This is a genomic window from Streptomonospora mangrovi, assembly GCF_027604915.1.
GTDB classification, from domain to species: Bacteria; Actinomycetota; Actinomycetes; order Streptosporangiales; family Streptosporangiaceae; genus Streptomonospora; species Streptomonospora mangrovi.
On the sequence record NZ_JAJAQC010000051.1, the window covers coordinates 1 to 57671 of the forward strand.

At 75.5% G+C, this 57671-nt stretch carries 48 protein-coding genes (1 of these 48 running past the window's edge); 19 read left to right on the forward strand and 29 right to left on the reverse strand.

Annotation, left to right across the window (positions count from 1 at the left end):
• The 12 genes from LG943_RS23025 to LG943_RS23080 form a co-directional block, all read right to left on the reverse strand.
• Positions 1 to 6362: non-ribosomal peptide synthetase (locus tag LG943_RS23025; RefSeq protein WP_270074442.1), on the reverse strand; the 6362-nt coding region annotated here is incomplete at its 3' end.
• A 78-nt stretch (positions 6363 to 6440) separates the two neighbouring features.
• Positions 6441 to 7952 carry a tryptophan 7-halogenase gene (locus tag LG943_RS23030; RefSeq protein ID WP_270074443.1) on the reverse strand — a complete coding sequence of 504 codons (1512 nt, stop codon included), beginning with the start codon at positions 7950 to 7952 and terminating at the stop codon, positions 6441 to 6443.
• Between the two features lie 138 nt (positions 7953 to 8090).
• The gene (locus LG943_RS23035; RefSeq protein WP_270074444.1) at positions 8091 to 8336 is read right to left on the reverse strand and encodes a phosphopantetheine-binding protein; all 246 of its coding nucleotides are present in this window, start codon (positions 8334 to 8336) and stop codon (positions 8091 to 8093) included.
• A 62-nt stretch (positions 8337 to 8398) separates the two neighbouring features.
• Positions 8399 to 9775 (reverse strand): lysine N(6)-hydroxylase/L-ornithine N(5)-oxygenase family protein, encoded by a 1377-nt coding sequence (locus tag LG943_RS23040; RefSeq protein WP_270074445.1) that lies wholly within the window; start codon positions 9773 to 9775, stop codon positions 8399 to 8401.
• Between the two features lie 40 nt (positions 9776 to 9815).
• Positions 9816 to 10481: an isochorismatase family protein gene (locus LG943_RS23045; protein ID WP_270074446.1), complete on the reverse strand. Its 666-nt coding sequence runs from the start codon at positions 10479 to 10481 to the stop codon at positions 9816 to 9818.
• A gap of 74 nt (positions 10482 to 10555) precedes the next feature.
• Positions 10556 to 12268, reverse strand: a complete 1713-nt coding sequence (locus LG943_RS23050; protein WP_270074447.1) for a (2,3-dihydroxybenzoyl)adenylate synthase — start codon at positions 12266 to 12268, stop codon at positions 10556 to 10558.
• Positions 12269 to 12390: 122 nt separating this feature from the next.
• A complete protein-coding gene (locus LG943_RS23055) occupies positions 12391 to 13623 on the reverse strand; it encodes an isochorismate synthase (RefSeq protein ID WP_270074448.1) in 1233 nt (410 codons plus the stop codon).
• A gap of 175 nt (positions 13624 to 13798) precedes the next feature.
• Positions 13799 to 14584: a 2,3-dihydro-2,3-dihydroxybenzoate dehydrogenase gene (locus LG943_RS23060; RefSeq protein ID WP_270074449.1), complete on the reverse strand. Its 786-nt coding sequence runs from the start codon at positions 14582 to 14584 to the stop codon at positions 13799 to 13801.
• A gap of 415 nt (positions 14585 to 14999) precedes the next feature.
• Entirely contained in the window at positions 15000 to 16070 is a 1071-nt protein-coding gene (locus LG943_RS23065; protein WP_270074450.1) for an AI-2E family transporter, read from the reverse strand.
• A gap of 285 nt (positions 16071 to 16355) precedes the next feature.
• Positions 16356 to 16679, reverse strand: a complete 324-nt coding sequence (locus LG943_RS23070; protein ID WP_270074451.1) for an STAS domain-containing protein — start codon at positions 16677 to 16679, stop codon at positions 16356 to 16358.
• A 304-nt stretch (positions 16680 to 16983) separates the two neighbouring features.
• Positions 16984 to 17271, reverse strand: a complete 288-nt coding sequence (locus LG943_RS23075) for a hypothetical protein (protein ID WP_270074452.1) — start codon at positions 17269 to 17271, stop codon at positions 16984 to 16986.
• Between the two features lie 99 nt (positions 17272 to 17370).
• Positions 17371 to 18792, reverse strand: a complete 1422-nt coding sequence (locus tag LG943_RS23080; RefSeq protein WP_270074453.1) for a sensor histidine kinase — start codon at positions 18790 to 18792, stop codon at positions 17371 to 17373.
• Positions 18793 to 19024: 232 nt separating this feature from the next.
• On the opposite strand from LG943_RS23080, the gene LG943_RS23085 reads away from it, so the two are divergent.
• Positions 19025 to 19219: a hypothetical protein gene (locus LG943_RS23085; protein ID WP_270074454.1), complete on the forward strand. Its 195-nt coding sequence runs from the start codon at positions 19025 to 19027 to the stop codon at positions 19217 to 19219.
• 189 nt (positions 19220 to 19408) lie between these two features.
• Positions 19409 to 19807 (forward strand): SSI family serine proteinase inhibitor, encoded by a 399-nt coding sequence (locus LG943_RS23090; RefSeq protein ID WP_270074455.1) that lies wholly within the window; start codon positions 19409 to 19411, stop codon positions 19805 to 19807.
• 316 nt (positions 19808 to 20123) lie between these two features.
• On the opposite strand, the gene LG943_RS23095 is transcribed toward LG943_RS23090, so the two are convergent.
• Entirely contained in the window at positions 20124 to 20903 is a 780-nt protein-coding gene (locus tag LG943_RS23095; protein ID WP_270074456.1) for a TIGR03943 family putative permease subunit, read from the reverse strand.
• On the reverse strand, positions 20900 to 21973 hold the full coding sequence (locus tag LG943_RS23100) for a permease (protein WP_270074457.1): 1074 nt from the start codon (positions 21971 to 21973) through the stop codon (positions 20900 to 20902). The genes LG943_RS23095 and LG943_RS23100 overlap by 4 nt, the downstream gene beginning before the upstream one ends.
• A 667-nt stretch (positions 21974 to 22640) precedes the next feature.
• Here LG943_RS23100 and LG943_RS23105 point away from each other — a divergent pair.
• Complete coding sequence (locus LG943_RS23105; RefSeq protein WP_270074458.1) at positions 22641 to 22976, forward strand: YnfA family protein; 336 nt, start codon at positions 22641 to 22643, stop codon at positions 22974 to 22976.
• A gap of 113 nt (positions 22977 to 23089) precedes the next feature.
• On the opposite strand, the gene LG943_RS23110 is transcribed toward LG943_RS23105, so the two are convergent.
• From LG943_RS23110 to LG943_RS23135, 6 genes are all read right to left on the reverse strand, one after another.
• Positions 23090 to 24562, reverse strand: coding sequence for a DEAD/DEAH box helicase (locus LG943_RS23110; RefSeq protein ID WP_270074459.1), 1473 nt, complete (start codon positions 24560 to 24562; stop codon positions 23090 to 23092).
• A 400-nt stretch (positions 24563 to 24962) separates the two neighbouring features.
• Complete coding sequence (locus tag LG943_RS23115; RefSeq protein WP_270074460.1) at positions 24963 to 25784, reverse strand: enoyl-CoA hydratase/isomerase family protein; 822 nt, start codon at positions 25782 to 25784, stop codon at positions 24963 to 24965.
• A gap of 393 nt (positions 25785 to 26177) precedes the next feature.
• On the reverse strand, positions 26178 to 26384 hold the full coding sequence (locus tag LG943_RS23120; protein WP_408648640.1) for a helix-turn-helix domain-containing protein: 207 nt from the start codon (positions 26382 to 26384) through the stop codon (positions 26178 to 26180).
• Between the two features lie 212 nt (positions 26385 to 26596).
• Complete coding sequence (locus LG943_RS23125) at positions 26597 to 28195, reverse strand: ABC-F family ATP-binding cassette domain-containing protein (RefSeq protein ID WP_270074462.1); 1599 nt, start codon at positions 28193 to 28195, stop codon at positions 26597 to 26599.
• A 189-nt stretch (positions 28196 to 28384) separates the two neighbouring features.
• The gene (locus LG943_RS23130; protein ID WP_270074463.1) at positions 28385 to 29755 is read right to left on the reverse strand and encodes an AI-2E family transporter; all 1371 of its coding nucleotides are present in this window, start codon (positions 29753 to 29755) and stop codon (positions 28385 to 28387) included.
• Between the two features lie 190 nt (positions 29756 to 29945).
• Positions 29946 to 30353: a YccF domain-containing protein gene (locus LG943_RS23135; protein ID WP_270074464.1), complete on the reverse strand. Its 408-nt coding sequence runs from the start codon at positions 30351 to 30353 to the stop codon at positions 29946 to 29948.
• 245 nt (positions 30354 to 30598) lie between these two features.
• Here LG943_RS23135 and LG943_RS23140 point away from each other — a divergent pair, with 245 nt between their 5' ends.
• Both LG943_RS23140 and LG943_RS23145 read left to right on the forward strand, forming a co-directional pair.
• Positions 30599 to 31252 carry an MBL fold metallo-hydrolase gene (locus tag LG943_RS23140; protein ID WP_270074465.1) on the forward strand — a complete coding sequence of 218 codons (654 nt, stop codon included), beginning with the start codon at positions 30599 to 30601 and terminating at the stop codon, positions 31250 to 31252.
• Between the two features lie 547 nt (positions 31253 to 31799).
• A complete protein-coding gene (locus LG943_RS23145) occupies positions 31800 to 32099 on the forward strand; it encodes a WhiB family transcriptional regulator (RefSeq protein WP_270074466.1) in 300 nt (99 codons plus the stop codon).
• A gap of 380 nt (positions 32100 to 32479) precedes the next feature.
• Here LG943_RS23145 and LG943_RS23150 read toward each other — a convergent pair whose 3' ends face one another.
• Both LG943_RS23150 and LG943_RS23155 read right to left on the reverse strand, forming a co-directional pair.
• Entirely contained in the window at positions 32480 to 33793 is a 1314-nt protein-coding gene (locus tag LG943_RS23150; protein ID WP_270074467.1) for a phosphoribosyltransferase, read from the reverse strand.
• Positions 33794 to 33925: 132 nt separating this feature from the next.
• The gene (locus tag LG943_RS23155) at positions 33926 to 34492 is read right to left on the reverse strand and encodes a GNAT family N-acetyltransferase (RefSeq protein ID WP_270074468.1); all 567 of its coding nucleotides are present in this window, start codon (positions 34490 to 34492) and stop codon (positions 33926 to 33928) included.
• 219 nt (positions 34493 to 34711) lie between these two features.
• On the opposite strand from LG943_RS23155, the gene LG943_RS23160 reads away from it, so the two are divergent.
• Positions 34712 to 35977 carry an MFS transporter gene (locus LG943_RS23160; protein ID WP_270074469.1) on the forward strand — a complete coding sequence of 422 codons (1266 nt, stop codon included), beginning with the start codon at positions 34712 to 34714 and terminating at the stop codon, positions 35975 to 35977.
• Positions 35978 to 36064: 87 nt separating this feature from the next.
• On the opposite strand, the gene LG943_RS23165 is transcribed toward LG943_RS23160, so the two are convergent.
• The 4 genes from LG943_RS23165 to LG943_RS23180 form a co-directional block, all read right to left on the reverse strand.
• On the reverse strand, positions 36065 to 36904 hold the full coding sequence (locus LG943_RS23165) for a hypothetical protein (protein ID WP_270074470.1): 840 nt from the start codon (positions 36902 to 36904) through the stop codon (positions 36065 to 36067).
• A gap of 27 nt (positions 36905 to 36931) precedes the next feature.
• On the reverse strand, positions 36932 to 38356 hold the full coding sequence (locus LG943_RS23170; RefSeq protein ID WP_270074471.1) for a hypothetical protein: 1425 nt from the start codon (positions 38354 to 38356) through the stop codon (positions 36932 to 36934).
• 481 nt (positions 38357 to 38837) lie between these two features.
• Complete coding sequence (locus LG943_RS23175) at positions 38838 to 39605, reverse strand: HNH endonuclease family protein (protein WP_270074472.1); 768 nt, start codon at positions 39603 to 39605, stop codon at positions 38838 to 38840.
• A gap of 85 nt (positions 39606 to 39690) precedes the next feature.
• Complete coding sequence (locus LG943_RS23180; RefSeq protein ID WP_270074473.1) at positions 39691 to 41130, reverse strand: YihY/virulence factor BrkB family protein; 1440 nt, start codon at positions 41128 to 41130, stop codon at positions 39691 to 39693.
• 477 nt (positions 41131 to 41607) lie between these two features.
• On the opposite strand from LG943_RS23180, the gene LG943_RS23185 reads away from it, so the two are divergent.
• From LG943_RS23185 to LG943_RS23225, 9 genes are all read left to right on the forward strand, one after another.
• Positions 41608 to 43284: a nitrite/sulfite reductase gene (locus LG943_RS23185; protein WP_270074474.1), complete on the forward strand. Its 1677-nt coding sequence runs from the start codon at positions 41608 to 41610 to the stop codon at positions 43282 to 43284.
• A 151-nt stretch (positions 43285 to 43435) separates the two neighbouring features.
• Positions 43436 to 43642 carry a hypothetical protein gene (locus LG943_RS23190; protein WP_270074475.1) on the forward strand — a complete coding sequence of 69 codons (207 nt, stop codon included), beginning with the start codon at positions 43436 to 43438 and terminating at the stop codon, positions 43640 to 43642.
• Positions 43639 to 44334, forward strand: a complete 696-nt coding sequence (locus LG943_RS23195; protein ID WP_270074476.1) for a phosphoadenylyl-sulfate reductase — start codon at positions 43639 to 43641, stop codon at positions 44332 to 44334. The genes LG943_RS23190 and LG943_RS23195 overlap by 4 nt, the downstream gene beginning before the upstream one ends.
• A 71-nt stretch (positions 44335 to 44405) precedes the next feature.
• Positions 44406 to 45206, forward strand: coding sequence for a sirohydrochlorin chelatase (locus LG943_RS23200; protein ID WP_270074477.1), 801 nt, complete (start codon positions 44406 to 44408; stop codon positions 45204 to 45206).
• 55 nt (positions 45207 to 45261) lie between these two features.
• Positions 45262 to 45678: a MerR family transcriptional regulator gene (locus LG943_RS23205; RefSeq protein WP_270074478.1), complete on the forward strand. Its 417-nt coding sequence runs from the start codon at positions 45262 to 45264 to the stop codon at positions 45676 to 45678.
• 178 nt (positions 45679 to 45856) lie between these two features.
• A complete protein-coding gene (locus LG943_RS23210) occupies positions 45857 to 47494 on the forward strand; it encodes an acyl-CoA dehydrogenase family protein (protein ID WP_270074479.1) in 1638 nt (545 codons plus the stop codon).
• A gap of 163 nt (positions 47495 to 47657) precedes the next feature.
• Positions 47658 to 49790: a glycogen debranching protein GlgX gene (gene glgX, locus LG943_RS23215; RefSeq protein WP_270074480.1), complete on the forward strand. Its 2133-nt coding sequence runs from the start codon at positions 47658 to 47660 to the stop codon at positions 49788 to 49790.
• Positions 49791 to 49801: 11 nt separating this feature from the next.
• On the forward strand, positions 49802 to 50608 hold the full coding sequence (locus tag LG943_RS23220; RefSeq protein ID WP_270074481.1) for a dihydrofolate reductase family protein: 807 nt from the start codon (positions 49802 to 49804) through the stop codon (positions 50606 to 50608).
• A 259-nt stretch (positions 50609 to 50867) separates the two neighbouring features.
• Positions 50868 to 51626, forward strand: a complete 759-nt coding sequence (locus LG943_RS23225) for a GntR family transcriptional regulator (protein WP_270074482.1) — start codon at positions 50868 to 50870, stop codon at positions 51624 to 51626.
• 173 nt (positions 51627 to 51799) lie between these two features.
• Here the strand turns inward: LG943_RS23225 and LG943_RS23230 are convergent, their stop codons facing one another.
• A complete protein-coding gene (locus tag LG943_RS23230) occupies positions 51800 to 52225 on the reverse strand; it encodes a hypothetical protein (RefSeq protein ID WP_270074483.1) in 426 nt (141 codons plus the stop codon).
• A gap of 202 nt (positions 52226 to 52427) precedes the next feature.
• On the opposite strand from LG943_RS23230, the gene msrB reads away from it, so the two are divergent.
• The 3 genes from msrB (at position 52428) to LG943_RS23245 (ending at position 54456) form a co-directional block, all read left to right on the forward strand.
• Entirely contained in the window at positions 52428 to 52850 is a 423-nt protein-coding gene (msrB, locus tag LG943_RS23235) for a peptide-methionine (R)-S-oxide reductase MsrB (protein ID WP_270074484.1), read from the forward strand.
• A gap of 132 nt (positions 52851 to 52982) precedes the next feature.
• Positions 52983 to 53630: a phosphatidylserine decarboxylase gene (locus tag LG943_RS23240; RefSeq protein ID WP_270074485.1), complete on the forward strand. Its 648-nt coding sequence runs from the start codon at positions 52983 to 52985 to the stop codon at positions 53628 to 53630.
• A 64-nt stretch (positions 53631 to 53694) separates the two neighbouring features.
• Entirely contained in the window at positions 53695 to 54456 is a 762-nt protein-coding gene (locus tag LG943_RS23245; protein WP_270074489.1) for a CDP-alcohol phosphatidyltransferase family protein, read from the forward strand.
• Positions 54457 to 54594: 138 nt separating this feature from the next.
• On the opposite strand, the gene hemQ is transcribed toward LG943_RS23245, so the two are convergent.
• Both hemQ and hemG read right to left on the reverse strand, forming a co-directional pair.
• Positions 54595 to 55323, reverse strand: a complete 729-nt coding sequence (gene hemQ / locus LG943_RS23250; RefSeq protein ID WP_270074486.1) for a hydrogen peroxide-dependent heme synthase — start codon at positions 55321 to 55323, stop codon at positions 54595 to 54597.
• Positions 55320 to 56810: a protoporphyrinogen oxidase gene (hemG, locus tag LG943_RS23255; protein WP_270074487.1), complete on the reverse strand. Its 1491-nt coding sequence runs from the start codon at positions 56808 to 56810 to the stop codon at positions 55320 to 55322. Before hemG ends, hemQ begins: the two co-directional genes overlap by 4 nt.
• Before the next feature lie 149 nt (positions 56811 to 56959).
• Here hemG and LG943_RS23260 point away from each other — a divergent pair.
• The coding region annotated (locus LG943_RS23260; protein WP_270074488.1) for a DUF4349 domain-containing protein crosses the window boundary (this coding region is incomplete at its 3' end): on the forward strand, positions 56960 to 57671 show 712 of its 978 nt. Its footprint extends 266 nt past the window's final position.

Genomic DNA, 57671 nt, shown 5'->3' on the forward strand with positions numbered 1-57671 from the left:
CGGGTGTTGGCGATGGGCCGGCCGATGGTCACGGGCGTGCCGGGGGCGAGGGGCGCGGCGGTGGACCAGATGGTGGTCTCGGTGGGGCCGTAGAGGTTGACCACCCCGGCCGAGCGCGCGGCCAACTCCCGGGCCAGCGCCCCCGGGAGGGCCTCGCCGCCGACCAGGACGCGCAGGCCGTGGAGCGCGTCGGGCCGCTCCTCCACCAGCGCCTGCCACAGCGCGGGCGTGGCCTGCATGACCGTGGCACCCGAGGAGCCGATCAACTCGGCCAGGGCCACCGGATCGCGGACCACCTCGCGCTCGGCCACCACCACCGTCGCCCCCGCCAAAAGCGGCAGGTACACCTCCAGCGCGGAGATGTCGAACCCCACCGTCGTCACCGCCAGGAACCGCTCCCCCTCCCCCAGCGGGAACCGCCCGGCCATGTCGTCCAGGAAGTTCAGCAGCGCACTGTGGGAGACAACGACACCCTTGGGCCGCCCCGTCGAACCGGAGGTGTAGAGCACGTAGGCGGCCCGCTCGGCGGCGAGCCCGGCGGCCGTGCCGGACACGGCCGCCTCGTCGGTCTCCGGCCCGCCGCCGGCGCCGGAAGCGGCGTGGTCCGGCTCCGCCTCGGCAGCGGCGACACTCACCGGTCGCACCGCCGAACGCCCGACCGCCGCACCGGCTGGGGTGTCGGTGTGGACGCACTCGACCGGACCCGCGACACGCCCCTCATCCGCTGCGGCGACCGGGGCGCCGTCCCCCTCATCGGCGCCGGCATCGGGGCGGTCCACCAGGAGGCGGTCCACGCCTTCCGGCAGTGACTCCGACAGCACCGCGTCGGTCACCAGCAGCGCCGCGCCGGCGTCCGCCAGCATGAACGCGATCCGCTCCGCCGGGAAACCCGGGTCCACCGGCAGGTACACCCCACCCGCACGCCCCACCGCCAGCAGCGCCGCCACCAGGTCCGCCGACCTCGGCAGCGCCACCGCCACCACCGGCTCACCACCCGCGCCCTGCTCCCGCAGCCGAGCACGCAGCCGCGCGGCCAACCCCTCCACACGCCCCAGCAACTCCCCATAGGTGACCGACACACCACCGGCCACCACCGCCACCCCGCCCGGGCACCGCCGCGCCACCGCCGCGAAACGCTCGGGCAGCAGCGGACCCGCCACGGCCACGCCGGTCGCGTTGACGCGCGCCCAGCGCTCGCACTCCTCAGGGGTGCGCACGTCGATCGCGCCCACGGGCCGCGCGGGGTCGGCCGTCATCGCGGCCAGCACCAGCCGCAGCCGCTCCACCAGGTCGCGGGCGGTGCCCGGGTCGAACAGCGCGGTGGCATAGCGCAGGGTGCCCGCCAACCCCTCGGTGCCGGGCCGCTCCGCGAACGCGAACTCCAAATCCAGCTTGGCCACCCGCATGTCCACCGGGTGCACGGCCGCCTCGGTGCCCAGCAGGGCGGGCCGGTCGGGGTCGCGCTGGTAGGTGAGCATGACCTGAAACAGCGGGTGCCGGCCCGGCGAGCGCTCCGGGTCCACCGCGCGCACCACGTGGTCGAACGGCGCGTCGGCGTGGGCGAACGCCGCCACGTCGACGTCGCGCACCCGCGCCAGGAGCTCCGCCGTGCTGGGGTCGCCCGACAGGTCGGTGCGCAGCGCCAGCATGTTGAGGAACATGCCGACGGTCTCGTGCACCGCCGCGTCGTCGCGGTTGGCCACCGGCGTGCCCACGGGGATGTCGTCGCCGGCGCCCATGCGGTGCAGCAGTACGGCCACGGCCGCCTGGAGCGCCATGAAGACGGTGGCGCCGTGCTCGGCGGCCAGCGCGCGCAGCGCCTCCACCGCCGCCGCGTCCAGGTGGAAGCCCACGGCGGCGCCGGCGCTGTCGGCGGCGGCCGGGCGCGGCCGGTCGGCGGGCAGGTCGAGTTCGGCGGGGGCGCCCGCCAGCGCGCGCCGCCAGTAGGCGAGTTGGCGGCCCAGGGGCGAGGCGGGGTCCTCGGGGTCGCCCAGCCAGTCGCGCTGCCACACCGCGAAGTCGGCGTACTCCACGGCCAAGGGCTCCCACGCGGGAGCGCCACCGGCGCGGCGGGCGGCGTAGGCGGCGTCGAGGTCGCGCGTGAAGGGCCCCTCCGACCACTCGTCGGTGGCGATGTGGGGGAACGCGAAAGCCAGCACCGCGTCGTCGGGACTTAGGCGCAGCAGGGCCGCGCGCACGGCCGGGTCGGCACCCAGGTCGAAGGGCTCGTGCAGCACCTCGGCCAGGCGCGCGTCCACCCCGGCCGCGTCCACCTCGACCACCCGCAGCAGGCGGCCCACCTCCTCGGGCGCCAGCACCCGCGGGCGCACCCCGCCCGCCTCGGGGTCTTCGGCGTAGACGGTGCGCAGCACGGCGTGGCGGGCCGCGACGTCGTGCAGGGCCGCCTCCAGCGCGCCGGCGTCCACCGCACCGCGCAGCCGGAACGCCAGCGGCACGTTGTAGGCGGCGCCGGGGCCGTGCAGCCGGTCCACGAACCACAGGCGCTCCTGGGCATAGGACAGCGGAGCGGGGCCGGCGCCGGGGCCGCGCGGGGTGAGCGGCGGCCGCGCGGCGGGCCGTTCGGCGAGCAGGGCCGCCAGCGCGGCGGGGGTGGGCGCGTCGAAGACGTCGCGCACGCGCGCCTCCACGCCGAGTTCGGCGCGCACCCGGTTGGCGGCGCGGGTGGCCAGCAGCGAGTGGCCGCCCAGCGCGAAGAAGTCGTCGTCGCCGCCGAGCGCCGCCACCCCCAGCACCTCGGCCATGAGCACGCGCAGCCGCGCCTCCAGCGGGCTCGCGGGCGCCTGCGCGGGCGCGGCGGCCGGCAGGGGGGCGGGCAGGGCGGCGCGGTCCACCTTGCCGTTGGCGGTCTGCGGGAACGCGTCGAGGACCACGACCGCCGAGGGCACCATGTAGTCGGGCAGGCGCTGGGCCAGGGCGGCGCGCAGGGCCGCCGGGTCGGGGGCGGCGCCCGGGGCCGGGCGCACGTAGCCCACCACGCGCACCTGGCCGGGGACGTCCTCGCGGGCGACGGCCACGGCCTGGGCCACGCCGCCCTGGTCGTCCAGCGCGGACTCGATCTCGCCGAGTTCGATGCGGAACCCGCGCACCTTCACCTGGAAGTCGGAGCGGCCCACGAAGTGCAGGCGGCCCGCGCGCAGGCGCACGAGGTCGCCGGTGCGGTACATGCGCGCGCCGGGCGGACCGAAGGGGTCGGCCACGAACCGGGCGGCGGTCAGGCCGGGCCGCCCCAGGTAGCCGCGCGCCACACCGTCACCGGCGATGTACAGCTCACCGACGGTCCCCGGGGCCGCCGGGCGCAGCGCGGTGTCCAGCACGTAGACGCGGGTGTTGGCGATGGGCCGGCCGATGGTCACGGGCGTGCCGGGGGCGAGGGGCGCGGCGGTGGACCAGATGGTGGTCTCGGTGGGGCCGTAGAGGTTGACCACCCCGGCCGAGCGCGCGGCCAACTCCCGGGCCAGCGCCCCCGGGAGGGCCTCGCCGCCGACCAGGACGCGCAGGCCGTGGAGCGCGTCGGGCCGCTCCTCCACCAGCGCCTGCCACAGCGCGGGCGTGGCCTGCATGACCGTGGCACCCGAGGAGCCGATCAACTCGGCCAGGGCCACCGGATCGCGGACCACCTCGCGCTCGGCCACCACCACCGTCGCCCCCGCCAAAAGCGGCAGGTACACCTCCAGCGCGGAGATGTCGAACCCCACCGTCGTCACCGCCAGGAACCGCTCCCCCTCCCCCAGCGGGAACCGCCCGGCCATGTCGTCCAAGAAGTTCAGCAGCGCACCGTGGGAAACCACCACACCCTTGGGCCGCCCCGTCGAACCGGAGGTGTAGAGCACGTAGGCGGCCCGCTCCGCCGAGAAGACGGAAGCCGCCCAGCCGTTCCCCCGCCCCGGGGAGGCGGCGACCGCAACGGCAGCGCCGACAGCCTCATCCGAGGCGCCGTTTCCTCCCTCACGCGCGGCGGAGTCGCGGCCCGGCCCATCACCGCCCGCACCCGGCACTGCGGCCCGCCGCCCATCGGCGGACACCACGCCGCCACGACCGCCCGCCCGAGCATTCCGGCCGCCGCCCACCTCTTCCTCAACAGCAGCGGCACCGAACCGGCCGTCCGGCACCCGCTCCCCGCCTGTTTCGGGGACGGCTCCCGCACCGCCACGGCCGCCACCGGCCGAGCCCGGCTCGGTCACCTCCCAAGCCTCGCCTCCCGCAACCGCGCCTGAGCCCGATCCGTCGAAATCGGCGGCCGGTCCCCGGCCGTGGCCCGGCTCCTCCGCGACAGCGGCGGCACCGGACCGGGCCTCCGGTGCCGGCGTTGTGGCCGTCCTGGTGAGGGCGCCCGCGTGGTCGTTGTCGGACGCCTCGGCGCTCCGGCCCGCATCCGGCGTGGCGCCAGGGATCGCGCCGGCTGCCGCCACGACCGATGCCGATGCCTGGGGCGCTGCCTCGCCGAGGCGGTCAACGAGGAGGCGGTCCACGCCCTCGGGCAGTGACTCCGCCAGCACCGCGTCGGTCACCAGCAGCGCGGCGCCCGCGTCGGCCAGCATGAACGCGATCCGCTCCGCCGGGAAACCCGGGTCCACCGGCAGGTACACCCCACCGGCACGCCCCACCGCCAGCAGCGCCGCCACCAGGTCCGCCGACCTCGGCAGCGCCACCGCCACCACCGGCTCACCACCCGCGCCCTGCTCCCGCAGCCGGGCACGCAGCCGCGCGGCCAACCCCTCCACACGCCCCAGCAACTCCGCGTACGTGACCGACACACCACCGGCCACCACCGCCACCCCGTCCGGGCGCCGCCGCGCCACCGCCGCGAAACGCTCGGCCACTCCCCCACCCGAGACTCCGCCGCTGACCCCTCCGGGCACCGGGCCGGCCGACGCCGCCAGGGCGGCGGCCGGGTCGGTGGTGTCCAGGGCGCCCAGCCGCGTCCGCGCCGCCGCCTCCGCGCCCCCGGCGGTCAGCGCCTCCAGCAGGCGGCCGAACCCCGCCAGCAGCTCCGCCAGATCGGCCTCGGTGTAGCGGGCCGCGTTGCCGTTCAACACGAACCGCAGGCCGCCGGTCCCGGCGTCGCGGTACACCGACAGCGACACGTCCTCCACCGGACCCTCCGACAGCGTGTGCGCCGTCCCGGGCGTGCCGGCGAAGTCCAGGTCGTAGTCGAACGCCTTGATGTTGACCATCGGCCCGTACAGCCCCGTGGCGCGCCCCACCAGCCCCAGGTCGCGGCGGATGTCCTCGGCCCGGTAGCGCTGGTGCGCCCGCAGCTCGCGCAGCCGCACCGACGTGCGGGCCAGCGCCTCGCCGAAGGTGTCGGCCGGCCCCAGGCCCAGCCGCAGCGGCAGCACGTTGACCACCATCGCGGGCGTGCGCAGCGCCGCCGACCCCAGCCGGCCCATGGCGGGCATGCCCAGCACCACGTCGCGCGCGCCGGTGCGGCGGTGCACGAAGCAGCCGAACGCCGCGACGACCGCCTCCGCCCAGCTCGCGCCCACCCGCTCGGCCGCCTCGGCCAGCCGCCGGGCCGTCTCCACCGCCGGGGCCGCCGCCGCGCTGCGCACCCCTGGCGCGGGCACCGGCGGCGCCTCCCCCAGCAGCGCCGGCTCGGGCCGGTCGGCCAGCAGCTCCCGCCAGTAGGCCGCGTCGGCGGCGCGGCGCTCGGAGGCGGCGTAGGCGGCCTCCTCGGCCACCACCTCCCGCAGCTCCCCGAAGCGCCGCCCGGGCTCCTCCCCGGCCGCCAGCCGGGTGTAGACCTCGGCCACCCGCCGGGTCAGCGTCGTGATGGCGTAGGCGTCGGCGACCACGTGGTGGAACCGCTGGAACCACAGGTGGTGCCCCTCGCCCACGCGCAGCAGCGCGAACGTGTACAGCGGCCCCCGCGCCAGGTCGGCCGGCACGGCCATCTCCCGCCGCATCCACGCCAGCGCCGCCGCGCGCGGGTCCCCCTCCCCGCCCAGGTCGACCTCGGCCAGCAGCGGCCCCGCCCACGGCACCCCCGCGTACACCCGCTGCCGGGGCTCCCCGCCCCCACCGCCCGGCCCGCCCGCACCGCCCGCGTCCGGCCCCTCCTCCACGAGCGTGCGCAGGGCGTCGGTCTCGGCGACCGTGCGCTCCAGCGCCGCCCGCAGCAGGCCGGGCTCCAGCGGCCCGGTCAGCTCCACGTACTGGCCCACGTTGTAGCGGCCGTCGCCGGCGGCACCGGAGGCGCCCGGCCCACCCGGAGCACCGGTTGCGCCCGGACCGCCGGGGTGCCCGGCGGCACCGGAGGCGCCCACCTGGTGGGCGTACCAGATGCCGTACTGGGCGCCGGTGAGGGCCAGGGTCGCGTCGTCGTGGCGGGGCTCGGTCATGGTGTGCGCTGCTCCGTGAGGGCTCGATCGGACAGGGCGGAGGGGGGCCGAACAGGAGGTGGCGGCGGGCGCCGGGGCTCAGGCGGTGCCGGACGCGGGCGCCGCCTCGGGCTCCACCCAGCGGCGGCCGTCGGGCGAGGGCACCAGCCCGCCCTCCACCAGCGGCGGCTCGGTGATGGCGCCGCCGACCCCCCGCCGCTGGATCTGGTTCATCTCGGTCATCACGTCGACCACCACCGGCGCCCGGAACAGCTCGGTCATGCGCTCCCCGCTGGGCGTGCGCGCCGCACCGGTGCGCTCCACCGCCCCCGCCAGGTCGGCCGAGGACGCGCTGAACCGCTCGGCCAGCGTGTCGGGCCGCACCAGCGCCGCCTCGGCCGAGTAGGCGCCGGCCACCAGGGTCGTGAACGCCTCCATGTCGCCGGCCTGCATATTGGTGACCTTGCGGGCCTTCCAGAAATAGGAGTCCTCGTGCTGTTGCATGTCGTAGAACGCGGCCAGGAACTCGTAGAACACCGCGTACTCCCGCCGGTAGCGCGCCTCGAACTCCCCGAACGCGCGCTCCTCGGCCAACTCGCCGGCCAGGACGCTGTTGACCGAGCGGGCCGCCAGCAGCCCCCCGTAGGTCGCCAGGTGCACCCCGGTGGAGAACACCGGGTCGATGAAGCACGCGGCGTCGCCCACCAGCGCAATCCCCGGCGCCCAGAACCGGGTGGTGGAGTAGGAGTAGTCCTTGCGCACCCGGATCTCGCCGTAGGTGCCCTCGGTGACCCGGACGGCGCCCGCCAGCATGTCCCGCACGATCGCGCACCGCTGGATCGACTCCATCAGCGTGGCCTCGCGGTCGGCCGAGATGCGCGCCGCCTGGTCGCGGTTGAGGACCGCCCCGACGCTGGTCAGCGTGTCGCTGAGCGGGATGTACCACAGCCAGCCCTCGTCGAAGGCCGCGCACAGGATGTTGCCGTCATCGGGCGCCGGCAGCCGCCCGCCGCCCTCGAAGTAGCCGAACACCGCGAGGTTCTGGAAGAACTCCGAGTACTGGCGGCGCCCGCCGGCGGCCGCGTGCAGCCGGCTGCCGTTGCCCGAGGCGTCGACCACCCACCGCGCCGCCAACTCCCGCTCCTCCCCGCCCGGCGCGGTGTAGCGGACACCGGTCACCCGCTCCCCGTCGGTGACGGCGGCCAGCGCCGCCGACTCCTCCCGGACGTCCACCCCGTGGCGGGCGGCGTTCTTCAGCAGCAGGTGGTCGAAGGTCATGCGGTCGACCTGGTAGGCGTAGGAGGTCGGCCCCGACAGCTCCGGCGACAGCGCGAACAGGAAGTTCCACGGCTCGGGGCTGGTGCCCCACCGGAAGCTGCCGCCGCGCTTGACGGTGAACCCGGCCGCGCGGACCTCCTCCTCCACCCCCAGCAGGCGGCACACGCCGTGCACGGTGGCGGGCAGCAGCGACTCCCCGATCTGGTAGCGGGGGAAGCGCTGCTTGTCCACCAGGACGACCCGGTGGCCCTGGTCGGCGATCAGGGTGGCGGCGGTGGAGCCGGCGGGTCCGCCGCCGACGACGATGACATCGAACTGCTCGGGAACGCTCATGCTGGGGCTCTCCTGGCTGGGGGGTCGGACGGCGGTCGCGCGGACGCGCGCGGACAGGCGAGGGGGCGAACGGGCGGACAGGCGAGGGTGGGCGGGGCAGGGGCGCGGGCGGCCGCCCCCGCGTGGTGCCCGCCCCCCTCAGTCCTTCAGCAGCAGCCGGGACCACGCCCGCACACTGGGCTCCTCGGCCAGGGTCATGAAGTCGGTCTCCACACCGGCCTTGCGCCAGGTCACGACCAGGCTCATCAGCCGGATGGAGTCCATGCCCAGGTCGAGGAGGTTGTCGTCCTCGCCCACGGAGCCGGCGGGTTCGCCCAGGACGCGCTCGACGTCGGCGCGCAGCCGCTCGGCGGTCAGGTCGGGGGTGGCGGATGTCTCGGACACGGTCGGTTCTCTCCTCGCAGGGGTCGCGGATCGGGGACGGGGGCGGGGCCGGTGCCCGCCGCTCAGCGGGCGGCGGCCTCGGCGGCAGCGGCGGCCGGCACGGGCGCGCCGGCGGCGGCCTCGCCGGGCTCACCCGTGCGGGCGCTGATGGCGTCGAGGATCTCCCCCACGCGCACGGCCACGTTGCTCAGCAGCGACGACGAGATGCCGTGCGTGTGCTCGGTACCGCCCTGGAGGTAGATGCCGCAGGTGATCTCGTCGCTGGTGGCCAGCCGGTAGTCGCGCTGCACCGCGCAGCGCCCGCGCGCGTCGCACACCACGTGCCCGGCCAGGTCGCCCAGCAGGTCGCGCGGGTCGCCGGGCCGGTAGCCGGTGGCGTACACCAGGTAGTCGGCGGTCACCGGCGTCTGCTTGCCGCTGGCCAGGTCCTCCACGGTCACGGTCACGTGGCCGGGCTCCTCGCTCACCCCGGCCACGCGCGAGGTGTTGTGGAACCGCAGCCGCTCGGTGCCCTTGACCTTGTCCTGGTAGGCGGCCTGGTACAGGGTGTCGATGAGGTCGGGGTCGACCACCGAGTAGTTGGTGTTGCGGTGGTAGTCCATGATCCCGGCCTTGGTCTCGGCCGAGGCGCCGTAGAACGCGTCCACGGCGTCGGGGTCGAAGATCCGGTTGGCGAACGGGCTGTCGTCGGAGGGGCTGTAGCCGAACCGGGAGAACACCGCGTGCACCTGGGCGCCGGGGAAGCGGCGGTAGAGGTGGTCCACGACCTCGGCGGCGCTCTGGCCGGCGCCCACCACCACGAACCCGCGCGGGCGGGCGCCCGGGCCGATCCGCTCCAGGCTCTGGAGCAGGTACTCGTTGTGCCACACGCGCTCGCTGAGCCGCGCGCCCTCGGGCAGGCGCGGGGTGAGCCCCGGGGCGAAGACGATGTTGCGGCCCCGGCTGCGGTGGCGGGAGCCGTCGGGGGCGCGGGCCACCACGTCCAACTGGGAGATGCGGCCCGAGGCGTCGCGCACCGGCTCCACCCCCACCACCTCGGAGCTGTAGCGGACCTGGTCGGCCACCCGGCCGGCGCACCAGGCCAGGTAGGCGTGGAACTCCGTGCGCAGCGGGAACAGCGTCTTGTGGTTGATGAAGTCGTGCAGCCGGCCCACGCTGTGCAGGTAGGACAGGAACCCGAAGTCGCTGGCGGGGTTGCGCGTGGTCACCAGGTCCTTGAGGAACGACACCTGCATCGTGGCGTCGTCCAGCAGCATCCCGCGATGCCACCCGAACTCCGGCTGGCGCTCGTGGAACACGCCGGTGAGCGCGGGCAGGGCGGGGTCGGCGGCGGCGCGGCGGCGTTGTTCGAGCAGGCCGATGGCCAGCGCGACGTTGGACGGCCCGAAGCCGATCCCCACCAGGTCGTGGACGGGCGGAGGCTGCGGCGTGGAGGTCACGGAATTCCTTTCACCGGGGGTTGGGCGGTCGGCGCGTGGGCTAGGCGCGGGTGGGCATCGGACGGGCGGCGGGGTCGAGCGCGGCGACCGCGTCGGCCGCGCTCAGCGCCACCCCGCAGCGCCGGGCGACGTAGCGCAGCGCCAGGCGGTGGTCCTCGGCGCTGAAGTCGGCGACGGCGTCGGCCACCAGGAACGGCCGCACGTCGCGCATGAACGCGTCGGCGGCGGTGAGCAGGCAGCCGATGTGGGCGTAGACGCCGGTGATGAGGATCTGGTCGCGGCCCTGGGCCCGCAGCCGCTCGGCCAGGTCGGTGCCGGCGAAGGCGCTGTAGCGCCACTTGGTGAGGACGGTGTCGTCGGGGCCGGGGGCCACGGCGGCGGCGATGTCGGTGTGCTCGGGTGCGGCGTCCATGCCCGGCCCCCAGAAGTCGCGCTCCAGGCCGCGCCGTTCCGGCGTCATACCCCCCGGCTTTACGGTGTAGATCACCGGAATGCCGGCGGCGCGGCAGGTCGCCCGCAGCGCCGTGATGTTGGCCAGCGCCGTGCGCAGCGGCTCGGCCCCGGCCCGGTAGGGGCGCAGGAAGTAGCGCTGCATGTCGTGGACGAGCAGCGCGGCCCGGTCGGGCTCGGGGCGCCAGTCCGCGCGGTTGGGCGGCAGGTCGTCCGGGGCGGGCGGTTCGTAGGGCTCGATGTGCGGCAGCGCCATCTGCGGTCCGTTCGACGAGATCGGTGGTGGACTCGGGCGCGCCGGGGCCGGCGCGCCCGCTGGGAGCGGGGGGGTCAGCCGCCCGCGCCGCCGGGCGCGGGCGCCGGGCGGGCGTGGGCGGCGCGCAGCGCCTCGCGCAGGTCGCGCCGGCTGGTCTTGCCCACACCGGTGGCGGGGAAGGCGGCGACGAACTCCACGCGGTCGGGGATCTTGTAGGCGGCCAGCCCGCGGCCGCGCAGGAACGCCAGCAGTTCGCCGCGCCCCGGCGGGGTGCCGCGCGGAACGACGTAGGCGCAGGCGCGCTCCCCCAGGTAGGGGTCGGGCACCGCGACCACGGCGGCGTCGTGCACGCCGGGGTGGGCCAGCAGGTGGTTCTCGACCTCCTCGGGCGCGACCTTCTCGCCGCCCCGGTTGATCTGGTCCTTGGCGCGGCCCTCCACCACCAGGTGGCCGGTGGGGGTGCGCCGCACCAGGTCGCCGGTGCGGTAGAAGCCGTCGGGGGTGAAGGCGAGGGCGTTGTGCTCGGGGGCGTTGTAGTAGCCGCGGATGGTGTAGGGGCCGCGCGTGAGCAGCTCGCCGGCCTCGCCCTCGGGCACCTCGGCGCCGTCGGGGCCGACGACGCGGATCTCGTCGTCGGCGGAGATGGGCCGGCCCTGGGTGGTGAACACGGTCTCGTCGGGGTCCTCGGGGCGGGTGTAGTTGACCAGCCCCTCGGCCATGCCGAACACCTGCTGGAGCGCGCACCCCAGCACGGCGGGCACCCGGCGCGCGGCCTCGGCGCCGAACTTGGCCCCGCCCACCTGGAGCACCCGCAGCGAGGACAGGTCGCGGTCGGCGTGGGCGCCCCCGGCCACCGCGTCCAGCCACAGCAGGGCCACCGGCGGAACCACGGCGGCGTCGGTGACGCGGTGGGCCTCGATGAGCCCCAGGCAGGTGGCGGGGCTGGGGTCGGGGGCCAGCACCACGGTGCCGCCGGCGTGGAACACGCCGAGGAAGCCGGGCGAACTCATCGGGAAGTTGTGCACGATCGGCAGCGCGGAGAGGTAGACGGTGTCGGGGGTGAGCCCGCAGATCTCGGCGCTGGCCCGCACCGAGTACAGGTAGTCGTCGTGGGTGCGCGGGATGAGCTTGGGCAGTCCCGTGGTCCCGCCGGAGAGCTGGAGGAACGCCACGTCGGCGGGGTCGGCGGCGGTGGCGGGCGGCGCCTGGCCCTCCCCCAGCCGGCGCACCTGTGCGAGGGAGGTGAAGCCGTCGCGCTCGGCGGGGGCGCCGCTGTCAACGGTGTCGCCGCTGTCCCCGTCGTCACCGGTGCCGCCGGCCACCACGACCCGCGCCGGGCCGCCGGTCTCGGCGCGCACCTGGGCGGCCAGTTCGCGGTAGTCGAACCCGGCGTGCACGCCGGCGACCACCAGGGCGGCGGCGTCGGTGGCCGCGCACAGGTGGGCGACCTCGGATCGGCGGTGGGCCGGCAGCGCGTACACCGGCAGCGCGCCCAGCCGGAACAGGCCGAACACCACCTCGAACACCTCGGGGACGTTGGGCAGTTGCACCACGACGCGGTCGCCGGGCGCCACGCCCAGGCGGGCCAGGCCGGCGGCGGCCCGGTCGGCGCGCGCGTCGAGGTCGGCGTAGGTCCAGCGCTGGGTCCCGCCCACGACGGCGGTGCGCTCGGCGAACCGGCGGGCGCGGTCGCGCAGGAAGGCGTCCATGGTCTCGCCGGTCCAGTAGCCCGCTGCGCGGTAGCGGGCGGCGAACTCGGGGGGCCAGGGGGTGCATCCGGCGAGCATGGCGGTGGGTCTCTCCTTGCTGGGCGGGCGGCGGACGGCGGGTGGCGAGCGGGCGGGTGTGGCTCGGGCGGGGGCGGTCGCGGTGGCGGCGGCCGGGGGGCGAGCGCGGGCGCGGGGCGGCCTCAGCCGGCGCCGGGCGGCGGCTGGTTCACTCCCAGGGCCAGCAGCAGCGTGCGCAGCTTCGCCGAGGTCTCGGCCAGCTCGGCGTCGGGGTCGGAGCCCGGCACGATTCCCCCGCCGGCGAACAGGTCGAGGGTGTCGCCCGCGACGTCGGCGCAGCGGATGGACACCACCCACTCGCCGTCGCCGACTGCGTCGGTGTAGCCGACCGCGCCGGTGTAGAAGCCCCGGTCGAACGGCTCGATGGCGCCGATCGCGGCGCGCGCGGCGGCGGTGGGCGTGCCGCACACGGCCGGGGTGGGGTGCAGGGCGGCGGCCAGCACCGCCGAGGGGGTGTCGGCGTCGCGCAGCTCGCCGGTGATCCGCGTGGACAGGTGCCACAGGGTGGCGGTCTTGGCGAGTTCGGGCTCAGGCACCCGCAGCGCCCGGCAGTAGGGGCGCAGCGCCTCGGCGACCGCCTCGACCACCACGGCGTGCTCGTGGCGGTCCTTGGCCGAGCCCAGCAGGTCCACCGCCCGGCGCTGGTCCTTGCTGGGGTCGGCGCTGCGCGGCGCCGACCCGGCCAGCGGGTTGGACACCACCGCGCCGCCGCGCTTGGCCACGAGGAGTTCGGGGCTGGCTCCGATCAGGGTGCGCGGCCCCTCCCCCGAGGTGGGGAGGTCCATGGCGAAGGTGAACCCGGCGGGGTCGCGCCAGGCCAGGTTGCGCAGCAGCCGCCCGACGTCGACGGGGCCGGGTCCGGTCAGCCGCAGCGAGCGGGCCAGGACGACCTTGGCGAGGTCGTCGTCGCCCGCGTCGGCCATCAGCTTCAGCGCCCGCTCCACACCGGCGACGTGCGCGGCGGGCTCGGGGACGGCGCGCATGGTCCACGGCCCCGGCAGGGGGCCGCGCCCCCGGTCGCCGGGCGGCGCCTCGGCGAGTGGCGGGGCCCACACCAGTTCCTCGGGCACGACGATGGCGGCGGGTGCGTCGCGGTCGAAGGGGATGGCGCCCAGCGCGACCGGGCCGCGCAGTCCGCCGCCGGGGGCCTGGGCGGGGCCGGCGGGCCGGGCGGGCTCGTCGGAGTCGGCGGTGCCCGCGCGCAGCAGGTCGCCGACGTCGGCCAGCCGGTCGGTGCGGGCGGCCACCCCGCGCCCGAGGAGGACGCCGCGTCCGGAGGCGAGGAAGGCGGAGCCGGGTCGGTAGGCGGCGAGCAGGTCGTCGAGGGCGGCGGTGCGGGCGCGCTGGTGGAACACCGATCCATCTCATTTCTGCCGTGGGGGACCCATCGGTGCCGGGGGGTAAGCGCACTGATCAGGTCGGTGAAGTGCGGTTTTCGTCGCGGCGGTGCGCGGGGGGCGGGGACGCTTCCGGGCGCGGCGGGTGGGGGGCGGCGAGGAGGGAGGCGGGTGGCGGGGGCGCCGCGCGGGCTCAGGCGCGCAGCGTGGCGCCGCCGTCGACGTAGAGGTCGTGCATGGTGATGTGGCGGGCTGAGGCGGAGGCCAGGAAGCAGACGGCGTCGGCGATGTCGGCGGGGTCGGCGATCCGGCCGAGGGGGATGCCGGTGCGGAAGGCGCCGGGGTCCCCCGCGATCACCCGGTCGGCGCCGTCGGGTCCCGACCACATGCCGCGCTGCATGGGGGTGTCGGTGGAGCCGGGCGAGACCACGTTGCACCGCACGCCGCGGCGGGCCAACTCCAGGCCCAGCGACTTGGTGAACATGGCGGCGGCGGCCTTGGAGGCGGCGTAGGCGGCCATGCCGGCGCGCGGCACACCCGCGGCGTTGGAGCCCACCGTGACGATCGACCCGCCGCCGCGCTCGGCCATGCGGCGGGCGGCGGCGCGCGAGACGTGGAAGACCCCGGTGGCGTTGACGGCGAACAGCTCGGCCCAGTCGGCGTCGCCCGTCGCGGTGACGGGGCCGGTGCGCAGCACGCCCGCCACGTTGACGGCGTGCGCGATCGGACCGAGGTCGCGTTCGACGGAGTCGACAAGGGCGTCGACGGCGGCGGAGTCGCGCACGTCGGCCACATAGGCCGCCGCCTTGTGCCCCGCCGCCCGCAGGGCCTCGGCCGTGTCGGCCGCCCCCTCGGGGTCGCGGTCGACGGCGGCGACGGTCGCGCCCGCCTCGGCCAGCCGGACGGCCACGGCGCGGCCGATGCCCTGGGCGGCGCCCGTGACCAGGGCCACCGTTCCCTCGATCCCGTTGTGGGACACGACACTCCTCTCGGCACAACAAAGGGTAAGCACACCTCAGTAAGGCAATGCTTACCTAAGCAACTGTCCGCAAGTCTTGATCGGCGGAGCGCATTGTGTCAACCCTGGAAATTCCGACTCTTGGCTCATGTATGGACATACCGGATAGCGGGATGACGTCGGAAAAGGGCGGCCAGGGCGGCGACCGTGGCTTATCCCGGAGAGTGAGCCACCGGGGATAGATCACACTGACCCGGGGGTTAGCACTACGCTGGGTAGCCGCCGAGGGAGTCGCGGCCGACGCTCAGTACCGGCGACTTTCAACGGAATGCGCTTCCCACCCGCCGCGCCCGCTTCCGGACCACTCACCGCCCTCGGTGCCCTCGACGCAACCCCCGCCACCCGCCACCGGGACCGGAACCCGGGCCCGAAGAGGTCAGCGCTCCTCCAGTTTCGGGAACACCACCCGGTTGAGGATCAGGGTCGCGGCCGCGCCGACCGGGACGGCGATGAGGGCGCCCACCACCCCCAGCAGCGCGCCGCCGAGGAGCGCCGAGGTGATCGTCACCGTCGGCGCCACGTGGACCGAGCGCTGCATGACGCGCGGCGCGATGACATAGCTCTCGATCTGCTGGTAGACGAGGAAGAACACCAGTGTCACCGCGCCCAGCCGCAGGTCGCCCACGCCCACCACCACCGTGGCGGCCAGCGCCCCGATGGTCGTGCCGACCAGCGGGATCAGCGCCGTCACCGCGACGATGAACGCCAGCGTCAGCGCGTAGCCCGATCCGATCACGCTGAGGTACGCCAGCGCCACCACCCCGCCGATCAGCGCGATGAACAGCTGACCGGCGATGAACGCCCCGATGCGCTCCAGGATCTCGTCGCCCAGTTCGCGCACCGCCGCCCGCCGCGAGCGCGGCACCAGCCGGTAGCCGACCTCCGTGATCCCCGGCAGCGACGCCATGAAGAAGAGGGTGAGCACCAGCACGGTGAAGGCGGTCACCAGCGAGGTGAGCACCGCCTGGCCCACCCCGAACACGCCGCCGAACACCCGCCGCCCGAAGTCGGCGCTGGTCACGACGTCCCCGGCCCGCTCCACCAGCCCGTACCGGCGGTCGAGGTCGGCCAGCACGGGGGTGCGCTGGGCCCGCACCAGGTACTGGGGCAGGTCGGCGATGAACTCCGCCACCTGCTGGGTCAGCGGCGGCACGATGGTCCACACGAACGCGGCCGCGAACCCCACCAGCACCGCGCAGACCAGCACGATCGCGCCCCAGCGCGGCACGCCCCGGCGGCGCAGCCACTCCACCACCGGGTTGAGGCCCACGGCCAGGAACAGCGCCACCAGGAAGCTGATGAACATGCCCTGCGCCCGCGCCAGGGTCTCCACCAGCAGCCACGCCGCGAGCACGCCCAGCGCGCCGGTGAACCCCACGACGAAGAAGTTGACGCCTTCCAGCGGGCCGGGGCGGGAGCGCCCGGCGGCGCGCTCGGCCGCGCGCATCACGGCCGCGGCCGACGCCGCGGGCGGACGCCCGCCCGCCTCCGGCGCGGAGCGCGGCGCGCTCGTGCCCGTCGTCCCCGCTGCCGCACCCGCCTCCCCCGCCGGGCGCCCGGGGTCTGCGGGCGGCGTCGGGTCGTCGTGGGCGTCGCGCTCGGCCAACCTCGTCTCCCCACGGTGCGTTCCACGGCGGTGTGCGCCCTCGCGGGCCGCACCCGGCGGCCGGGGCGCCCAAGCCCTCGCACCCGGATACCCGGGCACCGGCCCGCCTCGCCCGCCCGCCGGTGCTCAGGCGGGCGGCGTGCGGATGTCCATGGCCTGCTTGAGGCCGCTGTAGTGGAAGATCCGCTCGATCTTGCCCGGCGGCACGTAGACCGTCAGCGAGCCGCCCGAGCGCACCAGGCGCCGGTGCAGGCGCGCCAGCGCGCCCAGTCCCACGGAGTCGATGAAGGACAGCTCGCTCAGGTCCACCACCATGGTCGGCCCGTACACGATCTCGGCCGTCTGCGCCGTGTGCTCGAACCGGTCCACTCCGGCGAGGTCGAACTCCCCCTTCAAACGCATGACGGTGGTCCCGTCGCGGTCCTGGATTCCCACGTCAAGGTGGCACATTGAGGGTCCGTCCCGACTCCGCCGGTGCCCGCGGGCGCGGTTCTCCCACGGCGCTGCCTGTCTCGATCCCGAATCCATTCTCCAACTCCCCGGCGCCCGGCGGAACCGGACACGGCCAAGCGGGGCAGGTCGTCCGGACACGGCCAGTTCCGCGCGGCCGCGTGGTCGCGATCGGGTGCCCAGGCCGGACCCTCAGCAGGCGCGGCCGTCCGCCGCTTTGGGCGGCCCGGTGACCCACCGGCGCGCCGGGGCGGCCGACCCTGTCGACGGGCGTGGGGCGGTGCGGGGCGGTGCGGAGCCGCGCCTAGGAACCGGAGTCGAAGTAGGACTCGGGGGCCTCGCCGTCCTCGTCGGGCAGGAAGACGATCTCCTCGTCGTCCTCGGCGTCGTCGCTCTCGTCGGCGGGGCCGCCCCCACCTGCCGCGCCGCCCTCCCGGGGACCGGCGAGGTCGTCGGGCTCCTCGGTGTCGCGGGAGTCGTCGACCTCGTCGAACGACAGCTCGCCCGGCGGCTCCTCTCCCCCGCTCTCATACATCGCGCGCTCGGTCTCCTGCTCGTCGTCGCCCATGTCCGCGGAACCCGCGTAGCGCATGGCCGTCTCCCCTCCGCCGTTCAATGTCCGACGTTACGTGTCCGGCTTGTCTGACATGCCCCCTGTGCGGTGACCTACTGACCGCCCCGGGGCCGCCCATCACGCCCCGCCTCCGCCTCTCCCGCCCTTTCCCCCGGCCCCGGCGGCGCGGCCCTCCACGTAGAGCGGCAGGCGCAGCGTGAAGACCGCGCCGCCTAGGCTCTCGCTGTCGCCGACGTCGAGGGTGCCGCCCTTGGCCTGGGCGATCTCGCGCGAGATGGCCAGGCCCAGGCCGGTGCCGCCGGGGTCGCGGCGGCGCGACTCCGCCAGCCGGGCGAACCGGTCGAAGACGCGCTCGCGGTCCTGCTCGGGCACGCCGTTGCCGTCGTCGTGCACCCGCAGCACCACCTCGCGCTCCTCGCGCCCGACCGTCACCAGGACCCGCTCGCGGGCGTGCCGCTCGGCGTTGCCCAGCAGGTTGGTCAGCAGCCGCACCAGCCGCAGCCGGTTGCCGTAGACGAACAGGCCGGGCTCCACCTCGCTGTCCACGCGCGGCGGGGTGGACCGGGTGGCCCGGCGCCGCACCTCCGCCTCGGCCAGGTCGCCCAGGTCGACCGGCTCGCGCGCGGTCGCCACGTCGGCGTCCAGCCGGGCGAGTTCGAGCAGGTCGCTGACGATGCGCTCCAGCCGCTCGGTGTCCGCCAGCGCGCCGCGCAGCGCCTCGCGCACGTCGCCGCCGGGGTCGGCCAGCTCCACCTCCAGGCGGGTGCGCAGTCCGGCGATGGGGTTGCGCAGCTCGTGGGAGGCGTCGGAGACGAACCCGCGCTGGCGGTCCATCGCCAGGGCCAGCCGGTGCAGCGTGTCGTTGACGGTGCGGGCCAGGCGGGCGATCTCGTCCTCGGTGTCGGGCACCGCCACGCGCCTGCCCAGGTCGGAGGCTGTGATGCGCTCCAGGTCGGCGCGGATGTCCTCGACCGGGCGCAGCGTCCGCCCCACGCTCCACCAGGCGATGGCGCCGATGGGCGCCAGCAGGGCCAGGCCCAGGGCCAGCACCAGCGACTCCACGAAGGGGAAGGCCAGCAGCCAGGACTGCGGCACCGCCGCGTAGACGGACACGGCGCCGTACTCGGAGTCGTCCACGAGGTAGCCCACGACGGTGAGGCAGGTCGAGGCGTCGGACGCGCGGCACTCGGTGGTGACCACCTGCGTCTGGGTGGGCGTGGGGTGGACGTCGGTGAGCGGCCGCGCCCCTTGCATCACGCGGCTGGCCGCGAGCACCCGGCCGCCCGCGTCGACGACCTGGAGCCGCAGCACCCCCGGGCGGGGGCGGATCTCCCCCTCGATGCGTTGGCGCTGGACCTGCACCACCACCTCGCGCGCGGCCTCGGCGGCGCGCTCGACCTGCTCGCGGTGGATGGCGGCGCGCGCCAGGACGGCGGTGAGGACGCCGAAGACCAGCAGGATCACCGCTGCCGCCGCGACGGAACCGACCGCGACGCGGGCGCGGATCGACTGGGGGCGCCAGCGCGACCGGTCCGCCATGCGCCTCCCGCCCCCGCTTTCCGGTTGACCCATACGGCAGAGGGCTGCCCGCCGGTTGGCCCGCCCAAGGTCACCGGTTGCCCAATTCGCGGTATGCGGACCGCCGCGAACCGCCGCCCTCCGCGCCGGGCCGGTCACCCGGGCCACCGGCCCGGCGCGGCGCCGCGCGGCGGGTGCTTCCCGCAGGTCCCAGGCGGACCGGGCGGCGCGCGGGCCGTGGCAAGCTGAGGCGATGGACGACATGCGCGAGGCCCTGCTGGCCCGCTACGACGCGGCCTGCACGACCACCTGCCACTACTGCCCGTGCCCGCTGCCGCCCGAGACCGTGCGCTGCCGGCTGTGCGGCCGCCTCCAGGAGCACGGCGCCGAGGAGACCGAGGCGGTGCGGCGCGCGGCGGAGGCCGCCGCCCGCGCCTCCGCCGACTGACCGCCGGGGCGGGCGCTCCTGGCGGGCGCTCTTGGCGCGGGTCGGCGGCGTCGGCCGGGCCGCGCTCCCTCCCGCGACACGGCCGCGCCGGTTTCGCGGAAAGCGGCGCGCGCGACGCTCTGTCGCGATTCAATGTCTTTCGGTAGTCGTTGGATCGAGGCGGGCGGTGCTGCCCGCGCAGGAGGAGACATGCGCAATCGACGGACGGCGGCGGTGCTGGCCCTGGCGGCGGGGCTGGCGGCAGCGGCGGGGAGCGCCCCGGCTCAGGCGGCGCCGGAGCCGAGGTCCCACCTGGACCTGACGGTGGAGCGCGGCGACGCCGGCGCCCGCTCCTCCACCACCCTCGACTGCCACCCCGCCGGGGGCTCCCACCCCTCCGCCGACCAGGCGTGCGCGGCGCTGGAGCGCGCCGGCGGCGACTTCGACCAACTCGGCCAGACCCGCCACCAGCAGGTGTGCACGATGCAGTACGACCCGGTGCGGCTGAGCGCCGCCGGCACCTGGGAGGGCAAGCCGGTCGAGTGGGCGATGACCTTCGGCAACCCCTGCGAGGCCAAGGGCGCGACCGACGGCGTCTTCCCGGTCTGAATGGCACTCGGAAGGATCGGGGCGATCGGCGCGACCGCGACGGCCGTGGAGGTCGCTTCGCCACGGTGGTCGAGGCGGTGATGGCGGTCGGGACGGCCGGGGCGCTCGCGCGGCCCCGGCTGTCGGGCGGGACCGGCCGTCCCCGGAGGGGCGACCGACCGTCCCACCCCCTCGCCCGCGCCGGGCGACCTCGCGAGACCGGGCGTCCGCCCGTCCGCCTCCACCGCCCGCGTGCCGCACCCGGGCCACCGCCGGCACAAATGCGGACGGACGCGGCCGCCCGCCGCTTCCCTGCCTATGACCTTCCGGCCACCGCCTACTCGTAGGGGTCGGGCGGGTTGGTGACCTCGGTCATCTCCTCCACCGAGAAGCGGTGGTCGCGCACGCTCTGGAGGTCGCCCTCGGGCGCCTGCCAGGTGCCCTTGACCTCCCACCAACTGTCCGTCGGCGGCGCCGGCTGGTCGGTGATCAGCACGCGGTTGACGATCGCGTCGGCGGCGCAGCAGGCCATCTGGAGCCGCGCCAGGTACCAGCCCTCGTCCTCGCCGTCGGGGTGGGGCACCGCGAACCCGGTGAGGCGGATCGTGCGGCCCTCCATGGCGCGCGACTCGTCCGTCCACGCGCGCGAGACGAAGTCCTGCAACTCCATCTCCACCGCGCCCGACGCGTCGGGTTCGCCCAGGCCGTCGAAGCGCTGGTCGGAGTCCCCCTCGCGCGGCGGAGCGGCCGTGCCCGCGCTCTCGGCGGTGTAGGCGCCCAGCGCCGGCGGCGCCACCACGAACACCGCCACCACCGGCAGCAGGAGCAGCCAGGCCACCCGGGGGGCGCGGTCGTGCGCGTGCCCGCCGTGCCCATGCCCGTGGTCCCCGCCGTGGCCGCCGTGCGGCTCGGGCGCCGGCTCCTCGCCGCGCAGGACCGCGCGCAGCTCGCCCGCCACGATCAGCACCCCCAGGGCCACCAGCGCCGCCCCGGCCGCGATGAGGAACGGCCGGAACCCCGGCTGCACGTAGTTGAGGTAGAGGTCGGTGAAGAGTGTGCTGGTCAGCGCGGCGGCGCCCAGCAGCACCACGACGATCCCCTGCGCCACGCGGTTCACAGCAGCAGCCCTCCGATCGCGAACGAGAACACCAGTGCCACGCCCAGGGTCAGCGGCACGAACCGGCGGACGAACGCCCAGCCGAAGGTGCCGCCCTGGAGCGCGATGAGCTTGAGGTCGACCATCGGGCCGACCACGAGGAACGCCAGCTTGGCGGTGGGCGAGAACTCGGTGAGGCTGACCGCGACGAACGCGTCGGCCTCCGAGCACACCGACAGCACGACGGCGAACAGCGCCAGCACGAGCACCGACACGACCGGCATCTCGGCCACGGCCGCCACCCACTCGCGCGGCACGATCACGTTCACGGTGGCCGCCGCGATCGCGCCGACGACCAGGAACCCGCCCGCGTGCATGAGGTCGTGCAGCATGGACTCCCGGAAGACCTGCCACTTGGAGGCGCCGGGGTCGTGGTGGGTGCGCGGCGGGCGCAGCCAGTCGGTGCGGCCCAGCCGCGCCCAGATCCAGCCGACCACCACGGCGGCGCCGAAGGACGCCACCAGCCGGCCCACCACCATCTCCGGTTGCCCGGCGAAGGCCACGGCGGTGGCCACCAGCACGACGGGGTTGATGGCGGGCGCGGCCAGCAGGAAGGTGAGCGCTGCCGCCGGTGCCACGCCGCGCTTGATGAGCCCGTTGGCGACCGGCACCGACGCGCACTCGCACCCGGGCAGCACCATGCCGGCGGCGCCGGCGACCGGCACCGCCGCGACGGGGTTGCGCGGCATCACGCGCTGGTAGAACGACGCCGGGACGAACGCGGTCAGCGCGGCCGACAGCGCGATGCCGAAGACCAGGAACGGCAGCGCCTGGAGGCTGATGGCGGTGAACACGGTCGCCCAGGCGAGGAACGCCTCGCCGGTCAGCCGGTCCGACAACCAGGCGTTGCCCATGGCCAGGGCCACCAGGAACAGGGCGAAGGCCCACACGGTGGCCAGCCGGCGCGGCCCGCGCGGCCGCCCCCAGTCGGGCGGCGGCAGCGCGTCGGGGTCGTCCCAGCCTCCGGCGAGGGAGTCGCCCAGGGAGGCGTGTGCGGGCGGAGCGGGTCCCGCCGTGGAACGTTCGGACACGCGTGGAACTCCGTTGTCTTCGTGCTGGTGGGCCGGCCCCGCGCGGCGGGGCGCCGGGTGGGCCGCTCGGTGCGAGCGGTCCATGGCATCGTACCGAGAACGGTTTTCATCACGTGCGCGGCGGAAGCCGCCACACGCACGGGTCGCCGCTGGTGGGCGCCGTGGCGAACCCGGCCGCGACGCGCCTTCGGCCCCGGAGCGCGCGGGCGGACCGGGGGCCGGCAGGCCGGGACCGCGCGGGCGCACGCGGCTGTCATCACGCACCGGGCGGCGCGCCGCTACGGTCACGTCGCCCGGGCGTTTCGCACTTTACCCGCCCGGAGCGGACGACGCGCCCGTTTCCCCCACCCGGCGCGGCGCGGGAGGCTTGGTCGCGGCGGAATCGGGGCACCGAGGACGGCGGGATCCCCCGCCGACATCAATCACCGGGGCGCGAGCCGATGACCGTCGACCCGCCCCGATCGCGCGTCGCATTCGCCGCATTCGCCGCCGCGCCGCTGTGGTGCGGGCCTCGTCGTGGCCAGGGGTGTGGAGGCTCTAGCGTGGCCGACGTGCACACCAACCCCGTCGGGGCCGCGACCGGCATTCCCCTGCCGCGCCTTCCCCGCCTCCGCCTCTGCCCTACCACCCCCTCCGCCGCTTCCCTCGCGTCCCTCGGGAGGACGGCGTGCTGACGCTCAAGTCGATACTGCTGTTCGTCGCGGCGGCGCTGTGCGAGATCGGCGGGGCGTGGCTGGTCTGGCAGGGGGTCCGCGAGGACCGGGGGCTGCTGTGGGCGGGTGCGGGCGTGCTGGCGCTGGGCCTGTACGGGTTCGTGGCCACGCTTCAGCCCGACGCCGACTTCGGCCGGGTGCTGGCCGCCTACGGCGGGGTGTTCGTCGCGGGCTCGCTGGTGTGGGCCATGGTGGTCGACGGGTTCCGGCCCGACCGCTTCGACGTGGTCGGCGCCCTGGTCTGCCTGGTGGGCGTGGCCGTCATCATGTACGCCCCGCGCGAGGCCTGAGCCGACGAGCCGCGGCGCGGCGGGACACAACGACGCGGCGGCGCCCACCGTGTCGGTGGACGCCGCCGCGTAGGCGTTGCCGCGTGGACGTCGCCGCGTGGCCGCCGTCCGGGTCAGCCCCGGGCGGCCGGGGTGCCGTGGCCGCGCGCCGGGCGCGCGGGGCGGTCGTCGCGGCGGGTGCGGCGGTCGCCGTCGAAGGCGCGGGGCTCGCGGTGCCGGCCGGCGCCGCCCTGCTCGTCGCGCCGGGAGTGCTCGCGGGTGCCCCGGTGCTCGGAGTGCCCGCCGGAGAAGCGGCGCTCGCCCTGCTGGCGCGGGCCGCCGTTGCGGCGGCGCCCGCCGGGGCCGCCCCGGCCGCCGCCGCGGCGCGGGCGCTCCCGCTCGGGCTCCGGCGGCTCGATCCACGGCTCCCAGGAGGGCTCGCGGGCGCCGGTCACCTGGGCGAGCAGTTCGTCGCCGGGGTTGACCAGGTGCTGCTGGGCCTCCACCCCGGCGTCGCCGAGCAGGCGGCGGGCCATGCGGCGCTGGTTGGGCGCCACCAGGGACACCACGCGGCCGGACTCCCCGGCGCGGGCGGTGCGCCCGCCCCGGTGGAGGTAGTCCTTGTGGCCGGCGGGCAGGTCGACGTTGACGACCAGGTCGATGCCGTCGACGTGGATGCCGCGCGCGGCGACGTCGGTGGCCACCAGCGCCTGGATGCGGCCCTCGCGGAACTTGGCGAGGGTCTTCGTGCGCACGCTCTGGGTCTTGCCGCCGTGCAGCGGCGCGGCGGGCACGCCCGCCTTGACCAACTGCTCGCTGAGGCTGTCGGCACGGTACTTGCTGCGCACGAACAGGATCGTGCGGCCGTCGCGCGCGGCGATCTCGGTGGCCACGCGGTTCTTGTCGTGCGGCAGCACCTTGAGCAGGTGGTGCTCCATGGTGGTGACCTGCGAGACGGGCGGGTCGACCGAGTGGGTCTTGGGGTCGTTCATGTAGCGGCGCACGAGGTTGTCGACGTCGCCGTCGAGCGTGGCCGAGAACAGCAGGGTCTGGCCACCGGGGCGCACCAGGTCCAGCAGCTTGCTGACCTGCGGCATGAAGCCCATGTCGCACATCTGGTCGGCCTCGTCGAGCACCGTCAGCTCGACCTCGCCGAGGTCGCAGGCGCCCTGCTCGATCAGGTCGGTGAGGCGGCCGGGGGTGGCGACGAGGATGTCGACGCCCCGGCGCAGCTCGTTGATCTGGCGGGTGTAGGAGCTGCCGCCCACCACGTCGCCGATGCGCACGCCGAGGGTGCGGCCGTAGAGCAGGAGCGCGTCGCGCACCTGGTGGGCGAGTTCGCGGGTGGGGACCAGCACCAGACCGCGCGGGCGGCGGGGGGCGGCGCGGCGCTCGGCGGCGCGCACCAGCAGCGGCAGGCCGAACGCGAGGGTCTTGCCCGATCCGGTGCGGCCGCAGCCGAGCACGTCGCGGCCGGCGAGCGCGTCGGGGATGGTGGCGGCCTGGATCGGGAACGGGGTGGAGACACCGTTCTGCGCCAGCTTGTCGACGATCGCGGTCGGGAGTCCGAGATCACCGAAAGCCGGGCATGCGGCATTGTCCGTCAAGTGACGTAAACCTTCCTCATCAGTCGGCGGCGTTTCGAGGAAGGCTCCGCGGCCACATGGGCAGCACGAAGAGATCACACAAACGCGCCGGAAATACGCGACACGGGGACGCGAGAAGTCCGCAGCCCCCGGCGCCAAGCGGCCCGGCGCGCCCGATGCGCGCGGCATGAAGTGACCGCCTTGTGCAGCGTACTAGACAAAGGTCGTCAACCGCGCCGAGGTCTCCGATATTCCTTCGTGATCCCGGCCTCCCGGAACGGAGGCGGTCAGCGCGCCCCGTCCGGGCGCGCGCCGGCGCCCCGGCCCACCCCCGGACAGCGGACGGCGGGCGGCGGTGGCGCCGAACACCCGGGGCCGGGCGCGCGGGCGCGCCCGGCCCTGGCCCTGGCCCTGTGGCTTCTCAGCTCCGCCCGGCGGCCGCCGCCCACGCGGCGAACCGCTCGACCTGGGCGGCGCGTTCGGCGGCGGCCTGCTCCTCCAGGGTGCGGCCGGGCGCGCCCAGCAGCAGCTCCTTGGTCGCCGCGGCGGCGTCGCGCGGGGTCTCCAGCAGGGCGGTGACCAGGTCGTCCACGGCGCCGGCGAGCTGGTCTCCGGGCACGACCAGCTCGGCCAGCCGCAGCTCCCGCGCCTCCTGTGCCCCGACGGTGCGGGTGGTCAGGCACAGCTCCAGGGCGCGGTTGACGCCCACGATGTCGACCAGCGGCTTGGTGCCGGTGAGGTCGGGCACCAGGCCCAGCGCGGGCTCCTTCATGCACAGGTCGGCGTCGTCGCTGAGGATCCGCAGGTCGCAGGCCAGGGCGAGCTGGAAGCCGGCGCCGATGGCGTGGCCGTGGACGGCCGCGACCGACACGATGCCGGGCCGCCGGAGCCACAGGAAGCCCTCCTGGTACCCGGCGATGGCGGCGTCGAGGTCGGCGCGCCCGGCGGGGTCGCGGATGAATCGATTCAGCGCGGAGTCCTCGTTGCCGGGGGCGAACATCGCGGTGTCGATTCCCGACGAGAACGACGGACCTTCGCCGTCAATCACAACAATTCGGACGGACGCGGGCAGCGCATGGCCGACATGGGCCAGCGCCGTCCAGGTGCGGTCGGTCATGGCGTTGTGCCGCTCGGGCCGGGCCAGGGTGATGCGCGCGATCCCGCCCTGCGGGCGCTCCTCGACCGCCAGGCGCAGCCCGGCCGCGGCCAGCTCGTCGTCCGTGGGTAGGGCCGTGCCGGCCATGCGCACCTCCGCTGCTCCGGGCCGCGCCGGGCGGCGCGGGCGTCCTCACCGTCGATGATGGACCACACCCGCGCGCGGCGCGCGACGGGGGGCCGACCGGCGGGAACGGGGGCGCGGACGGGAGGCGGTGCGGCCGGTGCGGCTGCCGCGGGCCGGTGCGGCGCCGACCGGCCGGCGCGGACGCGAAAGCGCCCCTCGCGGGCGCCTTGGTGGTGGTCGTGCCGGTCTCGTCGGGGCCGGGGCAGGCCGAGTGGTCGTGTGACGAGGACGCGGTCAGCGGGGCAAGGCGCCGCGCGAAGGGCGTGAGACGTCGGTTCGCCTGGCCCGCGTCCACCGGGAGGGGCGCCGCGGCGGGTCGGGGGCGGGGCGGTCGGGACGGCCGGGTCGGCCAGGTCAGGAGCGGCGAGTGGCTCCCCCGCGGCCGCGCAGGGTCACGCCGGCCTCCGTCAGCAGCCGGTGGACGAATCCGTAGGACCGCCCGGTCGAGGCGGCCAGCGAGCGGATGCTCTCGCCCTCGTCGTAGCGTCTTTTCAGCTCGGTCGCCAGTTCAGAACGTTCGCTGCCGGTCACGCGCGTGCCCTTTTTCAGGGTCTCGGCCACAGCGTCCTCCCGTCGGTGTTGGTGATCAACGCGACATTGCTGCCCATGATCAGCCATGGGGAGGCCAGTGGCTACCCATTCGCGACGCGGCGGAGTCGTGTCGGCGCGCCGCGCCCTTTTCGGACCGCCCTTTATCGCGACCGTTAATAGGGGAATGGCAACCCGGGGCCGCCTCGCGCGTCGCCCAGGTACCCCTTCACCGTTGTCGCAGGTCAGGCGAGTGCGATCAAATCGGCGAATTCAACGTTCCACAGATCCTCCACGCCGTCGGGCAGAAGGATGACGCGTTCCGGCTGGAGTGCTTCGACTGCTCCTTCGTCGTGGGTGACCAGCACGATGGCGCCCTTGTAGTTGCGCAGCGCACTCAGGATCTCCTCGCGGCTGGCCGGGTCGAGGTTGTTGGTGGGCTCGTCCAGCAGCAGCACGTTGGCGCTGGAGACCACCAGCGCGGCCAGCGCCAGCCGGGTCTTCTCGCCGCCCGAGAGCACCCCCGCCGGCTTGTCGACGTCGTCGCCGGTGAACAGGAACGAGCCGAGCGTGCGCCGCGCCTCGACCTCGGGCAGGTCCGGCGCCGCGCTCATCATGTTCTCCAGCACCGTGCGGCTGGTGTCGAGGGTCTCGTGCTCCTGGGCGTAGTAGCCCAGCCGCAGCCCGTGGCCCTCCACCACCTCGCCGGTGTCGGGCTTCTCGACACCCGCCAGCAGCCGCAGCAGGGTGGTCTTGCCCGCGCCGTTGAGGCCGAGGATGACCACGCGGCTGCCCCGGTCGATGGCGAGGTCGACGCCGGTGAAGATCTCCAGCGAGCCGTAGGACTTGGACAACCCCCGCGCCATGAGCGGGGTGCGCCCGCTGGGCGCGGGGTCGGGGAAGCGCAGCTTGGCCACCCGGTCGGCCTGGCGCTGGCCCTGCACGGAGTTGAGGATGCGCTCGGCGCGGGCCTCCATCTGGTGGGCGGCCTTGGCCTTGGTGGCCTTGGCGCGGAACCGGTCGGCCTGCTTCTGGAGGGCGCCGGCCTGCTTCTCGGCGTTGGCGGCCTCGCGGGCGCGGCGGCGCTCGTCGGCCTGGCGCTGGGCCAGGTAGGCGCGCCAGCCCATGTTGTAGACGTCGATGACGCACCGGTTGGCGTCGAGGTAGAACACCCGGTTCACGACGTCCTCGACGAGTTCCACGTCGTGGCTGATGACCACCAGCCCGCCCTGGTGGGACTTGAGGAAGTCGCGCAGCCAGGCCACGGAGTCGCCGTCGAGGTGGTTGGTGGGCTCGTCCAGCAGCAGGGTGTCGGCCCCGCTGAACAGGATGCGGGCCAGCTCGATGCGGCGGCGCTGGCCGCCCGAGAGCGTGCCCAGCGGCTGGCCCAGCACCCGCTCGTCGAGCTTGAGGCTGCTGGCGATCGAGGCGGCCTCGGACTCGGCGGCGTAGCCGCCCATGACCAGCAGGTGCTCCTCGGCGCGGGCGTAGGCGCGGGCGGCCTTGTCGCGGACCTTGGGGTCGTCGCTGGCCATGCCCTCCTCGGCGGCGCGCATGCGGCGCAGCGCGTCGGCGATGCCGCGCGCCGACAGGATGCGGTCGCGCGCCAGCTCCTCGGGATCGGTGGCGCGGGGGTCCTGGGGCAGGTAGCCCAGCGTGCCGCCGACGGTGACGGTGCCGCCGGCGGGGATGCCCTCGCCGGCCAGCACCTTGGTGAGGGTGGTCTTGCCCGCCCCGTTGCGCCCGACCAGGCCGATGCGGTCGCCGGCGGCGACGCGCAGCGTGGTGGGCTCCAGCAGCAGCCGGGAGCCGACGCGCAGTTCGAGGTCAGTGGCGATCAGCATGGGAGGACAGACCTTCTCGGCAGACAGGTGGTGCGGGCAGGGGCGGCGGGGCGCGGCGCCGGGCGCGGCCGGGGTCGCGAGGGGCGGGGGCGCCGGCGGGCGAAGGCACGCGCGCCGCCCAGACTAGCCGCTCACGCGCCAACGCGCGCGGCGCCGCCTCCCGTGCCCACAACGCCCCGCGCCCGCCGGCTAATCCCCCGCCGGCGGGGCGGGCGGGGTGCCGCCCGCCGGTCCGGGCTCGCCCGGCCGCTCGGCCGGCTTGGCGGGCTCGGCGGTGGCGCGCGGGCCGGCCGGCGCGGCGGGGCCGGGCGCCGCCTCGCCGCCGGCGGGCGCGGCCGCCTTCTCCTTGTCGCGGTCGGCGGCGACCTCGCCGGGGCGCCCTCCGGCGCCGACGGTGATCCCGTGGTCGGCGGCGTGCTCCAGCGGCCGGTTGCGCAGCAGGGCGGCGATCACCGCGGCGATCGGGGTGGCCAGGAAGGCGCCGGCGATCCCGCCGAGGATGCTGCCCAGGGTGATGGCCAGCAGCACCACGGCCGAGGGCAGTTCCAGCGCCTTGCCGTAGACGCGCGGCGCGAAGACGTGGCTCTCCAACTGCTGCACGACGACGACGGCGGCCACGACCACCAGGGCGATGATCCAGCCCTCGGTGACCAGGGCCACCATTGCGGCCAGCAGCCCCGACAGGAACGCGCCGATGACCGGCAGGAACGCGCCGACGAAGGTCAGCACGATCAGCGGGATGGCCAGGCCGGGGTCGAGGAAGATGAGCAGGAAGAGGCCGATGCCCACGGCGTCGATGAGGCCCACCAGCGCCACGCCGCGCACGTAGCGGCCCATCACCCCGTAGGAGATCTCGGTGGCGGCCTTGATGGAGCGGCGCGAGCGCGCGGGGAACAGCGAGCGCAGCCACTCCATCAGCAGGTCGCCGGAGTGCACGAAGTACACGGTGAGCACGATGATGAGGATCAGCCCGACCAGGAACTCCAGCACGGTGGCCCCGGCGACCCACGCCTGGCTGATCCACTGGGACCAGTCCTCCTGGGCCATGGACCGGAACTCGCGCTCGACGGCCTCGATGGTGGTGGCGGCCAGGGCGGGGTCGAGCCCCAGCGCCTGGAGGTAGCTGGGCAGGTCGTCGATGGCCTGCTGGACGCTGTCGACCAGGCCGGAGACGCCCGAGATCGCGGGCTGGACGATCAGCGTGACCACGCCGCCCAGCAGGATGAGCGAGCCGATGATGGCGATGGTGGTGGAGCTGCCGCGCCCCAGCCCCCGGCGCCGCAGCCAGTTGGTGGGCGGCATCAGCAGGGCGGTGACGAACACGGCGAGGATCACCGGGATGGTGACGACGCGGACGTAGACCAGCCCGTAGACGATGAACGCCAGCACGATCCCGATGACCAGGAGTTGCCAGGCGGCGGTGCCCATGCGCGAGAGCAGGCTCTCCTCGGGGCCGGTGTCGACCGGCTCGGCGGGGACGGGCGGCGGCGCCTCCGGCGGCTCCCGGCGCACCCGGCGCCTCCGCAGCAGTGCCCCGAACCGTGGGCTGGTGAACCGCACGTCGTCCCCCTTGTCTCCTCCTGATGACCTAGGGCTGTGGCGCCCCGCGGACCCGGCGCGGGCCGGGCCGCTCGGCTCCGCTCGTGGGAGTCGTGGTCTGGCCGAAGTTACCGCATCGGCGCCGGGGCGGCCGCGAGGGCACCGCGCGCGTTGCGCCCGCCCGCGCCGGCCGGCCCCGGCCGGTGCCGGGTCAGAACTGCCAGGGCTCGCGCGGCCGGTCGGAGTGCACGATCTCGTTGCCGAAGGGGGCCAGGGCCACAGGGATCATCTTCAGCGACGCCCAGGCCATGGGGATGCCGACGATGGTGATCGCCAGGCCCACGGCGGCGGCGATGTGGCCGAGGGCCAGCCACCAGCCGGCGACGATCACCCAGATGACGTTGAGGACGGTGCTGGCGCCCCCGGCGCCGGGCCGGCGCGCCATCTCGCGGCCGAAGGGCCAGAGGGCGTAGTTGGCCATGCGGAAGGAGGCCACCCCGAACGGGATGGTGACGATCAGCACGCAGCAGATGAGTCCGGCGATGACGTAGCCCACCGCCAACCAGAACCCGGCCACGATGAGCCAGATGACGTTGAGGATGAGGCGAAGCAGGGCCACAGGGCTTCCTTTCCCTTCGGGTCGGTCCGGTCGCGGCGTCGGCGGCCGGAGTCGCTGTCTACCCCGATACGACGAGGTCTCCCCCCACCCCGTTCCGCAGGAGAACCCCCGTCGTCCCCTTAGGGGGTTGGTCGGGGGGTGCCGGCAGGGGCGGCGGGGCGCCGGCGGTAGCTGGCGAGGGGCGGGGGAAGGGCGCGGCCGGGCGGCGCGGTTTGCCGGGGCGCGGCGCGGTTAGGATCGCTGACGTGCGTATCACCAAGCTGGGGCACGCCTGCGTGCGCCTGGAGCGCGACGGCGCCGTCCTCGTGATCGACCCGGGCGGGTTCAGCGAGCCCGACGCCGCCGTGGGCGCCCACGCCGTGGCGATCACCCACGAGCACCCCGACCACCTCGACCTGGACCGGCTGCGCGCCGCCGCCGAGGCGGCGCCCGACGGGCTGGAGATCTACACCCACGCCGGGATCGCCGAGCAACTGGGCGGGCTGCGCGAGCTGGGCGCGCGCGTCACCGCCGTCGCCCACGGCGACACCATCGCGCCGGCGGGGTTCGACGTCCACGTCTACGGCGAGCGGCACGCGGTCATCCACCCCGACCTGCCGGTCGTCACCAACGTGGGGTTCCGGGTGGCCACCGAGCAGGGGGCGCTGTTCCACCCGGGCGACGCCCTGACCCTGCCCGAGGATCCGGTGAGCACGCTGCTGTTCCCGGTCCACGCGCCCTGGTCGAAGATCTCCGAGGTGGTGGACTACCTGCGCGCGGTTGCGCCGGCCCGCGCGGTGGCGGTGCACGACGCCCTGCTGAGCGAGACCGGCGCGGGGGTGTACTTCCGCAACCTGGGCAACCTGGTGCAGGGGGTGGAGGTCGCCCGGCTGCTGCCCGGCGACTCCGCCGAGGGCTGATCAGCGCCTCCCCCGCGCGGCCGCACCGTCTCCGGCCTGTCCCCTACCCCCTCTCGCGGCCCCGGCCGGACCCCCGGCGGAGGGCGTCGCGGGCGTGCGCGCGGGCCCAACCGGGATGTGATCGGATCATCACGCTTTGACCCTAGGCAGGCGCGGGCTTGACCCATACGATGTGGGGAGTCCGGTGAGCCGACCGGATTCGCAAATCAATACAGAAACGGACATACGACCAAAGATTGGTCAGTGCAGCTCTGTTTCGGTAACGGTTAGGCGAGTAATTTCCCCACCCCCCGTGCACAAGCGGGAGCGGGGATGGCATGATTACGTACCGGCCCGCAGGGAGAGCGGCACCGCCTCCCCGGCTGTTCGTGTGAGCGCCCCGCCGGTTTCGGCGGTTCGGCGCGGTGGTTCAACTCGAAACCACACCCGGGAACACCGAAGCAATGCACGGCGTTCAGGTCGTGCGGGGTTGCTCACGCTGCATGACCTTTGTCTGACCCTGTCTTCCCAACAGCTTACTAGTGATTTCAGTAGAGGTGGTTCAACCATGTCTCAGGTACGTCGGCAGGCCGCGCTGCGCCCCCGCCCGCACTGGGGGTGGCAGGATGCCGCCGCGTGCCGGGGCGAGGACCTTGTGCTCTTCTTCGGCCCCGACGGTGAGCGTCAGCCGGAGCGGGAGATCCGTGAGCGCAAGGCCAAGGAGATCTGTGCGCAGTGCCCCGTCCGTACCGAGTGCCTCGACTACGCGATTTCGCGGCCCGAGAAGTACGGCACGTGGGGCGGCCTGAACGAAGACGAGCGCGCGTCGGAGCGCCGGCGCCGGATGCGCCGCGCCAACGCGGCCTGACCCCAGACATCTGCGCCCCCTCCAGGCACGACTCGCGACATCGCGAGGGTTGACACCGCCACGACGGAGTGCCGGCCCCGGCCGACACCCCTGAACGCGGGCCGACCCGATGCGGTCCGAGACAACAGTTCTTCGCCCGGCCCCCGGCCATACCCGCGGCGCCCCGACGGTCTCCGTCGAGGGCGCCGCGGGTTTTTTACCCGCCTCCGCCAAAGTCCACACCCCTTGAAGCGCCGGTGTTTCCGAGCCCACAGTGCTTCCCGGCCCCCGGTGCCGCCCGCGCTTCTCACCGCCGTACTCCCCGCCCGCCGTGCCGCCCGGTGCCCCCGAAGCCCTGCGGCGGTCCCCGCCGCCCGGGCGGGGCCGGTGGCCCCGGGCGGCTAGAGGTGGCGCTCGAACCACGCCACGGCGGCCTCGCCCACGGTGCGCCGCCCGGCCTCGGTGTCGAGCAGTTCCTCGGCCCCGGGGACGGTGCGCGTGCGGTGCGGCCCGCCCACACGGGCCAGCGACCACTCCACCAGCTCGCGGACGAAGGAGTCGCCGCCCTGCACCAGCGCCAGCACCGGCGCCCGCACCCCCGGCAGCGCCTCGGCCGCCAGGTCCGGCCGGCCGCCGTGCAGTGCCACGGCCGCGATGTCGGCCGGGCGCGCGGCGGCGGCCGCCAGCGCGGCGGGCACCCCGGCCCCCGCGCCGAACAGCCCGACGCGGCGCCCGGCGGAGTCGGTGGAGCGCAGCAGCCAGCCCACCGCCGCCTCCAGGCGCCGGGCGGGCACCGCCGCCGGCGGCTCGGCCGCTCCGCCGGGGCCGGCGCCGCGCCGGGCGGCGTCCTCCTCGGGCGTGAGCAGGTCCAGCAGCAGGGTGGTGTAGCCGGCCCGGCCCAGGGCGGCGGCCACCGCCCGGCGCGCGGGGTCCTCCCGTTCGCGGCCCAGCGCCAGCACGACGGTGCCCCGCGCCCCGGGCACGGTCGCCAGTTCAGCCTCCAGGTCGACGTCGCCGGAGCGGATGCGCACCGCCCGCGCGTGCGCGGGCGCGGCGGCGCGGTCGGCCACCGCGTCCAGCAGCGCCGTCACCTCGGAGTCGGTGAGCTGGGTGAAGTCGCGGTACCACTCCCCCACCGCGTGGAAGTTGTCGGGCACCGTCAGCGCGACGACGCGGTCGGCCTCCTCGGCGAGCGCGTCGAGGGCGGCCTGGGCCGCCACCGGGACCGCCAGCAGCAGCCGCGCGGGTTCGCGGCGGCGCACCATGCGCAGGGCGGCGCGGGCGGTGCCGCCGGTGGCGATCCCGTCGTCGACCACCACGACGTCGCGGCCCCGGGGGTCCACGGGCGCCCGGCCGCGCCGGTAGACCTCGACGCGGCGGGCGAGCTCGGCGCGCTCGGCCTCGACCGTGTCGGCCAGGTCGGCGCGCGTCAGCCGCAGCCGGGCCAGCGCCCGGTCGTCGTAGCAGATGCGGCCGTCCTCGGCGAGGGCGCCCACGCCCAGCTCGGGGTGGCCGGGCACGCCGATCTTGCGCACGATCAGCACGTCCAGCGGGATGCCCAGCAGGCGGGCGAGTTCGGCGCCCACCGGCACGCCGCCGCGCGGCAGGGCCAGCACGAGCGGGTCGGCGACGGCGAGCGGGCGCACGCGCTCGGCGAGGCGCCGGCCGGCCTCGGCGCGGTCGGTGAACGGCAGTGACACGGGCAGCGGATTCATAGCGGTGTCGGCGCCCGCCGCCGCGCGGCGGAGCGGGGCGCCACTCCTCGTCCGGTCGGCACGCGGCGCGAATGTTACGGGCATACCCGGTCGAACCGGCCGGACACCCCTCGGCCGGGGCGGTGCCCGGCCTCAGTCGCCGGACCTGCGGAAGTCGCTTTCGAGCAGGCCCATGATGAGCGCGTCGTGGCGGCGGCCGTCCCACAGCAGGGCGTCGCGCAGCCGCCCCTCGACGGTGAACCCGCAGGCGCGGTACACCGCGATGGCGCGCATGTTGAAGGCGTAGACGTTGAGCCAGACGCGGTGCAGCCGCACCCGGTTGAAGGCGTAGTCGAGGATGAGCCGCGTGGCCTCCTTGCCCAGCCCCTGGCCGGTGAACTCGATCGCCGACAGCGCGATGCGGTAGGCCGCGCTCTCGTTGTCGGGGTCGACCTCGTCCAGCGCCAGCTCGCCGACGAACCGGCCGCCGGGCTCCTCGAAGATGGCCAGGTCCAACCGGTCGATCTGCTCGGCCCGGGTCGCGCACCACTGGCGGATCTCGTCGTAGCCGGGCCTGCGGTGCGCGCCGGTGAGCCGCCGGATCTCCTCGTCGCGGGTGGACTCGTAGAAGTCATCGGCGTGCTCGGCGCTCAGCGGGACCAGCCGTACGCGCTCTCCGACCAGCGTGGGCTTCTCGCGCAGCGCGCGCAGGTCGATCATCGGTGGGGGCTCCCGGTGAGGTGAGAGGGATGTGTGGTTCGGGGGGCGAAGACGAACGGGATCTCCGGGGGGTTCGGTGCGGGCGGCCGCGGTCGCGGCCAGAAGATCATATGTAAAAGGCGGACACCGTCCGGCACAACCCCTGCGGCGGGGCCGGAGGCGGCCGGTCGCATAGCATCCTGGGGTCGGCGCGCGACTCATGGGATCCTGGGAGGTTTGGTGGCGGTCGAACGGCGCTCGGGGAGACCCGACACCACGGCACGGCGGGCCCGCCTGGCGGTGGCCGTCCTGTTCCTGGCGAACGGCTTCTCCTACGCCAACATCGTGCCCTGGCTGCCGGCCATCAAGGCCGAACTGGAGCTGTCCAACGCCGCGCTGGGCACGGCCATCGGCGCGATGCCGCTGGGAGCGCTCCTGACCGGCATGCTGGCGGGTCCGCTCATCGCCCGCTTCGGCAGCGGCCGGGTGGCGGTGGTCTCCGGGCTGCTGATCGCGGCGGTGCTGCCGGTCGTGGCGATCGCCCCGGCGTGGTGGGCGCTGGCGCTGAGCCTGTTCGCCGTGGGCTGGCTGGACGCCTGGATGGACTCCGCCATGAACACCCACGGCCTGCGCGTGCAGCGCCGCTACGGCCGCACCATCATCAACGCCTTCCACGGGCTGTGGAGCGTGGCCGCCGTCGCCGGCGGCCTGGTCGGCTCCACCATGGCCGGCTGGGGGGTGCCGCGCCCGGCGCACCTGCTGGGGGTGGGCGTGGTGATCGCGGTGGCGCTGCTGGTGACGGCGCGGCTGCTGCTGCCCGGCCGCGACCGCGACGACGACCCCGCCGAGGAGCACCCGGCGCCCGCGGCGGGCCGCCGGCGGGGCTTCGGCGTGCCGGGGCGCTCGGTGGGGCTGCTGCTGGTCCTCAGCGTCTTTTTGATGATGGCCGGGGCGATCGAGGACTCCGCCGCGTCGTGGGGCGCGGTCTACATGCGCGACGAGCTGGCCGCGCCGCTGCTGATGGCCGGCATGCCGTTCGTGGCCTGCCAGGCGATGATGACGCTGGGCCGGATGGTGGGCGACCGCGTGACCGACCGCCTGGGCGCGGTGGCGGTGGCCCGCGCGGGCGCGCTGCTGTCGGGTGCGGGGCTGGCGGCGGCGCTGCTGCTGGCGCATCCGGTCGCGGCGGTGGTGGGCTTCGGCGCGATGGGGCTGGGAGTGTCGATCCTGTTCCCGCTGGCGCTGGCGGCGGCCGGGGAGATCCCCGGGCTGCGCGGAGGGCACGGCGTGGCGCTGGCCGCGTGGCTGGCGCGCGCGGGCTTTTTGGGGGTGCCGCCGCTGATCGGGGTGGTGGCCGACGCCGCGTCGCTGACGGCCGGGCTGTGGCTGGTGCCGGCGGCCTGCGTGGTGGCGGCGGTGCTCGCCGGGGGGCTGCGGCCGGGCGCGGGCGCGCGGCCGGCGGTGCCCGCCGCCGACGCGGCCGGCCGCGAGCCGGGGAGCCGCTGAGGCGGCTGCGGCGCGGCGCACCGCGCGCGGAGACGGCGAGGCCGCCCCGGTTCTACCGCACCGGGGCGGCCTCGCGCTGGCGGGGTCCTACTGGACCGGCGCCGGGCGCCGGGTGGCGTAGAGGGTGATCGCGCCGATGCCGGTCGCGATGACACCGCCCATGACGAACCCGGTCAGGTCCACACCCGTGGTGGGGAGGTAGGGGGTGGAACCGCCGTCGTCGGAGTCGGGCCCCCGGGGGGGGGCGCCCCCCGGGGGGGCGTACACGGGGCCCGTCCCGGTGCCCCCCCCCGCGGTGTCGGCGGGAGGCGGCACGGCGCCGCCGTCGTCGCCGCCATCGCCGCCGGGGCTCTCGTCCCCGGGGTCCTCAGCGGGGGGCGGGGTCTCCCCCGGGTCCTCGCCACCGGGGTCCTCCGGTCCCGGGTCTTCACCGCCGGGGTCCTCACCGCCCGGGTCCTCGCCACCGGGGTCCTCACCGCCGGGGTCCTCGCCACCGGGGTCTTCACCGCCGGGGTCCTCCCCGCCCGGGTCCTCACCGCCGGGGTCTTCACCGCCGGGGTCCTCCCCGCCCGGGTCCTCACCGCCGGGGTCTTCACCGCCGGGGTCCTCCGGCGGCGGGTCGACCGGCGGAGGCGGGTCCGGCGGCAGGTCGGGCAGGATCGGGTCCAGGATCCCGCCGTCGCCCGTGTCCTGCGACTGCGCGGGCGGCGCCGGCGCGGTCTGCGGGGTGACGGGCGCCAGGCCGAAGTCGACGCTGATGGGCGCCTCCTCGGCCGCGGGCGCCTGCGCCGGGGGCTGCTCCTGGGTGACCGTGGTCTCAGGCGCGGCCTGGCCCTCGGCGGTGTCGGCGAACGCCGGGGCACCGGAGAACCCGGCGGCCAGCAGGCCGGCAGCCGCCACGCCGATCGCGCGTGGTGTCAGCGACATAACGCTCCTCTCTGTCTTCTCGGGGGCTTATTCGGGCAAGAGGGCGTAAAGGTCGCCACCGGCGACCACGACAGCGCGGCCGTCGAGCAGGCCCCACGGCCGGGCGACGTCGCCCTCAAGTTCGATCGGGTCGGCGCCGGCGGTCACCGCGACCTGCGCGCCGTCCAGTTCGCCGAAGGCGACCTCCCCGGCGGCACTCGCCGACGCGAACCCCTCCAGGACCGCGCCGGTGCCCGTCGCGAGGTCGAAGACGACGGGTCCGTAGACGGCCACCGCCTCGCCGTGGGTCCAGGGAGCGTCGTCGGCGGCCGCCTGGGCGGGGACCTCGGCCGCGGCGCGCACGGTGCCGTCGGCGGCGTCGTGCAGGGCCAGGACGCGGCGGTCCTCGGCGCCGGGCACCCGCCAGGAGGTGACCAGGGTGTCGCCGCCCGCCGTCAGCACCTCCGCGAGGTCGCCGGCGCCCTCGGGGGTCCGCGGCCGGACCTCCTCGCGGGTGCCGTCGGGGGCGACCCACACCCAGGGGCCGCGCACCACGGCGGTGAGGACGCGGCCGCCGTCCGACAGCAGCGCGCCCGAGCCCTCGGGCTTGGTGACGGGCGCCAGCTCGGCGCCGGAGGGGATGGAGGGGCGGCCCTCGGCCATCACGAGCGGACCGGCGCCCGCGAAGGTGACCTCGGCCCCCTCGGGGAGTTCGTAGGCGCGGGGCTCGCCCCCGCCGGACGGCCACACCCACAGCCGGTCGGGTCCGACCACGGCGACGCCCTGGTCGCCGTCCACGGTGACGAAGCGGGGCGGTCCGGACATCTCGTCGGCGGGCAGCGGCAGGTCGGCGCTCCAGGCGGTCTGGCCGCCGGGTCCGACCACCCGCAGGCGGCCGTCGACGTCCACGAGCGCGGCGCGGTCGCCGGCCGGGGAGACGTCGGGCTGGGTGCCGTCGCGCATGGGCAGCCGCCACTGCGCCTGCTCGGTGAACCCGGGCGGCGCCTGGCGGGCCTGGAGGGTGACGGTGGGCTGCTCTGGCCCGGCGGCGGGGTCGTCGGCCAGCGCGCCGGGCAGGTAGCGCACGGCGGCGAACCCGCCGCCGCCCAGCACGGCGAGCACCACCACGCCGCCCGCCGCCACGGCGGCGATCCGCCCGGCGCGCCCGCGCCGGCGCGGGCGGTCGGCCATGAGGGCGACCTCGCGGCCGCCGGCGGCGCGCACCACGCCGGTGGGGCTGACGATGAGCTGCCAGGCGCCGTTGACGTCGCGCGCGTTGACCAGCACCGAGCGGCCCAGGTGGGCGGCGTAGTCGGCGACGAGGTCCAGGGCGGCGTTGCGGGTCTCCTTGGGCGTGGTGCCGGAGACGACGCGGGTCTGGCGCTCGATGGTGACCTCGGCGCTGCGCTCGTCGGCGGCGACCACCAGGACGACCGGGCTGCGGTGGGGGTGGGCGTCGGCTGCCTCGGTCATGGCCGGACCTCGCGGCGGGCCGACCCGTGGCCCCGGAGTCGGCCGGCGCGGGTCCGCCTCGCGGTGGCGGCCCGGCGCGGCGGAGACGCTGCGGTCATGTGTTGGTGAACCTGTTCCGTCAGGAGGGATGCGGTCGTCCAGGGGCGCCGGGCGCAGGGGGACCAGGGCCGGGCGGCGGGGGGCCGACCGAGGTCGCCGAGCCGGACGGGTGCGAGGAGGTCATCACGGGTCACGGCGATGATACTGATAGGTCGCACACGTGTCCGGAGCGGGAGCGGTGCGCGTGAGCGCCCGCGTACCCACCGCGACGCTGGGGGCGCCGCGGGCGCCCGCCGGGTGGTGCAGGCGCCCACCTGCGCCGATCCCGGCTCCGGCGCGCCGGCCGGTAGGTTATCGCCCCGCCCGCCGCCGCGCCCGCGCGCCTCACGATGATCGCACGCTTTTTTGGCCACATCCGGCCGCCCCGGCGCGGCGGGGTGTTTCAGCAGGTGTCCAGCATGTCGGCCAGGGCGGAGCGGTCGGCGGGCGGCAGGGTGAGGCCGTACTCGTCGACGACCCCGACGTAGGCCACGGCGTAGGCGCAGCGGAACCCGGGGTAGGGCCGCCACTCCCCCGGCCCGGAGTCGCCCTTGGCCTGGTTGGCCGACCCGTCGGAGGCGAGCAGGTTGTCGGGGTCGTTGGCGAACTCCACGCGGCGGTCGCGGTCCCAGTCCTCGGCGCCGGTGCGCCAGGCCAGGGCCAGCGGCACGACGTGGTCGATCTGGACCTCCATGGGGTCATCGGCGGAGAAGGTGACGCGGTCGCCGGTGTAGGGGTCCTCCAGCACGCCGCTGACGACGGTGCAGTCGGACTCCACCTCGGTGTCCTCCAGATCGCGGGCGAGGATGTCGTGGCGGGTGGGGCAGCCGTTGTCGTCGGTGTCGATCCAGTCGGAGCCGAAGGCGTCGCGCTCGTAGTCGTCGCCGGGGGCGGGCGGCGCGGTCTCGATGCCGCGCAGGGCGGCGCGGGCCTCGGCGGCCTCATCGGGTGACACGGGGTCGCCGGCGGGCGGGGCGCCGGTGTCCTGCGGCGCGCCCGGCGGCGGGCCGGCGCCCACGGCGGCGCGCAGCCAGGCGAGCGGGTCGGCGCCGGTGAGCAGCGCGGCGACCACGACGAGGACCAGCAGCGCGGCCGGGGCGATCACCAGACCGGCGCGGCGGGCGGGGCGGGGGCGGCGTTGGGGGCGGGGCGTGCGGGACCTGCGGGACATGGGCACCTGTGCCGGCGGGGTCGGGGGCGGGGAGTCGGGGGGAAGGGGGGCGGGGATGGGGCGGGCGGCGCGCGGGGCGCCGCCCCTACGAGGATGCCGGAGGCCGGTCGCGCTCGGGCGCCGGGGGCGGGGTGGCGCCGGCGTCGGGCTCGGCGGCGGGCGCGGGCGGGGTGTCGGGCTGCTCGGGCATGCGGTGGCGCGGCCGGCCGGGGTCGGCCGGCTCGGGGCCGGGGGCGGGGCCAGGGCCGGCGGGATCGTCCGCCACGGGCGCGGGGGCGGCGGCCGTGCCGGTCCCGGCGTCGGCGCCGGGAGCGGTGCCGCTCCTGGGTCGGGCGCCGCCGCCGTCGCCGGTCCGGGTGTCCGCGTCATCGCCGGCCCGGGTGTCGGCGCCGTGGTCGGCCCGGGTGACGGCGTCGGCGTCGCCGGCGTCGCCGGTGTCCCTGCCGGTCCCGAGGTAGCGGTCGCCGCCCCACCCCAGCAGCCGCCGCATCCGCGCGGTGATCTCCTGCTCGTCGTCGGGCTCGGGCACCGGCCCGGCGCTGCGCAGCGCGGCCTCGCGCCGGTCCACCAGCGCCCGCGCGCGGGCGTGGCGGCGGGCGGCGATCCGCGCGCGGGCGGCGGCGGTGCGCGGGGTGGGCCACATGGCGTCGATCTCGGCGTTGAGGGCCGAGCCGATGAGCACCGCCAGGGCCATCAGCCACAGCCAGGCCAGGATCGCGATGGGCGCCGACAGCGAGCCGTAGATGGTGACCTGGCCGAAGGAGGCGTCCAGGTAGAGCCGCAGCAGGACCGAGCCGGCCAGCAGCACCGCCATCGCCACCAGGGCGCCGGGCAGGTAGCGCCACAGCGGGGTGCGCACCGGCGTGCTGAGCACGTACAGCAGCGCCACGGCCAGCGTGGACAGCCCGCCCACGGTGGGCCAGTAGGCGAGGTTGAGGTAGCCCACGGTGGCGGGCAGCAGGCGGTGGACCAGGTCGGGGCCGGCGACCAGGACGGGCAGCACGGCGAGCACGAACAGCAGGCCGCCCAGGTAGGCGACGAAGGCCAGGACCCGCTGGCGCACGTAGCCGCGCAACTCGTCCAGGCCGTAGGCGATGGTGATGGCGTCGATGAAGACGTTCATGGCGCGCGAGCCCGACCACAGCGAGATCAGGAAGGTCACCGACAGCAGGCCGGTCTCGGCGCCGGCCAGGAACTCGTCCACCAGCGGGGCGACGATGGAGTCGACGGTGTCGGCGGTCAGCACCGTGGCGGCCAGGTCCAGCAGCCACACCCGGATCTCCAGGACGGTGCCGGTGCCCAGCACCGGCCGCAGGTGGCCCAGGGTGCCGACCAGCCCCAGCAGCAGTGCGGGCAGCGACAGCAGGGAGAAGAACGCCGACTCCGCGGCCAGGCCCACCACGCGGGTGCGGGCGGTGGTGCGCGCGGTGCGGCCTACGAGCACGCCGACCCGGGCGGTCCGCGGGTGCGCCTGGCACCAGTGGTCCGCCCACGCGACCGTGTCGCGCGCCGCGCGCTTGAGCATGCCCCACACATCCCCCAACCTAGGCCCGTGAAAAGGGCGGAGGCGGACGACGAGGCTGCCGGGGCGGCGACACGGCCGATTCGATGGCGAAACGTGATGCGTTTCCCGACCGAGCGAGTAGGATAAGAAGGTTTTCGCGTGACGGGATTCACCGGTTCCGGCCGCCCCCGCGATCTGGACAACGGCGGTCGCGGCGTGGCATTGTCAAGGCATGATCGCTGCTTTGGACCCGATGCTCTGCGTGCGCCGGCACGTGGACTTCCTGCGGGTCCGCAGTGCCATCTGTCGTCACGTCGGTTGATCTGGCCGCTTCGTATTCTGACTCGCCCGCACTCTGGGGCGCGAGCGGCGCCGACGTCCTCCCACGCCGAACCTTGCCGATGCGCGCGCACACCGTTGTGCCGGGCCGCGAGGTCGTAAGCCGTGGCGCTCGCGCCGGCCCGCGCCGTCCCGCGATCCGCTTCGGAGGACCCCGTAATGCCTCCCACGTCCGCAACGACCGGCTCCCGGCCGCGCCGAGGTGAAGGCCAATGGGCCCTCGGCTACCGCGAACCCCTCAACAAGAACGAAGAGAACAAGAAGAACGACGACGGCCTGAACGTCCAGCGCCGCATCATCGACATCTACTCCAAGGCGGGGTTCGACTCCATCGACCCCGCCGACCTGCGGGGCCGGTTCCGCTGGCTGGGGCTCTACACCCAGCGCGCCCCCGGCATCGACGGCGGCAAGACCGCCGTGCTGGAGCCCGAGGAGCTGGACGACCGCTACTTCATGCTGCGGGTGCGCATCGACGGCGGCCAGCTCTCGGTGGCCCAGTTGCGCGCCATCGCCGAGATCTCCAGCACCTACGCGCGCGACACCGCCGACGTCACCGACCGGCAGAACGTCCAGCTTCACTGGATCCGGGTCGAGGACGTGCCCGCCATCTGGGAGCGGCTGGAGGCCGTGGGGCTGTCGACCATGGAGGCGTGCGGCGACACCCCCCGCGTGATCCTGGGCTGTCCGCTGGCCGGCATCGACGAGAACGAGATCGTCGACGCCACCCCCCAGATCCGCGAGATCTACGACACCTACATCGGCAGCCCGCTGTTCTCCAACCTGCCGCGCAAGTTCAAGACGTCGGTGTCGGGGTGCTCGGCCTACTGCACCAACCACGAGATCAACGACGTGGCCTTCGCCGGGGTGATCGGCCCCGACGGCACCCCCGGCTTCGACCTGTTCGTGGGCGGCGGGCTGTCGACCAACCCGATGTTCGCCCAGCGGCTGGGCTCCTTCGTTCGGCCCGACCAGGTCACCGAGGTCTGGGCCGGGGTCACCGCCATCTTCCGCGACTACGGCTACCGGCGGCTGCGCCACCGCGCCCGCATCAAGTTCCTGATCAAGGACTGGGGCGCGGCGAAGTTCCGCGAGGTGCTGGAGAAGGAGTACCTGGGCTACGCGCTGCCCGACGGCCCCGAGGTGGAGCTGCGCCCCGACCTCCAGCGCGACCACATCGGCGTGCACCGCCAGCGCGACGGCCGCAACTACGTGGGGTTCGCCCCGCGCGTGGGCCGGGTCTCGGGCGCGGTGCTGGCCCGCATCGCCGACATCGCCGAGGAGCACGGGTCGGACCGCATCCGCACCACCGCCGACCAGAAGCTGGTGCTGCTCGACATCGCCGACGACCGGGTCGACTCCGTGGTGGCCGCGCTTGAGGCCGAGGACCTCCAGGTGCGGCCCAGCGTGTTCCGCCGCCAGACCATGGCCTGCACCGGGATCGAGTACTGCAAGCTGGCGATCGTCGAGACCAAGGCGCGCGGCGCCGACCTGATCGACGAACTGGAGCGGCGGCTGCCCGACTTCCCCGAACCGGTGACCATCAACCTCAACGGCTGCCCCAACTCCTGCGCCCGGATCCAGGTCGCCGACATCGGCCTCAAGGGCCAACTGGTGACCGACTCCCAGGGCCGCCAGGTGGAGGGGTTCCAGGTGCACCTGGGCGGCGGCATGGGGCTCAACGCGAGCTTCGGCCGCAAGGTGCGCGGCCTCAAGACCACCGCCGAGGAGCTGCCCGACTACGTCGAGCGGGTGCTGCGCCGGTTCCTGGACCAGCGCGCAGCCGACGAGTCCTTCGCCGCGTGGGCGGCGCGCGCCGAGGACGGCGATCTGAAGTGAGCGGCGCGCACCGGGGGCCGGGCGCGGGCGCGGCCCCCGGGCGGCCGTCGGGCGCCGCGCGGCGCCCCCGCGCCGCGCCCGCACCGGGCACACCGGCACGACCGACGACACCGACGACACCGCAGGGCCGGAGAGGAGCAGTGAGGCCGCGATGAGTGAGCGCGCAGCCCCCTTCTACTGCCCCTACTGCGGCGACGAGGACCTGATGCCGCACGAGGGCGACGGCGAGCGGGGCGCGGGATACGCCTGGGCCTGCCTGTCCTGCGCGCGGGTGTTCCGAGTGAAGTTCATCGGCCTGAGATCGGCCGCCTTCGGCGGCCCGGAGCAGGGCCCGGCACCAACGGATGGGAACGCATGAACGTCACATTGGAGGACGGCCAGAGGCTCGCCGAGCGCGCCGCGGCCGACCTGGAGGACGCGAGCGCCCAGGAGATCATCCAGTGGGCCGCCGACACCTTCGGCGACGGGCTGTGCATGACCTCGTCCATGGCCGACGCGCTCATGGTTGACCTGGCGTCCAAGGTCGTGCCCGGGATCGACGTCATCTTCCTGGACACCGGCTACCACTTCGCCGAGACCATCGGCACCCGCGACGCGGTGGCCCAGATCTACCCCATCAACCTGATCAACGTGACCCCGCTGCGCACGGTCGCCGAGCAGGACCGCGACCTCGGCCCCCGGCTGCACGGGCGCAACCCCAACATCTGCTGCCACCTGCGCAAGGTGGAGCCGCTCCAGCGGGCGCTGGAGCCCTACTCCGCGTGGCTGACCGGCCTGCGCCGCGACGAGGCCGCCACCCGGCGCGACATCGGCGTGGTGCAGTGGGACCGCCGCCGGCAGATGGTGAAGGTCAACCCCATCGCGCGCTGGACCCAGGACGACGTGGACGCCTACATGGCCGACAACGGCGTGCTGGTCAACCCGCTGCGCTACGACGACTACCTCTCGATCGGCTGCGCCCCCTGCACGCGGCGGGTGGCGCCGGGCGAGGACCCCCGCGCGGGCCGCTGGGCGGGGCTGAGCAAGACCGAGTGCGGGATCCACCTCTGAACGGGGGTCACGCGGCGGGCGAGCGGGCCGGCGGCGCACACGCGGCCGTCCGGCCCGGTGAAGGAGGACCGGTGGACACACGCCAGGAGGCGCCGCGCGACGTCCCGCTGGTGGCGGTGGCGCACGGCAGCGCCGACCCCCGCTCGGCCGAGGCCGTGGAGGCGGTGTTCGCACGGGTGCGGCGGCTGCGCCCCGGCCTGGACGTGCGCGTGGCCTACCTCGACCACGTGGCCCCCGGCGCCGAGGACGCGCTGCGCGCCCTGGCCGCCGAGGGCGCCGGCCGGGCGGTGGTGCTGCCGGCGCTGCTGACCGCCGCCTACCACAGCAAGGTGGACCTGCCGGCGGTGCTGGCGCGGGTGCGGGAGTCCTGCCCGTGGCTGGGGGTGGCCTACGGCGCGACGCTGGGGCCGCACCCGCTGCTGCTGGCCGCGCTGGAGCGGCGGCTGGCCGAGGCCGGCGCCGCGCCCGGCCCCGACACCGCCCTGGTGCTGGCCTCGGCCGGCTCCAGCGATCCGGCGGCCAACGCGGTGATCGCGCGCATGGCCCAGGCGCTGGCCCGGCGCGCGCCCTGGCGCGCGGTGGTGCCGGCGTATGCCTCGGCGGCCGCGCCGACGCCGGGGCAGGCCGTGGCGCGGCTGCGCGCGCGGGGGGCGCGCCGCGTGGCGGTGGCCGGCTACCTGCTGGCGCCGGGCTTCTTCGCCGACCGGGTCGCCGACCAGGCGCTGGCGGCGGGCGCGGCGGCGGTGGCGCCCGCGCTGGGCGACGCCCCCGAACTGGCCGAGGTGGTGCTGCGCCGCTACGACGCCGCGCTGGGCAGGGTGCCCGCCGCCGGCGCGGTGGGCGCCTCGGCCGCCCCCGGGGCTCCCGGGTAGCGCCGTCCGCCCCTCGGCGCTGGCGCGCCCGGCGCCGAGGGGTGATGATGTGGGCATGAGCGACTACTACACCCCCGGCGAGGTCGCCGAGCGCTTCGGCCTGAGCCTGGACACCCTGCGCTACTACGAGCGCGAGGGCCTGCTCACCGAGGTGGAGCGGTCCACCAGCGGCCACCGCCGCTACCGCGCCGCCGACGTCGAACTGCTGGGCCTGGTGCGCTGCCTGCGCGACACCGGCATGCCGATCTCCCGGCTGCGCGGGTTCGCCGAACTGGTGCGCGCGGGCGACTCCACCATCCCGCGCCGGGTGGAGGTGCTGCGCGACCACGCCGAGCACGTCGCCGAGCAGATGGCCGAACTGCGCCGCACCCAGGAGGCGATCGAGCACAAGATCGCCTACTACGAGGGCGTGCTGGCGGTGCGCTCGGCCGCGCCCGCCGACGTGCCCGAGCCCGCCCCGGCCGCGCGCTGAAGGCACCGGGGCGCACCGCGCGGGCTGTGCCGGCCGTGCGGGCCGCGCCGGCCGCGCGCGGGCGCCTTTTCCGCTGCACCGCCGCCGGGCCGTGCGCCGGGGGCCGCGCGACGAGGCGTTAGTCTGGGCGCGGTACGGCCCGAACCGCGTTCGGGAGTTGTCGAACGGAAAGGCCGCCATGCCGCCCACCCACGAGGTCGTCAACCAGGCCGAGCCGCTGGAGGACCACGACGTCGCCGCCGACGCCGCGCTGGCGGCGGGCCTGGAGCGCGAGGAGGCGGGCTGGGCGGCCGAGGAGGTCCACGAGCTGGGGCGCCTGGCCGGGACCGCCCGCGCCCGCGCCTGGGGCGAGCAGGCCGGCACCCACCCCCCGGTGCTGCGCACCCACGACCGCTACGGCCACCGCGTCGACGAGGTCGACTTCCACCCCGCCTGGCACGTGCTGCTGGACACCGCCGTCTCGCGGGGCCTGCACGCCGCACCGTGGGCTGACTCCCGCCCCGGCGCCCACGTCGCCCGCGCCGCGAAGTTCTACGTGTGGTCGCAGGTGGAGAGCGGCCACGGCTGCCCGGTGTCGATGACGTATGCCGCGGTGCCCGCGCTGCGCCACGCCCCCGAACTGGCGGCGCGGCTGGAGCCGCTGCTGACCGCCCGCGCCTACGACTTCGGCCTGCGCCCGCCCCAGGCCAAGCGCGGCATCCTGGCGGGGATGTCGATGACCGAGAAGCAGGGCGGCTCCGACGTGCGGGCCAACTCCACCCGCGCGGTGCCCGCCGCCGAACCCGGCACCTACCTGCTGACCGGGCACAAGTGGTTCACCTCGGCGCCGATGAGCGACGTGTTCCTGGCACTGGCCCAGGCGCCGGAGGGCCTGACCTGCTTTGTGGTGCCCCGGGTGCTGCCCGACGGCACCCGCAACCCCATGCTGCTCCAGCGGCTCAAGGACAAGCTGGGCAACCGCTCCAACGCCTCGGCCGAGGTGGAGTACGACGGCGCGCTGGCGTGGCGCGTCGGCGAGCCGGGGCGAGGGGTGCCCACCATCATCGAGATGGTCAACGGCACCCGGCTGGACTGCGTCATCGGCTCGGCGGCGGGCATGCGCGCCGGCCTGGTGCAGGCCGTGCACCACGCCCAGCACCGCCGCGCGTTCGGCCGCCCGCTGATAGATCAGCCCTTGATGCGCAACGTGCTGGCCGACCTGGCGCTGGAGTCGGAGGCCGCGACCACGCTGATGACGCGGCTGGCCGGCGCCGCCGACCGGGCCGTGCGCGGCGACGCCGCCGAGGCGGCGTTCCGCCGGGTGGCGGTGGCCGTCGGCAAGTTCTGGGTGACCAAGCGGCTGCCCGCGCACGCCGCCGAGGCGCTGGAGTGCCTGGGCGGCAACGGCTACGTGGAGGAGTCGGGCATGCCCCGGCTGTTCCGCGAGTCCCCGCTCAACTCCATCTGGGAGGGGTCGGGCAACGTCGCGGCGCTGGACGTGCTGCGCGCCCTGGCCCGCACCCCCGACAGCGCCGAGGCGTTCACGGCCGAGCTGCGGCTGGCCGAGGGCGCCGACGCCCGCTTCGACGCCGCGCTCAAGCGGCTGCTGGACGATCTGGCCGACCCCGAGGAGGCGGAGTTCCGCGCCCGCACCCTGGTAGAGGAGATGGCGCTGCTGCTCCAGGCGGCGCTGCTGCTGCGCCACGCCCCGGCGGCGGTGGCCGACGCGTTCGTGGGCACCCGCCTGGGCACCGGCTCGGGCCGGGTGTTCGGCGGCCTGCCGCGCGGCACCGACACCGCCGCCGTCATCGAGCGCGCCCGGCCCCGGCCGGCCTGAGCTGGCGCGGCCGGCCCGCGCCCGGCGCGCTCCCCCGGCGGGCACCGGAGCCGGCCCGGTTGCCCGAAAGACCGGCAAGTTTGCGCAAGTTCAGGAATACTCCCCCGGACTCGACGGAAGAACCACTTCGTCATCGGACGTATGAGAAACGAGATTGCTTGCCATGGTGGAAGTCTGGCCCGGTACCGCCTACCCCCTCGGCGCCACCTACGACGGGTCGGGGACGAACTTCTCGCTGTTCTCCGAAGCCGCCGACAAGGTGGAGCTGTGCCTGTTCGACGACGAGGACACCGAGACCCGCGTCACGCTGACCGAGAACGACGGCTACGTCTGGCACGGGTACCTGCCCGGTGTGGGGCCGGGCCAGCGCTACGGCTACCGGGTGCACGGCCCCTACGCCCCTGAGCACGGCCGGCGCTGCAACCCCAACAAGCTCCTGGTGGACCCCTACACCAAGGCCATCGACGGCGACATCACCTGGCACGAGTCGCTGTTCAGCTACCACTTCGACGACCCGGAGCGGCGCAACGACAACGACAGCGCGCCCTATGTGCCCAAGTGCGTGGTGGTCAGCCCCTTCTTCGACTGGGGCAACTCCGCCCGGCCGCAGATCCCCTACCACGAGACCGTCATCTACGAGACGCACGTGCGCGGGCTGACCATGCGCCACCCCGAGATCCCCGAGCACCAGCGCGGCACCTACGCCGGCCTGGCCCACCCGGCGATGATCGACTACCTGTCGTCGCTGGGGGTCACGGCGGTGGAGCTGATGCCGGTGCACCAGTTCGTGCCCGAGCACGCGCTGGTGGCGCGCGGCCTGACCAACTACTGGGGCTACAACACCCTGGCCTACCTGGCCCCGCACAGCCGCTACGCCGCCAACGGGTCGCGCGGCGAGCAGGTGCAGGAGTTCAAGGCCATGGTGAAGTCGCTGCACGAGGCCGGCATCGAGGTGCTGCTGGACGTGGTCTACAACCACACCATGGAGGGCGACCACATGGGGCCGACCCTCTCGCTGCGCGGCATCGACAACCTCAACTACTACCGGGTGGCCGACGACGACCCGCGCTACTACCTGGACTACACCGGCTGCGGCAACAGCCTCAACGTGCGCCACCCCCACGCCCTCCAGCTCATCATGGACTCCCTGCGCTACTGGGCGACCGAGATGCACGTCGACGGGTTCCGGTTCGACCTCGCCTCGGCGCTGGCCCGGGAGTTCCACGACGTGGACCGGCTGAGCACGTTCTTCGACATCGTGCAGCAGGACCCGGTGATCTCCCAGGTCAAGCTGATCGCCGAGCCCTGGGACGTGGGTCCGGGCGGCTACCAGGTGGGCAACTTCCCGCCGCTGTGGACGGAGTGGAACGGCAAGTACCGCGACACCGTGCGCGACTTCTGGCGCGGGGAGCCGGTGGTGCCCGAACTGGCCTCGCGGCTGTCGGGCTCCAGCGACCTCTACCAGGACGACGGCCGCCGCCCCTACGCCTCGATCAACTTCGTCACCTGCCACGACGGGTTCACCCTCACCGACCTGGTGTCCTACGACCACAAGCACAACGAGGCCAACGGCGAGGACAACCGCGACGGCACCGACGACAACCGCTCCTCCAACCACGGCGTCGAGGGGCCCTCGGAGCACCCCGAGATCGTCACCGTGCGCCGCCGCCAGGTCCGCAACCTGCTCAGCACGCTGTTCTTCTCCCAGGGCGTGGTGATGCTCTCCCACGGCGACGAGATCGGCCGCACCCAGGGCGGCAACAACAACGCCTACTGCCAGGACAACGAGCTGGCCTGGATCGACTGGAAGCGGGCCGACGAGGAGTCCGACCTGCTGGAGTTCGTGCGCGAGCTGGCGCGGCTGCGCCGCGAGCACCCGGTCTTCCGGCGCCGCCGGTTCTTCCAGGGCCGGTTCTCCGGCGACGGCGGGCTGCCCGACATCGCCTGGCTGCGCACCGACGGCCGGCCCATGGGCGACCAGGACTGGGGGTCGGGCGGGCACGCCCTGGGGGTGTTCCTCAACGGCGACGCCATCAGCGAGCCCGACCCGCGCGGCCGGGCCGTCTCCGACGACTCCTTCCTGCTGCTGCTCAACAGCGGCACCGAGGCGGTGGAGTTCACCCTGCCCGGGGAGGAGTACGGGATCGCCTGGGAGACCGTGCTGGACACCGCCGAGCCCGACGTGGCCGACCGCCCGTTCGTGCCGGCCGGGCAGGCGGTGGACGTGATCGACAAGGCGCTGGTGGTGCTGCGGCGCGTGTCGCACAACGAGCCGGAGCCGGGCCGGGGCGTCTAACCTTCCAAGGCATGACCTCCGATTCCGCCGCACCGGCCACCGCCCCCGGCGCGCCCCGCTTCCGCGCGCTGCTGCCCGAGCCCGCCGCCGACGTCGACCTCGCCGCGGCCTACGCCTACCCCGCCGGCCTGGCGGGGCCCTGGCTGCGGGCCAACATGGTGGCCAGCGCCGACGGCGGGGCGTGGGGGCCCTCGGGCCGCACCGCCGAGCTGTCCTCGCCGCCCGACCGCGCGCTGATGTCGGTGCTGCGCGCCCACGCCGACGTGGTGCTGGCCGGCGCGGCCACGGCGCGCATCGAGGGCTACCGGCCGGTGCGGCCGCGCGAGGTGTGGGGCGACCTGCGGGCGGGGCGCACCGCCACGCCTCCCCTGGCGCTGGTGACCCGCACGCTGGACGTCCACCCCGACGTGCTGGAGAAGGCGCCGCCCGAGGCGCCCACGATCGTGTTCACCACCGAGTCGGCGCCGGCGGAGCGGCGGCGGGCCGCCGCCGCGCGCGGCGCCGACGTGGTGGTGGCCGGGGAGGAGTCGGTGGCGCCCGAGGCGGTCCTGGCCGAACTGGGCGCGCGCGGGCTGGTGCGGGTGCTCACCGAGGGCGGGCCGCACCTGCTGGCGGAGTTCGCGGCGGCCGGGCTGCTGGACGAGCTGTGCCTGACGGTGAGCCCGCACCTGCTGGGTCCGGCGGCCGCGCGGATCGTGGCGGGCGGCGCGCCCTCCCACACCCAGGACCTGCGGCTGGCGGCGGTGCTGGAGTCGGAGGACTCGCTGTTCCTGCGCTACCGCAAGGCGTTCGACGATCCGGACCGCACCACGGGGTGAACCCGGAGTGAACGGCGGGAAACGGGATGCCGGATGTGGCCACGGACCACTCATGCCCGATTGCGCATAAAGGGTCGGTCAATCGGACATACCCGGATTGTGGTTTCCTGGCACACAACCCCCCGAACGGGGCCGTCCATGACTCGACTCCCCCACCGCTTCCCCCGGCCGCCGCGAGCGAGTGCCGCGCCCGCCCAGCCCCTCGGTCGCCGACACCTCGGTCGGGCCATCGCACATTACGGGCGAGAGGATGAACGCCGTGGCGACGTCCGATAACGACTCACCCCCGGTCTACCGCGAGATCGCCGACACGCTGCGCGAGGAGATCCGGTCGGGCCGGCTCTCCGACGGAGCCCGCGTACCGGGCGAGAACGACCTGATGAAGCAGTACGGCGTCGCCCGCGCCACCGCCCGCCAGGCGCTGTCGGTGCTCATCAACGAGGGCATCGTGGTGGCGATCCGGGGCTCGGGCATCTACGTGCGCGCGTTCCGCCCGCTGCGCCGGCACGGGCCGCGGCGGCTGTCGCGGGCGCTGTGGGGCAGCGGGCGCGCGGTGTGGCAGGCCGACGCCCCCGACGGCGACTTCGAGACCGACAGCATCGAGGTGGGCGAGGTCCCCGCGCCCGGCTACGTCGCCAAGGCGCTGGGGCTGGCCGAGGACACCCTCGTGGTACGGCGCCACCGCCGGTACCGCCTGGGCGGGCGGCCCATGCAACTGGCCACCTCCTACCTGCCGGCCAAGCTGGCGGCGGGCACGGCCATCGCCGAGGCCGACACCGGCCCCGGCGGCATCTACGCGCGGCTGGCCGAACTGGGCCGGGCGCCGGCCCACTTCACCGAGGAGATCCGGGTGCGCATGCCCACGCCCGACGAGGCGCGCGAGCTGCGGCTGAGCCCGGGCACCCCGGTGATGGACGTGCTGCGCACCGCCCTGACCGCCGAGCACGAGGCCGTGGAGTTCAACGAGATGACCCTGGACGGCTCGGCCTACGTCCTCCAGTACGACTTCGACGCCTGAGCCGCGCGGGGCCGCGCAAAGCCGCGCGAGGAGGCGCGCGCGGTGGGCCGCACCGCCGACCGCCGGGTGCGGTGCCCCGCGCGGCGGGCGCGGCGTGCCCGAACGCGCCCGGGGCGGCGGCGCCGGGGCCCGGTCCGCGAGCGGACCGGGCCCCGGGTTGCCGCCACGTGTCGCTACCCCTTCTCGGAGTCTGGCCGCTCCGCCTCCGCCGAGGCGAAGACGACGAACACCAGGACACTGAGCGCCCCGCCGACCACGACCGCCCCGCCCGCGGCGGGGAGGACGTCGTCGGGTCCGTCCGCCGCCAGCCACTCGGCCAGGGCGAACCCCAGCACGGTGGCGACGGCGAGCGAACCGAGGGCGATCACCAGGACCAGGGCGAACAACCGGCCGTCGGTCCAGGGACCCGGCCGGGCGCGCGCCAGCCGCGCGGCCACCGAACCGGCGGTGAGCCGGCCGACCCAGGCGACCTCGGACGCGGCCCCGGCGATCGGACCCCACACCGGCCTGGTCCGCGCGCGGAGCAGGTCGGCGTGGTGGTCCACCCAGAGGCGGCAGTAGCGGGCCCACCCCACACGGAGCGGCTGTCGGTGGTCCAATGGCTGTCGATACGAAACCAGCATTGTCACACTCCCGGCTGCCAATAGCCTCGGGAGGGTCCGTACCCGGCCGCCAACGCCGCGAACGCCGCAGAGCAAGGGAAACAGGCATGTATCCCTTAAGGGGCATTGATCACGAAATGACGGTCCGATCGACCGGTCGGCAGCCCCAAACACCGTAAATGCCGGTAGCGTCACCGGTATGGACGAAACACCTGCACCGGTCACCCGGTCCGAGGAGGAGTGGCGGCGCGTCCTCGACCCCGAGTCCTACGCCGTGCTGCGCCAAGGCGCCACCGAGCGCGCGTGGACCGGCGAGTACGTCTCCACCACCACCGCCGGGGTGTACCGCTGCCGCGCCTGCGGGACCGAACTGTTCCGCTCCACCGAGAAGTTCGAGTCCCACTGCGGCTGGCCCAGCTTCTTCGACCCCGCCCGCAGCGACGCCGTGACCCTGCACGAGGACCGCTCGCTGGGCATGGTGCGCACCGAGGTCCGCTGCGCCGCCTGCGACTCCCACCTGGGCCACGTCTTCCACGGCGAGGGCTACGACACGCCCACCGACGACCGCTACTGCATCAACTCGATCGCGCTCACGCTGGAGCCCGACGACAACGTGCAATAGCATCCTCCTTCACGGATTCACCCGGCCGGTGCTTGAGCGTTCTCCGGCCGTTACGATCGTGTCCTCTCCGCGCCCCCCGCCCGGCGGGGTCCGCGCCGCAGCAGGTCCTTTACCGCCGACTGAAAGCAGCCGATGCCGCTCCACGACGCACCGACCCCGGTCCCCGCCGCACGCGGCCGACTCCCCCTGGCCCGGGGGTCGGCCCCCTGGCTGCTCCCGGCCCTCGCCCTGGCCGGCGCGACCGTCCTGGTGCGGCGCGCCCGGCCGCTGGCGGTACCGGCCGGCCTGCTCGCCGCGGGCATGGTGTGGTTCTTCCGCGACCCCGAGCGCGGCCCCGCCCAGGGCCGCCTCATCAGCGCGGCCGACGGCGTCGTGCAGAGCATCGACCCCCAGCCCGACGGCCGCACGCGCGTGGCCGTCTTCATGAACCCCCTCAACGTGCACGTCAACCGCGCACCGCTGGACGGGGTGGTCAGGCGGGTCGAGCACCGGCCCGGCGGCTTCCGACCCGCATTCGACAAGGACAGCGAGCTGAATGAGCGCGTCATCTGGACCCTCGACACCGCGATCGGTGAGGTCACGGTCATCCAAATCGCCGGCGCGATGGTCCGGCGTATCGTCCCGTATCTCACCGAAGGCCAGGCCGTGGAGCAGGGACAGAGGATCGGCCTCATCCGGTTCGGCTCGCGTGTCGACGTCTATCTTCCGGCCGGCATCGCCCCGGCGGTGGCGGTCGGACAGCGCGTCTGGGCCGGCCAGACCCGCCTCGACCGCGACTGAGGACCCGGCCGCCGGCTCAAGCTCCTCGGCTGCGCCGGCCGGCGCAGCCGAGGACGCGCCCCGGCTGCGGCTGGCCCTGGCCGACTACCTGACCCTGGGCAACGCCCTGTGCGGGTTCATGGCCGTGTGGCAGTTGGCCGCCGCCCAGTCGGCGCACGTGGCGGCCGGCGGCGAGGGCCCGCTGGAGCGCGGGGCCGTCGCCGCGGCCGTGGCCCTGCTGCTGGTGGCCGCCGGGTGCGACCTATTCGACGGCCGGGTGGCGCGCCGCCTGGGCGGCAGCGGGATGGGCGCCGAACTGGACAACCTCGCCGACGTCATCAGCTTCGGGTTCGCCCCGGCGTTCTTCGTGGTGGCCTGGGGGACGCTGGCGGGCGACGGCGGTGTGCTGCACCGCGCCGTGGCGCTGGCCGCCGCGGCGGCGGTCCTGCTGGCGGTGGTGGTGCGCCTGGCCCGGTTCTCCTGCCAGGCGCCCGACAGCAGCACCTTCACCGGGCTGCCCAGCCCCTTCGGCGCCATGGCGGTGATCACCGTGGTGCTGCTGGACCCGCCGGTCTACGCCGGCGCGGCGGCCGTGGCGGTGGTGGCCTGGCTGATGGTCAGCCGGGTGGCCTACCCCAAGCCGCGCGGCCGGCTCGCCTACGCCGTGCTGGGCTGGATCGTCGTCAGCGCGGGGTGCCTGACCGCGTGGGCGCTGGACGCCCCCGGCGGCGGCCTGCTCCTCTACTCCGGCGGCGGCCTGCTGCTGTGCCTGGTGCTGGCGGTGCCGGTCCACCTGGTGGCCGCACGGCGGCACACCCCGGCGCCGGCCCCGGCCAAGAGCCCCTGAGCGGCGCCCAGCCCGCCGCTGCCGTGCCCCCGCCCGCGCGGGCGGGGGCCCGCCAGTCCCCGCCGGACCGGGGCCGGAGGGGCGGGCAGGTCCCCCGGTCCGGGGGGCCCCGCCGGGCCGCCCGGGGAGATCAGGGCCTCAGGCCAGCGACTCCACCAGCTCCACCGCGCTCTTGCGGCGGCCGGTGTAGAAGGGGACCTCCAGGCGGGTGTGCCGCCGCGCCTCGGCGGCGCGCAGGTGGCGCATCAGGTCGACGATGCGGTGCAGTTCGTCGCCCTCGAAGGCCAGCAGCCACTCGTAGTCGCTGAGCGCGAAGGTCGAGACGGTGTTGGCGCGCACGTCGGGGTAGGGCGCGGCCATGCGGCCGTGCTCGGCCAGCATCGCGCGGCGCTCCTCGTCGGGCAGCAGGTACCACTCGTAGGAGCGCACGAACGGGTACACGCACAGGTGGTCGCGCGGCTCCTCGCCGGCCAGGAACGCCGGCACGTGGCCCCGGTTGAACTCCGCGGGCCGGTGCAGGCCCACCACCGACCACACCGGGGTGCTGGCGCGGCCCAGGCGGGTGCGGCGGAAGGACGCGTACATGTCCTGCACGGCCTCGGAGGTCTCCCCGATCCACCAGAACATCATGTCGGCGTCGGCGCGGAAGCCCTGCACGTCGTAGCAGCCGCGCGTGGTCACGCCCTTGTCGGCGCCGCCGTCGAACAGCGCGGCGACCTCCTCGCCCAGCGCGGCGCGGTCGGCGTCGGCCAGGTCCCCGGCCTTGAACACCGACCACATGGTGTAGCGGATCAGGGAGTTGAGGTCCTGCTCGCCCGCGCCGCCGGCCGGGTCCTGCTGCTGGCTGTGGTGCTGCCCCGTTGTCACGGAAGGCTCCTTGTCTCGTCGGTGTGGTCGTGGGTGGTGGGCGCGCCGGGCAGGGCCGCGGCGAGGTCGGCGGCGGCGCGGGTGGCGCCCGCGACGCAGGCCGGAATGCCCACGCCGTCGTAGGCCGCGCCGCACAGGGCGAGGCCGGGGTGGGCGGCCACGGCGGCGCGGACGCGGGCCACGCGCTCGGTGTGGCCGACGTCGTACTGCGGCAGCCCGCCGCCCCAGCGGGTCACCCGGGTCTGGGCGGGCGCGCCCGCGACGCCGCTGACGCGGGCGAGGTCGGCCGCCGCCAGGGCGGCCAGGTCGTCGTCGGGGCGCTGGAGCAGGGCGGTCTCGCCGGCGCGGCCGATCGAGCAGCGCACCACCACCCACTCCTCGCCGGGGTGGGCCGCGCGCAGCTCCTCGGCCAGCCACGGCCACTTCACGCTGCTGAAGGTGGCCGCCTTGATCGCCAGCCCCTCGCGGGAGGACACCAGGAACCCGCTCTGGCGGGGCGGGTCGGCAAACGCGGCGGCGGGGTAGGCCAGGGTGGCGATGGCCATGCTCGCGTACTCGATCCCGGCCAGGTCGCGCGCGGCGTCAGGGGCGAGGTCGCCCAGCAGGCGGGCGGCGGCCGGTGCGGGGCAGGCCAGCACCACGCCGTCGGCGGCGACCTCGCGGGGCGCCTGGCGCGGTGCGTCGGGCGCGGCGGCGCCCACGGCCAGCCGCCAGCCGCCGGGGGTGCGGGTTAGCGCCCGGACGGTGGCCGAGGTCTGGACGTCGGCGCCGCACCGGCGGGCGAGTTCGTCGACCAGCACGGACACCCCGCCGCGCAGCGACGCGAACACCGGCCGGGGGCCGGGGGCGCGTTCGCGCTCGCGGCGCTGGCGGGCCGCCGCGCGGCCCACCGCGCGCAGCAGGGAGCGCTCGGCGCGGGCGGCCTCGGCGATCTGCGGCAGGGTGGCCGCCAGCGACAGCCGCTCGGCGCGCCCGGCGTAGACCCCGCCGAGCATGGGCTCCACCAGGCGGTCGACCACCTCGCGGCCCATGCGGGCGCCGATGTGGCCGGCCACCGACACGTCGCCGCGCGGCGGCGTGGGCGGCAGCAGCAGGTCCAAGCCGGCGCGCAGGGTGCCCAGGGGCGAGAGCACGCCGCTGCGGGCGAGGCCGGCGAGGTCGCCGGGCACGCCCATGACCTGGACGGCGGGGAAGGGCCGCAGCCGGCCCCGGCTGTAGATGCTCGCCGCGACCGGCGCGGGGTGCACCAGGCGGTCGGCGAGCCCGAGTTCGGTGATGAGGTCGAGGGCCTCGGGCCGGCGCGCCAGCACCGACTCCGCGCCGGCGTCGACCGGCACCCCGGCCACCGGCGAGGCGTGCAGCTTGCCGCCCACCCGGGGCGCCGCCTCCAGCACGGTGACCCGGAACCCGGAGCGGGTGAGCCGGTGGGCGGCGGTCAGGCCGGACACCCCGGCCCCCACCACGACGACGTGGGGTTGGCGCTGCATACCCCCAGCTTTCCAGATACCCGGGGCGGGCGCGCACGGGGTCGCCGCCGGGGGCGCGGGCGCCGCGCGCCGCCCCGCGCCCCCGCTGCCGTGACCAACCCGCAACGCGCGCCGCGCAACGCCGGGGCGGCCCGGCGCGTCGTAGCGGCATGTCGGACACACGCGCCCGTGCCCGCGCGCGCCGCCCCCTCCTCCGGGGCGCGGCGGCCGCGCCGATCCTGCTGCTCGCTCTCGTGGCCGGGTGCTCGGCCACCTCCTCCTCCGGCGGCGCCGACGCCTCGCGCGAGGCGCCCGAACCCGGTGTGGCGCAGGAGGCGCCGCCCGAGGCCCAGGCGCCCGGCGGCGGCGAGGCCGCCGACGGCTCGGCCGGGCTGTCCGGCGACGTCCCCCTGGCCGACCGCGACCTGGTGTACACCGCCGACCTGCGGGTGGAGGTCGACGACGTCGACGCGGCGGCCGAGCGCGCCGGGGAGTGGGTGGCCGACGCCGGCGGCTACGTCTCGGCCGAGAGCGTGCACGCCGACGAGGGCGACGCCCCTTACGCGTCGCTGACGCTCCAGGTGCCCCAGGACCGCTACGAGGACGCCTTGGACGAGCTGGCCGCCCTGGGCAGCCAGTCCAGCCTGGACCGGCGGGTGGCGGACGTCACCGAGGAGGTCGCCGACGTCGACAGCCGGGTGGAGTCGGCCGAGGCGTCGCTGGACCGGCTGCGCGACCTGCTGGCGGACGCCGAGACGGTCGAGGAGGTGCTGGCCGTGGAGGCGGAGATCAGCACCCGCCAGCAGGAGCTGGAGTCGCTCCAGGCGCGCCAGGAGGCACTGGCCGAGCAGGTGGCCTACAGCACGGTGAACCTGGAGCTGA

Bases quoted from the DNA above. Each gene is read 5' to 3' on its own strand.
- LG943_RS23190 (WP_270074475.1), top strand. From the start codon at position 43,436: ATGAGTGAGCGCGCAGCCCCCTTCTACTGCCCCTACTGCGGCGACGAG.
- LG943_RS23085 (WP_270074454.1), top strand. From the start codon at position 19,025: ATGGACGACATGCGCGAGGCCCTGCTGGCCCGCTACGACGCGGCCTGC.
- LG943_RS23145 (WP_270074466.1), top strand. From the start codon at position 31,800: ATGTCTCAGGTACGTCGGCAGGCCGCGCTGCGCCCCCGCCCGCACTGG.
- LG943_RS23125 (WP_270074462.1), bottom strand. From the start codon at position 28,195: ATGCTGATCGCCACTGACCTCGAACTGCGCGTCGGCTCCCGGCTGCTG.
- LG943_RS23150 (WP_270074467.1), bottom strand. From the start codon at position 33,793: ATGAATCCGCTGCCCGTGTCACTGCCGTTCACCGACCGCGCCGAGGCC.
- LG943_RS23240 (WP_270074485.1), top strand. From the start codon at position 52,983: ATGCCGCTCCACGACGCACCGACCCCGGTCCCCGCCGCACGCGGCCGA.
- LG943_RS23185 (WP_270074474.1), top strand. From the start codon at position 41,608: ATGCCTCCCACGTCCGCAACGACCGGCTCCCGGCCGCGCCGAGGTGAA.
- LG943_RS23165 (WP_270074470.1), bottom strand. From the start codon at position 36,904: ATGTCGCTGACACCACGCGCGATCGGCGTGGCGGCTGCCGGCCTGCTG.
- LG943_RS23115 (WP_270074460.1), bottom strand. From the start codon at position 25,784: ATGGCCGGCACGGCCCTACCCACGGACGACGAGCTGGCCGCGGCCGGG.
- msrB (WP_270074484.1), top strand. From the start codon at position 52,428: ATGGACGAAACACCTGCACCGGTCACCCGGTCCGAGGAGGAGTGGCGG.
- LG943_RS23075 (WP_270074452.1), bottom strand. From the start codon at position 17,271: ATGCGCTACGCGGGTTCCGCGGACATGGGCGACGACGAGCAGGAGACC.
- glgX (WP_270074480.1), top strand. From the start codon at position 47,658: ATGGTGGAAGTCTGGCCCGGTACCGCCTACCCCCTCGGCGCCACCTAC.
- LG943_RS23155 (WP_270074468.1), bottom strand. From the start codon at position 34,492: ATGATCGACCTGCGCGCGCTGCGCGAGAAGCCCACGCTGGTCGGAGAG.
- LG943_RS23045 (WP_270074446.1), bottom strand. From the start codon at position 10,481: ATGGCGCTGCCGCACATCGAGCCCTACGAACCGCCCGCCCCGGACGAC.
- LG943_RS23170 (WP_270074471.1), bottom strand. From the start codon at position 38,356: ATGACCGAGGCAGCCGACGCCCACCCCCACCGCAGCCCGGTCGTCCTG.
- LG943_RS23070 (WP_270074451.1), bottom strand. From the start codon at position 16,679: ATGTGCCACCTTGACGTGGGAATCCAGGACCGCGACGGGACCACCGTC.
- LG943_RS23065 (WP_270074450.1), bottom strand. From the start codon at position 16,070: ATGCGCGCGGCCGAGCGCGCCGCCGGGCGCTCCCGCCCCGGCCCGCTG.
- LG943_RS23090 (WP_270074455.1), top strand. From the start codon at position 19,409: ATGCGCAATCGACGGACGGCGGCGGTGCTGGCCCTGGCGGCGGGGCTG.
- LG943_RS23175 (WP_270074472.1), bottom strand. From the start codon at position 39,605: ATGTCCCGCAGGTCCCGCACGCCCCGCCCCCAACGCCGCCCCCGCCCC.
- LG943_RS23210 (WP_270074479.1), top strand. From the start codon at position 45,857: ATGCCGCCCACCCACGAGGTCGTCAACCAGGCCGAGCCGCTGGAGGAC.
- hemG (WP_270074487.1), bottom strand. From the start codon at position 56,810: ATGCAGCGCCAACCCCACGTCGTCGTGGTGGGGGCCGGGGTGTCCGGC.
- LG943_RS23080 (WP_270074453.1), bottom strand. From the start codon at position 18,792: ATGGCGGACCGGTCGCGCTGGCGCCCCCAGTCGATCCGCGCCCGCGTC.
- LG943_RS23205 (WP_270074478.1), top strand. From the start codon at position 45,262: ATGAGCGACTACTACACCCCCGGCGAGGTCGCCGAGCGCTTCGGCCTG.
- LG943_RS23030 (WP_270074443.1), bottom strand. From the start codon at position 7,952: ATGAGCGTTCCCGAGCAGTTCGATGTCATCGTCGTCGGCGGCGGACCC.
- LG943_RS23180 (WP_270074473.1), bottom strand. From the start codon at position 41,130: ATGCTCAAGCGCGCGGCGCGCGACACGGTCGCGTGGGCGGACCACTGG.
- LG943_RS23195 (WP_270074476.1), top strand. From the start codon at position 43,639: ATGAACGTCACATTGGAGGACGGCCAGAGGCTCGCCGAGCGCGCCGCG.
- LG943_RS23220 (WP_270074481.1), top strand. From the start codon at position 49,802: ATGACCTCCGATTCCGCCGCACCGGCCACCGCCCCCGGCGCGCCCCGC.
- LG943_RS23050 (WP_270074447.1), bottom strand. From the start codon at position 12,268: ATGCTCGCCGGATGCACCCCCTGGCCCCCCGAGTTCGCCGCCCGCTAC.